Source organism: Pseudomonas sp. BNK-7 (assembly GCF_048072025.1).
In the GTDB taxonomy this organism is placed as follows: Bacteria; Pseudomonadota; Gammaproteobacteria; order Pseudomonadales; family Pseudomonadaceae; genus Aquipseudomonas; species Aquipseudomonas danubii.
Genome location: NZ_CP182252.1, coordinates 1,420,687 through 1,476,695, shown reverse-complemented (window position 1 = coordinate 1,476,695; position 56,009 = coordinate 1,420,687). Strand labels below are relative to the sequence as shown.

Genomic DNA, 56,009 nt, shown 5'->3' with positions numbered 1-56,009 from the left:
GCTGCTTGCACTTGGCAACGATGTCGTCGAAGTCGCCCAGCGGGTACTCGTCAACCTGTAGGAAATGCGCGATGCCGGGCATGCAACTCAGGCGCTCGGTCAGCTCCTTCAGGGCCTTGGGCTCGCTGAGGGCGGTTTCCAGCTCGAGGTTGTCCCACACACCATTGACCACCACGGCCGGGTCCAGATCGCGGAGCACGGCACGGATGTTCTTGGCCAACTGACGGATGAAACGCATCCGTACCGGGCGGCTCTTGATGGTGATTTCCGGGAAAACTTTAACGATTAGTTTCATGAAAACTGCGCGCGCTGGGCCAGCCGAAAAAGGGGGGCGCGGATTATAGCGGAAATTGCTCAAGGTTTAACCAATTAATGTGCAGAAGGTTTTAGGTGCACCAAAACGGGTCATTTATCAAAGAAGACGCTACATTGCAGTGCGCCAAATGCCGGCATTACGCCAAATCCGCCGCAGAAAGCGTGATTTTGGGGCAGAAAACCCATCTCGGGGCACTGGCATGCAATTTGCTCCCTTGTGAGGCAGGTTGCCATGGCAGAGTATTCGCGCCGGCATCACCCACATTCTAAGGGCACTCCAACACCAAGCCCGAAGCCACCCGGAGGACACTATGTCGAAGTCGGTTCAACTCATCAAAGATCATGACGTCAAATGGATTGATCTGCGCTTCACTGACACCAAGGGCACTCAACATCACGTGACCATGCCGGCCCGTGATGCGCTGGATGAAGACTTCTTCGAATCCGGCAAGATGTTCGACGGTTCCTCCATCGCTGGCTGGAAAGGCATCGAAGCCTCCGACATGATCCTGATGCCGGACGACGAAACCGCCGTGCTGGACCCGTTCACCGAAGAACCGACCCTGATCCTGGTCTGCGACATCATCGAACCTTCGAGCATGCAAGGTTACGACCGCGACCCACGCGCCATTGCCAAGCGCGCCGAAGAGCACCTGAAAGCCACCGGCATCGGCGACACCGTATTCGCCGGTCCAGAGCCAGAGTTCTTCATCTTCGACCAAGTGAAATTCAAGTCCGACATCTCCGGTTCCATGTTCAAGATCTACTCCGAACAAGGTTCCTGGATGTCCGACCAGGACATCGAAGGCGGCAACAAGGGCCACCGTCCAGGCGTCAAAGGCGGCTACTTCCCGGTTCCACCGTTCGACCACGACCACGAAATCCGTACCTCCATGTGCAACGCACTGGAAGAAATGGGCCTGACCGTCGAAGTTCACCACCACGAAGTGGCGACTGCCGGCCAGAACGAAATCGGCGTCAAGTTCAACACCCTGGTGAAGAAAGCCGACGAAACCCAGACCCTGAAATACGTCGTGCACAACGTGGCCGACGCCTACGGTCGTACTGCCACCTTCATGCCTAAGCCACTGTACGGCGACAACGGCTCGGGCATGCACGTGCACATGTCGATCTGGAAAGACGGCAAGAACACCTTCGCTGGCGAAGGCTATGCCGGCCTGTCCGACACCGCTCTGTACTTCATCGGCGGCATCATCAAGCACGGTAAGGCCCTGAACGGCTTCACCAACCCGGCCACCAACTCCTACAAGCGTCTGGTTCCAGGCTTCGAAGCCCCGGTCATGCTGGCCTACTCGGCACGCAACCGTTCCGCTTCGATCCGTATTCCTTACGTGTCGAGCCCTAAAGCCCGCCGTATCGAAGCCCGTTTCCCGGACCCGGCTGCCAACCCATACCTGGCCTTCGCTGCTCTGCTGATGGCCGGCCTGGACGGTATCCAGAACAAGATCCACCCTGGCGACGCCGCTGACAAAAACCTGTACGACCTGCCGCCTGAAGAGGCCAAAGAGATCCCACAAGTTTGCGGCAGCCTGAAGGAAGCCCTGGAAGAGCTGGACAAAGGTCGTGCGTTCCTGACCAAAGGCGGCGTTTTCAGCGACGACTTCATCGACGCTTACATCGCCCTGAAAAGCGAAGAAGAGATCAAGGTCCGTACCTTCGTACACCCACTGGAATACGAGCTGTACTACAGCTGCTGATCCGGTAGCGCCGGCGCAAGCCGCGTGATCGAGAGGCCTCCTTCGGGAGGCCTTTTTTATGCCCGCGCATTTGCCCTGCCCGGGGTGGTTGCGTGCATCATGGGCGCCGCCCTTCTCTTATCTGCCGAGCCCGCCCATGACTTCGCGCCTCAACTTGTGCCTCGCCCTGACCTGCAGCCTGCTCACCACAGCCGCCTGCGCCACCGAAGCCCCCGCCGCTCTCGCCCCGTTGCTCGGCAGCATCGGCGAACGCCTGGCCATTGCCGATCAGGTGGCCCTGAGCAAATGGGACAGCCACAAGGCTGTCGAGGACCGTCCTCGGGAACAGCAGGTGATTGCCGGCGCCACGGCCCAGGCCGCCACCTATCACCTGAGCGAGGAAAGGGTTGGGCAGTTCTTCGCCGCCCAGATCGAAGCCAACAAACTGGTGCAGTACGCCAGGCTGTCCAGCTGGCACCTGCAAGGCCGGGCGCCAGACACCCCACGCCAGGACCTGGCCGGACAGATCCGACCACAACTCGATCAGTTACAAAAACGTCTGCTGCAGCAACTGGCCGACTTCAGCCCCCATGCCGGCGATCGCCAATGCCCGCAATGGCTGGCCCAGGCCAATCAGGCCGCCAGCCGCGACCCGCTGCAGCAACTGGCAATGGTCCGCGCCACCGCTGAGTTATGTGTGTTCAAAGGTTAACCGCGCCCGCGTCCAGCCTCGCGCCGCCCTATGCTGAGCCTTTCAACCACGAACCTGTAAAGGGCTGGAATCACCGTGATGCGCGTCGCAGCTTTTTGCCTGCTGTGGATAACGGCGCTGCCCGCCAGCGCAGAACCTTACGCCCAACTGCAGTTGCAGGGCGTGCCAGAGCACGGCGCGCTGCGGGCCAACAACGGCAGCTTCAAGGTGCAGGTGGCGCTGGTGCCGGACTTGCAGCCGCAGCATCACCTGCGCCTGCTGCTGGACGATCAGGCGTATGGCGCCCCGAGCCGGGGCCCCGAGTTGCCGCTGGTGAATATTGACCGCGGCCAACATCGTCTGGCCGTGCAGGTCCTCGACGGCGCGAAGGTGCTGCAACAGAGTCCGAGCATCACCTTCACCCTACTGCGAGCCCATCGCCGCTGAGTGCAAACCTCAACCGCGCACCACCCCGCTGGCCAGCAGCTTGGCGATAGTCGGCTCATCCAGCCCCAGCCCCTGCAGTACCGCACGGGTATCCTGGCCCAGGGCCGGCGGAACCGTCCGATAGCTAGCCGGGGTTCGCGACAGCTTCACCGGCGAACCTATGCCGCGGTAACCATCGAGTTCCACCAGCAGACCGCGATGCCGGGCATGGGGATGAGTCACCACCTGATCCACCGTAGCAATCGAACCACAAGGCACTCCCAAGCCAATCAGCCGCGGTGCCAGCGAGGCCCCATCGTGGGCAACCAGATGCCGCTCCAAAGCCTGTTTCAAGGCTTGGCGATTGACCGAGCGCTGGCCGTTATCGGCAAAGCGCGGGTCTTCCAGCAACTCGCTGGCCCCCAGTTCCAGGCATAGCCTGGCGAACTGTCGATCATTGCCAACCGCAAGGAAAATCGGTTCGCCGGCGGTGCGATAGCTGTCGTAAGGGGCGATGTTGGGATGGGCATTTCCCGTGCGCTTCGGGGGCTTGCCGGAAGCGAAATAGTTCGGCAGATGGGGGTGCAGCAGGGAGACGCCGCAGTCATACAGGGAAATATCCAGGGACTGCCCAAGGCCGCTGCGCTGACGCTCGTTGAGGGCCAGGAGAATCCCCGCCAACGCATTCAGGCCAGTGACCATATCGACGATCGGCAAGCCGATGCGCAGTGGCCCGCCCTCGCCTTCGCCGTTGACACTCATCAAGCCGGCCATGGCCTGGATCACCGCGTCATAGCCGGGTAAGCCGCCCAAGGGACCATCGGCGCCAAAGCCAGAGATCGCGCAATGAATCAACCTCGGGAAACGCGGGCTCAGCACCTCCTGAAAACCGATGCCCCAGCGTTGCAGGGTGCCGGGCTTGAAGTTCTCCACCAACACATCGGCGCCTTCCAGCAATTGCATCAGCAGGGCCAGGCCCTCGGTGCGCGACAGGTCGACGGCAATCCCCCGCTTGTTACGGTTGATGCCGCGAAAGTATGAGGCGTCATCGCCTTCGAACGGTGGCCCCCAACCCCGGGTTTCATCGCCACTCAAAGGCTCCAGCTTGATGACTTCGGCGCCGTGGTCGGCCAGGGCCTGGGTACAGTAGGGACCGCCCAGCACGCGGCTCAGATCAATGATTTTCAGGCCCGCCAGGGCCCCTTGAGCAAGGTTCATCCAGATACTCCGCACATCGGAAAGGGCCGGCCAATCAGGCCGGCAGCAGTTGCATGGCCTCGGCTTGTGACAGCGGGCTCTCATTGGCCAGGCGCGCCAGCAGCTCGGCATCGATAGCCGACTCCAGGCTCAAGGGGTCCCGTGGCAGCACCTTGTGCGCCAGCACCAGATGAGCCAGGCCCAGGCGTCGATAATCCGGAGCCTGACGCACAGCTTCCCAGGCCATGAAAATCGCGCTGGTCAGGTGATACAGCACGCTGCCGAACTGACGCACCTGCTCATCCCGGCGTTGCTGCGCCACCGTATGGAAGCCTGTGACCGTGCGCAGCAGCGCCGAATCGAACAGCCTGCGGCTGGCGTCCGGCAGATCGGCCTCGGCCAGCAGTGCCGCCAGATAACCTTGCAAGGCTTCCAGCGCCTGCTCACGGGTCACCGCCCGGGCAATGTCCAGGGCGACGATATTGCTGGTGCCCTCCCAGATCGAACCCAGATGGGCGTCGCGCACCAGCCGGGCATCGCTCCACTCCTCGATGTAGCCAACCCCACCTCGCACCTCCATGGCATCGCCGGTGACCCGCCGAGCGTCGCGGCAGGCGCGGAACTTGATCAGTGGCGTAAGAATCCGCACACATTTACGCGCCGCCTCGTCACCGCGATCAGCCCGAGGCAGCAAACTGGCGATCTGCATGAACATCGAGCGCGCCTGCTCGGTGGGCAGCATCATCTTCAGCAACTGCCGCTGCATCAGCGGCATCTCGATCAGATGCTTGCCGAAGGCCCGGCGCTGGCGGGCGATGAACAGCGCTTCGTTGACCCCGCGGCGCATCAGCCCCGCTGCCCGCACGCCGTTGGACAGCCGCGACATGTTGACCATGTCGGCCATCTGCTGGAAGCCGCGGCCGACCTTACCGATCAGGTAGGCGCTGGCGCCTTCCAGGGTGATCTCGCCACTGGCCATGGAGCGACTGCCCAGCTTGTCCTTCAGGCGCTGGATCCGGTACTGGTTGCGCGAACCGTCGGCCAGGACTTTCGGCAGCAGGAACAGGGTGACCCCGGCCATGCCCGCGGGCGCCTGTTCCGGGCGCGCCAGGACCATGGCCAGGTCGGCATCCGGGTTGGAACAGAACCATTTCTCGCCGTACAACCGCCATTGGCCGTCTTCCAGCCGGGCGCGGGTTTCGGTGCGCGAAACATCGGAGCCAGCGGCCTGCTCGGTCATGAACATCGCCCCCTGGAACAGCTCGTCGAAATCCTGGGACTGCAGTCGCGGCAGATAACGCTGCACCAGCTCAGGCGTGCCGTACTTGCGCAGGGTGCGGGCCAGGGAGTCGGTCATGCTAACCGGGCAGCACAGGCCGAACTCGGCCTGGACGAACAGATAGGTCAGGGCGTACTTGACCAGTGGCAGCGGGCCGTCAGGGCGATGGCTCATGGAGGCCAGGCCCAGCTCGGCGTAAGCCACCCGCTCCAGGGCGATGTAGTCCGGATGCTTGGCAATGCTCTGCAGGTTCTCGCCGCGGCGGGTGCGGGGCTGCAATACCGGCGGGTGCTTGTCAGCGGACAGGGCCAAGACATCGAGCTCGCCACCGGCCCGGGCCCCCAGGCGCTGCAAGGTCGGCAGCCACTTCTGATAGACCTCCGGCGGCAGGTAGACCTTGAGCAATGCGCCCAGGCCGGCGTCGCAGTCAAACAGGTTGAGGCCACGGCTATCAGGGATGTTCAGGCGGTCTTCAATAGGGCGGGGCTCGGCGGTCATGGCGCGTCTCCTGATTTTTGTAGGCCGAGACTAGAGCCGCCATCGATAAGTATCTAATACAAAATCCATTCACTACGATAAGAAAACCAGATCGTAGAAGGCAGGCTACTCATGGACCTCAAACAACTGCGTTACTTCGTCGCCGTGGCCGAGGAGCTGCACTTCGGGCGCGCTGCGGAGCGTCTGTGCATTTCGCAACCGGCGCTGAGTTTCGACATCAAGAAGCTTGAAGGGCAACTGGATATCCAGTTGCTCAACCGCAACAACAAGTCCGTGAGCCTGACCAACGCCGGCCAGGTGCTGCTGGGCGAGGCGCGCTACCTGCTGCTGCGGGCCGACCAGGCACGACGCCTGACCCAGCGCTCGGCCGAAGGTTTTGCCGGGCGCCTGAGCGTGGGTTTCGTCAACTCGATCCTGCACCGCGGCCTGCCCCAGGCGGTCAAGGCCTTCGAGCGTGATCATCCGGACACCGAGATCGTGCTGATGGAAATGAACAGCGCCGCCCAGGCCCAGGCCCTGCAGCGGGGCCAGATCGATATCGGTTTCGTCCACGGTGGCACCTTCGCCGCCGGTATCCACAGCGAGATACTGCTGGCCGAACCCTTTCTCTGCTGCCTGCCCCAGGGCCACCGACTGGCCGGGCAGGCGCAGGTCGACCTGAGGCAATTGGCCCATGATGATTTCATCCTGTTTCCACGGGAGGTCTCGCCCCACTACCACGACCTGATCATCGCCCGCTGCGTGGCCGCCGGATTCAGTCCGCGCATTCGTCACGAGACTCGGCTCTGGCAAACCGTGGTGGCGATGGTGGCCCATGAGATGGGGGTGGCGCTGGTGCCCCAGACCCTGGCACTGCTCGGCCAGCCGGGGGTGAGTTACTGCGAAATCGAAGGCCGGGGGGCGCCTTCGGAGATTATGGCGATCCATCGGGCGGACAAACCTTCGGCCGCCGCCGACAGTTTCCTCGCCCTGTTCAGATCCCTGCTGCAAGCAGCCGCCACAGGGGCCTGAGCAGGGCGCGGCGATACGAAATCACGTATCAAACCATAAGATTTAATCATTATATTTTTCGATTCCTGCCTGTATAGGCTCCCAGCGGTCGGGTCTTGCATGAAGCCCACGCGCCCTGCACGGGTGCCCATAACAATAACAAGCAGGAGTTGCACATGACCGCCGCCCTGGAAGCTGCCGCCCACAAGAAAGCCCGCAAGGCGGGCATCGCCTCGTTCATCGGCACCACCATCGAGTGGTATGACTTCTACGCCTACGGAATCGCCGCCGCCCTGGTGTTCGGCAAAGTCTTCTTCCCCGCCGACCTGCCCCCGGGCACCGCTACCCTGTTGTCCTTCCTGACCCTGTGGGCCGGTTTTGTCGCACGCCCCATCGGCGGCATCATCTTCGGCCACATGGGCGACAAGATCGGCCGCAAGACCACCCTGGTGATCACCCTGATCATGATGGGCGTGGCCACCACCTGCATCGGCCTGCTACCCAGCTACCTGCAGATCGGCATCTGGGCGCCGATTGCCCTGGTGACCTTGCGCATCATCCAGGGCATCGCGGTGGGCGGCGAATGGGGCGGGGCGATCCTGATCGCCAGCGAGAGTGCGCCCAAGGGCAAGGGCATTCTCTATGCCGCCTTTGCCCAGCAGGGCTCACCGGCTGGCAACCTGCTGGCAACCCTGGTGTTCTTCGGCCTCAGCGCCCTGCCCGCGCCGGACTTCCTGCTCTGGGGCTGGCGCATTCCATTCCTGCTCTCGGCGCTGCTGGTGATCGTCGGCATGGTCATTCGCCTCAAGCTTGAAGAATCCGATGACATGCAGCGCCTGATCGCGCAGAAGAAGACCGTCAAGCTGCCGATTCTCGAAGTGCTGCGCAGCCACTGGCGCCTGGTGCTGCTGGGCGCCGGGGTGCTGCCGATCATCCACGTCACCTACTTCAAGAGCACCTTTGCCCTGTCCTGGGCCACCAGGGAGCTGGGCTACACCCAGAGCAGTTTTCTCAGCGTGATCGTCATTGCCCTGGTGGTGCAGTTCATCACCCAGCCCCTGGGGGCGGTGCTGGTGTCACGCATCGACATGCGCAAGGCCATGGTGCTGATGGTGGTGCCGGAGTTGCTGCTGATGCCGGCGATGTTCTTCGCCGTGGAAACCGGCAGCTACTGGATCGCCGTGCTCGGCATGTGCCTGGCCACGGTGCCGCATTCGATGTTCTATGGCGCGGTGGGCGGTATCCTGGCCCGGGCCTTTCCAACCCGGGTGCGCTACAGCGGGCTGTCGATTTCCTATCAGCTGTGTTCACTGCTGGTGGGCGGCGCCACCCCGGTGCTGGCGCAAAGCATCCTCAATGGCACCGGCAGCATCATCGGCGTGGCCATCGCCTCGGCCTGCTACGCCCTGGTTTCGCTGCTGTGCATGCTGACGCTGCTCAAGCGCATCGGTCACAACGCTGCCGAGTTGTCCACAGCGGAGCAGGCGGATGCCGATGAACTGGCGCGCCAGACAGAGAACCAAAAACCGCCGCAAGGGCCTGTGGATAACCTTGCGCAAACCCGCCCGGGAACTTCAGGCAAGCCTCTACAGCCCGCTCACTGAATCGCCCCGGGGCTTGCCATGCGGCGCTCGTGCTCCAGCAGCCAGCGCTTGCGCCACAGTCCGCCGCCGTAGCCGGTCAGCGCGCCATCGCTACCAATGACCCGGTGACAGGCGATGACGATGGCGATCTGATTGGCGCCGTTGGCCCGGGCCACGGCACGCACCGCTGACGGCGAGCCGATCCGGCTCGCCACTTCGGCATAACTGCAGGTACTGCCCAGAGGGATGGCGCGCAAGGCCTGCCACACCGTTCGGGTAAAGGGCGAGGCGTTCATCGCCAGGGGGGTGTGGAAACCGTCGGCTTCTCCGGCAAAGTAACGCTGCAACTCGGCCTCGATTTGATCGATAGGGGCGAAACGTCCGAACCCTATGCTGGAGCCGCTGCTCTTTTGCAGGTTTTGCAGCTCATTGGCCAGGGCCGGACGATCGAAAAACTCCAGCAGATGCAGGACCTGGGCGTCAGCCACCGCCAGCATCACGCCGATGGGGGTCTGCAGCCAGTCCACCTTGAGCAGCTCGCGCCCCCGCAGGTTCGACGGCGGCTGGCCGGCCAGGCGGGCAAAGGCACGGCGAAAGCCACTATCGGAGTCAAAGCCGGCGCTGATCTGCGCCTCGATCACCGACTCACCACAGGACAGCTGCTGCATGCCTTGGCCCATGCGTCGCAGGCGGGCCATTTCCAGGAAGGTCACCCCAAAGTAGCGCTTGAACGCGCGACGCACGGTGGACGGGTCCAGGCCCTGGCCGCTCAGGTCGTCTTCGTACCAGCGGCGTTCGGGATCGCTTTGCAACTGATCCAGCAGGGTTTGCACCCAGGGCTCCTGCACTCCGGCCCGCTCCAGGGGGCGACAACGCAGACAGGCGCGGAATCCCGCTTCGACGCAGCCCTTGATGGAGCTGAAAAACACCGTGTTCTCACGCTTGGGCTTGCGCGCGGCACAGGTCAGGCGACAGAACACACCGGTACTTTTCACCCCGACAAAGGCAAAGCCTTCATAGGCCGGGTCGCGATCCAGAAGGGCCTGGTAAAGGGTGTCGTCATCGGGGAGCTGGAACAGCAGAGGGACGTTTTCCATGGCCGCATCCTAAACCTTGAAGCATGGGGTTCGAGCACTTTAAACCCGCTCCCTGACAGCGACCGCTGAAAAACGGGCGTTGATTCCCACACCGTCGAGCACCACGCAAGCACCATGCAGATTCATGCACTATATTGGTGCAACAGGTTGCACCCGGAGACCATTCACAGCCCATTTTGGTTCGAAAATACCCGCCTGGGCTGGCAAAGCGCCACGCAATCGAGCTTCAAACGGCTGTTTCAGGGCTTGGACGCTTCTTTTCGGAGCCTTGGTTTGGTTTTTGCATTTTCTCCACATCAGCGCCTTACCCGCGCGCGCAATTCGGGACCGGCCCCGGATTGTCTTGCTTCAAAAGAGGTCACCACTTACCCATGACCATCAGCGACCCACTGCACCGTCTGCTTCTGGACAACCTGACCACCGCCACCATCCTGCTCAACGCCGACCTGCGCCTTGAGTACATGAACCCGGCGGCGGAGATGCTCCTGGCCATCAGCGGCCAGCGCAGCCATGGGCAATTCATCAGCGAGCTGTTCACCGAATCCGCCGAGGCCCTGAGCTCCCTGCGCCAGGCGGTGGAACAGGCGCACCCCTTCACCAAGCGCGAGGCCATGCTCACCGCCCTGACTGGCCAGACCCTGACCGTCGACTACGCGGTGACGCCGATCCTCAGCAATGGCGATACCTTGCTGCTGCTGGAGGTCCACCCCCGCGACCGGCTGCTGCGCATCACCAAGGAAGAGGCCCAGCTGTCCAAGCAGGAAACCAGCAAGATGCTGGTGCGCGGCCTGGCCCACGAGATCAAGAACCCCTTGGGAGGGATTCGCGGCGCCGCACAATTGCTGGCCCGGGAGCTGCCCGAGGAAAGCCTCAAGGACTACACCAACGTCATCATCGAAGAGGCCGACCGCCTGCGGAACCTGGTGGACCGCATGCTGGGCTCGAACAAGCTGCCGTCCCTGGCGCTGACCAACATCCATGAAGTGCTGGAGCGGGTCAGCAGCCTGGTGGAAGCCGAAAGCCAGGGCTGCATCACCCTGGTACGCGATTACGACCCGAGCATTCCCGACGTCTTGATCGACCGCGAGCAGATGATCCAGGCGGTGCTCAACATCGTGCGCAACGCCATGCAAGCCATCAGCAGCCAGAACGAAATGCGCCTGGGGCGCATCACCCTGCGCAGCCGCACCATGCGCCAGTTCACCATCGGCCATGTGCGCCATCGCCTGGTGACCAAGATCGAGATCATCGACAACGGCCCGGGCATCCCTGCCGAGCTGCAGGACACCCTCTTCTTCCCTATGGTCAGCGGCCGCCCGGACGGCACCGGGCTGGGCCTGGCCATTACCCAGAACATCATCAGCCAGCACCAGGGCCTGATCGAATGTGACAGCCATCCCGGCCACACCACCTTCTCGATCTTTCTGCCTCTGGAACAAGGAGCCCATCGACATGAGCCGTAGTGAAACCGTGTGGATCGTCGATGACGACCGTTCTATCCGTTGGGTCCTGGAGAAAGCCTTGCAACAAGAAGGCATGACCACCCAGAGCTTCGACAGCGCCGACGGGGTGATGAGTCGCCTGGCACGCCAGCAGCCAGACGTGATCATCTCCGACATCCGTATGCCCGGTGCCAGCGGCCTCGACCTGCTGGCGCGGATTCGCGAGCTGCACCCGCGCCTGCCGGTGATCATCATGACCGCGCATTCGGACCTGGACAGCGCTGTCGCCTCCTACCAGGGCGGGGCCTTCGAGTACCTGCCCAAGCCGTTTGACGTGGATGAGGCGGTGTCCCTGGTCAAGCGCGCCAACCAGCATGCCCAGGAGCAGCAGGGCCTGGAAGTGGCCCCGACCCTGGCCCGCACCCCGGAGATCATCGGCGAAGCGCCGGCGATGCAGGAGGTGTTCCGCGCCATCGGGCGCCTGAGTCACTCCAACATCACGGTGTTGATCAACGGCGAGTCCGGCACCGGCAAGGAACTGGTGGCCCACGCCCTGCATCGTCACAGCCCGCGGGCGGCTTCGCCGTTCATCGCCCTGAACATGGCGGCTATCCCTAAGGACCTGATGGAGTCCGAGCTGTTCGGCCATGAAAAAGGCGCCTTCACCGGCGCTGCCAACCTGCGCCGTGGACGTTTCGAGCAAGCCGATGGCGGCACCCTGTTCCTCGACGAAATCGGCGATATGCCGGCCGACACCCAGACTCGTCTGCTGCGGGTTCTGGCCGATGGCGAGTTCTACCGGGTCGGTGGCCACACGCCGGTCAAGGTCGATGTACGGATCATCGCCGCCACCCACCAGAACCTGGAAACCCTGGTGCACGCCGGCAAGTTTCGTGAGGACCTGTTCCACCGCCTCAACGTGATCCGCATCCATATTCCGCGCCTGTCGGACCGTCGCGAAGACATCCCGACCCTGGCCAAGCACTTCCTCAGCCGCGCCGCCCAGGAACTGGCGGTGGAACCCAAGCTGCTGAAGAACGAAACCGAGGAATACCTGAAGAACCTGCCGTGGCCGGGCAACGTGCGCCAGCTGGAGAACACCTGCCGCTGGATCACTGTCATGGCGTCGGGGCGCGAGGTGCACATCAGCGACCTGCCGCCGGAGCTGTTGAGCCTGCCCCAGGATTCGGCGCCGGTGACCAACTGGGAACAGGCCCTGCGCCAGTGGGCCGATCAGGCCCTGGCCCGCGGCCAGTCGAGCCTTTTGGACAGCGCGGTGCCGAGTTTCGAGCGGATCATGATCGAAACCGCCCTCAAGCACACCGCCGGCCGCCGCCGCGACGCCGCCGTGCTGCTGGGCTGGGGCCGCAACACCCTGACCCGCAAGATCAAGGAGTTGGGGATGAAGGTGGACGGAGGCGACGAGGACGAAAGCGAGGAAGGCTGAGCCCTCCCCCCAACAACGAGGATGTGCGTGCACCAGGATGGGGTGCATGCACTGCCCGAAGGCGCGATGAACCGCAATCGAGCACAGCGCCATCATTCAAGGCCTGGCCTTCAAATCTGAAAATTATCCCTTCGAAAACGCAAAAGCCCCGGATTCCGGGGCTTTCGGCTTTTTGTCCAGGCAATTCATGCAGCACTAGCCAGAGTTGGCACGCCCCCTGCAATAACCCCATCACTACCCAGTTTAGGGGACCTTGGTACAGGCAGGCCGGGGATTCCCCTCTTTAATACCCGGCCCATCACGCTCACAGCGACGGGCCACGCTTTCGGGAACCTCGGTACAGGCAGGCCGGGAATTCCCTCTTTAGCACCGGGCTCATCACGCGCATCGCGACGAGCCCAAGGTTTCGGGAACCTCGGTACAGGCAGGCCGGGGCTTCCCTCTTTAACACCGGGCTCATCACGCTTTGAGCGACGCGCCCACAACCCTTTCGGGGACCCTGGTACAGGCAGGCCGGGAATCCCCTTCTTTACACCGGGACTCATCGCCCCCAAGGCGATCAGCCCCTCCCGCTTTTGGGGGCCTTGGTACAGGCAGGCCGGGGTTTCCCTCTTTTATTCCTCCCGCAGGTGGATCGCCAGGCGCCAGCGCCCCTCCACCTCGCTACCCGCCCAATCGCCCCGCAGCGGCCGGGCGGCCACCAGATTCAGCAGCAAGCCCCGGTCCGCCAGGCGCACCCGCCAGTTCACATTCTTCTGATTGACCTGTAGCTGACCGTTCTGCCCGCGCCCCTGGGCGTCGAACAGCAACGCCACGGCGCCGTCGATATGTTCGCCGTGAACCTTGGGCTCATGGTTGAACCACAGCACCAGGCCATCAGCGGCCACCTCGACCTGCTGCAACTCCACAGGATCGGGTTGGGTCAGGCGGCCAATCATCAGCCCCACCATCACCCCGACAATCGCCAGGGAGCCGAATACCTTCGGCATTAGCTTCGGTCGCGGGTCTTCTTCAGGCGTAGAATGCAGCCTGTCTTTCTCTTCGGAGCCGTGCATGTTTCACGTCATCCTCTTCCAACCAGAAATACCACCGAATACCGGCAACGTTATCAGGCTATGCGCCAACAGCGGCTGCCACCTGCATTTGATCGAGCCGCTGGGTTTCGAAATGGACGACAAGCGCCTGCGCCGTGCCGGCCTCGACTATCACGAATACGCCACCTTGCAACGCCACGCCGACCTGGCCAGTTGCCTGGAAAGCCTCGGCCATCCGCGCCTGTTCGCCTTCACCACCAAGGGCTCGCGGCCCTTCCATGACGCCAGCTTCAAGGAAGGCGACGCCTTCCTGTTCGGCCCGGAAAGCCGTGGCCTGCCGGCGGACGTACTGGACGCCCTGCCCGGCGAACAACGCCTGCGCTTGCCCATGCGCGAAGGCTGCCGCAGCCTGAACCTGTCCAACACCGTAGCCGTGGCCGTCTATGAAGGCTGGCGGCAACTGGGCTTCAAGTAACCATTCTCTGTAGCCGCTGCCGCAGGCTGCGACAAGGCCCGAAGGGCCTTCTTGCAGGCGCGATCACGGCGCCCACTTCGTGGTCGATTGCAGCCTGCGGCAGCGGTTACAGGGTTTGGACAGCTGACGCCCGAGCATGAAAAAAGCGCCGTTACAGGCGCTTTTTTCGTACCGCAACCCGTACTTACTGAACGGTGTTTTCGCCGGCGGACTGCAGGCGTTGCAGTTCCTGGGCGTACAGCGCGTCGAAGTTCACCGGAGCCAGCATCAGCGCCGGGAACGAACCACGGGTCACCAGGCTGTCCAGCGCTTCGCGAGCGTAAGGGAACAGGATGTTCGGGCAGAAGGCACCCAGGGTGTGGCTCATGGAAGCCTCGTCCAGGTTCTTGATCAGGAAGATGCCGGCTTGTTGCACTTCAGCGATGAAGGCCACTTCGTCGCCGTTCTTCACGGTCACGGACAGGGTCAGCACCACTTCGTGGAAGTCGGCTTCCAGAGCTTTCTGACGGGTGTTCAGGTCCAGGCCGACGCTTGGCTCCCACTGCTGGCGGAAGATGGCCGGGCTTTTCGGCGCTTCGAAGGACAGGTCACGCACATAGATGCGCTGCAGGGAGAATTGCGGTGCGCTTTCGTCTTCGGCAGCAGCCGTGTTCTGTTGGTCAGTCATCTCAGATCCTTCTTGATCTTGGGGTCTATAGGGTTAGGAATTTCAGGCCGCCAGCAGCGCGTCGAGCTTGCCGGCGCGCTCCAGGGCAAACAAATCATCACAACCACCTACATGGGTGGCACCGATCCAGATCTGCGGTACGGACGTGCGTCCGGCCTTCTGAGCCATATCGGCGCGCACCTGCGGCTTGCCATCGACCTTGATCTCTTCGAAGGCTACGCCTTTGCTCCCGAGCAGATGCTTGGCCCGCGAGCAATAAGGGCAGTAATCACTGGAGTAGACGATGACCTTGGGCATTACTTCACCAATGGCAGGTTGTCGGCTTTCCAGCTGGACACACCGCCAGACAGTTTGGCCGCGGTGAAACCGGACTTCAGCAGCTCACGGGCGTGGGTGCCGGCGTGCTGGCCTTGGGCGTCCACCAGGATGATGGTCTTGGCCTTGTGCTTCTCCAGCTCGCCGACGCGGGCGGCCAGCTTGTCCTGGGGAATGTTCAGCGCGCCGACGATGTGGCCAGCGGCGAAGTCCTTGGACGGACGGATATCGATCACTACGCCCTGCTCGCTGTTGACCAGCGCAGTCAGTTCACGGGTGCTGAGGCTGCGGCCACCGCGGCTCAATTCATGAGCGATCAACAGAGCCAGCAGGATGGCGAAGGCGCCGACGAGCAAGTAGTGTTCAGTGGCGAATTGAATCAGGTGAGCAACCATCTAAGGAGGTTCCAGGGCGTTAAAATGTCGGCCAGTATACACAGCCCTCAAGGTCGGCCAAACCCCGCCCGGCGGTGACGCCATTGGAACTTCGCTTTAAACTGCCACTCCGTTTTTCCACACCTCCTTTTTCAACACTTCCCTATCCAGCCACGAGTGGACGCCATGACTACCACGCCTAAACCTTTGGTCCTGATGATTCTGGATGGCTTCGGTCACAGCGAGAGCCACGAATCCAATGCCGTCTATGCGGCCAAGAAGCCAGTCCTGGACCGCTTGTGCGCCAGCATGCCCAACGGCCTGATCTCCGGTTCGGGCATGGACGTCGGCCTGCCGGACGGACAGATGGGCAACTCCGAAGTCGGCCACATGAACCTGGGCGCCGGTCGCGTGGTGTATCAGGACTTCACCCGGGTGACCAAGGCCATCCGTGACGGTGAGTTCTTCGAGAATCCGACCATTTGCGCGGCCGTGGACAAGGCAGTGGCCGCCGACAAGGCCGTACACATCCTCGGCCTGCTGTCGGACGGCGGCGTGCACAGCCATCAGGACCACCTGATCGCCATGGCCGAACTGGCCTTCAAGCGCGGCGCCGAGAAGATCTACCTGCACGCCTTCCTCGATGGTCGCGACACCCCGCCAAAAAGCGCCCAGTCGTCCATCGAACTGCTGGACGAGACCTTCAAGACCCTGGGCAAGGGCCGCATCGCCAGCCTGATCGGCCGTTACTTCGCCATGGACCGCGACAATCGCTGGGACCGCGTGGCCCAGGCCTACAACCTGATCGTCGACGGCCAGGGGCAGTTCAACGCCGCCACCGCCCAGGAAGGCCTGCAAGCGGCCTACGCCCGTGAAGAGAGCGACGAGTTCGTCAAGGCCACCACCATCGGCGAGCCGGTCAAGGTCGAAGACGGCGATGCCGTGGTGTTCATGAACTTCCGCGCCGACCGGGCTCGCGAGCTGACCCGGGTCTTCGTCGAGGACGACTTCAAGGACTTCGAGCGCGCGCGCCAGCCCAAGCTGGCCGGCTTCGTCATGCTCACCCAGTACGCCGCCAGCATCCCCGCGCCGGCGGCCTTCGCTCCGGGCAGCCTGGAAAACGTACTGGGCGACTATTTGGCGAAAAACGGCAAGACCCAGCTGCGCATCGCCGAAACCGAAAAATACGCCCATGTGACCTTCTTCTTCTCCGGCGGCCGTGAAGAGCCGTTCCCGGGTGAAGAACGCATCCTGATCCCGTCGCCGAAAGTCGCCACCTACGACCTGCAGCCAGAGATGAGCGCTCCGGAAGTCACCGACAAGATCGTCGATGCCATCGAGCACCAGCGCTACGACGTGATCATCGTCAACTACGCCAACGGCGACATGGTCGGCCACAGCGGTGTGTTCGCCGCTGCGGTGAAAGCAGTGGAATGCCTGGACCTGTGTGTCGGGCGCATCGTCGATGCCCTGGAAAAGGTCGGCGGCGAAGCCTTGATCACCGCCGACCACGGCAACGTCGAGCAAATGTCCGACGAGTCCACCGGCCAGGCCCACACCGCTCACACCACCGAGCCGGTGCCTTTCATCTATGTGGGCAAGCGTGCGCTGAAAGTCCGTGAAGGCGGGGTCCTGGCGGACGTGGCGCCCACCATGCTCAAACTGCTGGGCCTGGCGCAGCCTGAAGAGATGACCGGCAAGTCGATACTGCTGGACGCCTGAAACTGAAGCTGGCTGTTTCCTGCACAAACGCCCGATACGCCGTATCGGGCGTTTGCGTATCAGCAGCAGCCTTTGCCTCGCAGCCTCTCCAACTGATGAGCGCACCCAGGCAGCACCACCCGCAGCACTGCCGCACAAACAGTAATAATTATCAGTTACGATTGTGCGGTATCTGGAGAAAGCGAATGAACAAGACCACTGTATTTTTTTTAGCCTCCGTTCTTGCAGGTTGCGCCAGCCCCGCTCCTGTTGAACACAAACACACAGCTGAAATGGCTGCGTTCGAAGATCAGCGCCCCTCGGTAGAAATGGACAGCTACACCGCCGAGAAACTGCACGCCCTGCTCAAGGTTCGCCAACAGGCCGGGGCGCAAAGCACGGGCCAGCTGAGCGAGCAGATTTCACGGGCGTTCATGCACACGCCTTACGCAGCGAACATGTTGCAGGGCTCGGCGACCCTGGCAGAGAAGCTGGTCGTCGACTTCAGGGGCCTGGATTGCTTCACCTACCTGGATTACGTCGAGGCCCTGCGAAAATCCACCGATCAGGACAGCTTCATCAAGAACCTCATCCAGACCCGCTATACCGGCGACGGCGTGCACTATGCAGACCGCCGGCACTTCTTCACGGACTGGGCGCATGCCGGGCAACCGCTGACCGAAGACCTGACTGCGCAGTTGAGCGCGGATGCGGTGACCGTGACTAAACACCTCAACCAAAAGGCCAACGGGGACCTGTACCTGCCAGGCCTGCCCCTGGTCGACCGCGACATTACCTACATACCCAGCACGTCGATTGACGAGCAGGTGCTCAGCCGCCTGCAGACTGGCGACTACATTGGCATCTACACCCATCTTGCGGGCCTGGACGTCACCCATACCGGGCTCTTCATCAACACCGCCAACGGCCCCGTGCTGCGCAATGCATCGTCCAAGAAGAGGCAACGTGAGGTCATGGATTCACCCTTCATGGAATACGTGCAGAACATCCCGGGCATCGTGGTGTTGCGAACCCGACAAGACGGCCAGGCTTTCACACCGCAATCGGCGCCGGAAATCGACGCGCAATCAGCACGGCAACCCAGCCAGGCGCTCACCCACGGCTGATTGCCAACGGCGATCAGCCGCCAGCCACGCCAGCGAACGGGCCTTGCTTGATCGGGGTTTGCGGCAATAATCACCTGCACCCTGATAGCAAATGGCCCAATAACCGCCCGGAAACGGCTTTTTATGACGAACGCCGCAAAGCAGTTGGCTTTGAGGCGTTTTTTTTGCAGCGATGGGCGGGCATACTAGACCGTCCCTTTCCCTGGTGTCGCCCGCCTCTATGCTTCGCGCCCTGATTGCCCTTGCTCTGATCTGCCTGCTCCAACCGGCTTTTGCCGATGAGCGCGCGCAAACCCAACAACAGTTGGACGCCACGCGTCAGGACATTGCCGAGCTGAAAAAGCTGCTGGGCAAGCTGCAGGAAGAAAAGTCCGGGGTGCAGAAAGAACTGCGCGGCACCGAGACCGAGATGGGCAAGCTGGAGAAGCAGGTCGAAGCCCTGCAGAAAGAGCTGAAGAAAAGCGAATCCGAGCTGCAGCGACTCGATGAGGAGAAAAAAAAACTCCAGAGCGCGCGCACTGAACAGCAACGACTGATCGCCATCCAGGCCCGCGCGGCCTACCAGAACGGGCGCCAGGAATACCTCAAGCTGCTGCTCAACCAGCAGAATCCGGAAAAATTCGCCCGCACCCTGACCTATTACGACTACCTGAGCCAGGCGCGCCTGGAGCAACTGAAGAATTTCAACGAGACCCTGCGTCAGCTGGCCAATGTGGAAAAGGACATTTCCCTGCAACAGGCCCAGTTGCTGGTGCAGAAGAGCAGCCTCGACAGCCAGCGTGAAGAACTCGACAAAGTGCGCAAGGAGCGCCAGCTGGCCCTGGCCAAGCTGAACAACGACGTGAAGGCCCGGGACGACAAGCTCAAGGCCCGCGAACAGGACCAGGCCGACCTGGCCAAAGTCCTGAAAACCATTGAAGAAACCCTGGCTCGCCAGGCCCGCGAGGCAGAAGAGGCGCGTCAGAAAGCGCTGATCGCCCAGCAGGAAGCCGAAAAAAAGCGTTTACGTGAGGCCCAGGCCGACGCCAGCGATGCCCCGCGCAAGCCCGTCAGATCAAGCCCGGGCGCCTTGGTTTCCAGCGCCGGCCCTTCCTTCGGCGGTGCATTTGCTGCAGCCCGGGGAAAACTTCCATGGCCAGTTGATGGTCGACTGCTGGCACGCTTTGGTGAAACCCGTGGCGACGACTCCCGTTCCAAGTGGGACGGGGTGATGATCAGCGCCGCCGCTGGCAGCCAGGTACACGCCGTACATGGTGGCCGGGTAGTGTTCGCCGACTGGCTGCGCGGCGCCGGGCTGCTGGTGATCCTCGATCATGGCAACGGTTACCTGAGTCTCTACGGACATAACCAGACACTGCTCAAAGAAGCCGGTGATGTGGTCAAGGCCGGAGAGTCCATCTCCACAGTGGGCAATAGTGGCGGACAGGACACTCCTGCGCTGTACTTTGCAATTCGTCAGCAGGGCCGCCCCAGCGACCCGGCACAGTGGTGCCACGCGCAAGGATAAGCGCTGCATCTAAATTAGGAGTTCGTTCGACATGCTGCATTTGTCCCGCCTTACCTCGCTGGCCCTGACGATCGCCCTGGTGATCGGAGCGCCTCTGGCGTTTGCCGCCGAAACCGCTCAATCGGCGACCGCCGCGACCACCAAGGCACCTTTGCCGCTGGAAGAACTGCGCACCTTTGCCGAGGTCATGGACCGGATCAAGGCGGCCTACGTCGAACCCGTGGATGACAAGACCCTGCTGGAGAATGCCATCAAGGGCATGCTCAGCAACCTCGACCCGCACTCGGCCTACCTGGGGCCGGAAGACTTCGCCGAACTGCAGGAAAGCACCAGTGGCGAATTCGGCGGCCTGGGCATCGAAGTCGGCGCCGAAGACGGCTTCATCAAAGTGGTCTCGCCCATCGACGACACTCCAGCGTCCAAGGCAGGCATTCAGGCCGGCGACCTGATCGTCAAGATCAACGGCCAGCCGACCCGTGGCCAGACCATGACCGAAGCCGTGGACAAGATGCGCGGCAAGATCGGCCAGAAAATCACCCTGACCCTGGTGCGCGACGGCGGCACGCCGTTCGACGTGACCCTGGCCCGCGCCACCATCCAGGTGAAGAGCGTGAAGAGCCAGTTGCTGGAGTCGGGCTACGGCTACATCCGCATCACCCAGTTCCAGGTCAAGACCGGCGAGGAAGTCTCCAAGGCCCTGGCCAAGCTGCGCAAGGACAACGGCAAGAAGCTCAACGGCATCATCCTCGACCTGCGCAACAACCCGGGCGGCGTGCTGCAGGCGGCGGTGGAAGTGGTCGACCACTTCATCACCAAGGGCCTGATCGTCTACACCAAGGGCCGCATCGCCAACTCCGAGCTGCGCTTCTCCGCCACCGGCAAGGACGAAAGCGAAGCCGTGCCGATGGTGGTGCTGATCAACGGCGGCAGCGCCTCGGCATCGGAAATCGTCGCCGGCGCCTTGCAGGACCAGAAACGCGCGGTGCTGATGGGCACCACCAGCTTCGGTAAAGGCTCGGTGCAGACCGTGCTGCCGCTGAACAACGATCGCGCGCTGAAGATCACCACCGCCTTGTACTTCACCCCCAACGGCCGCTCGATCCAGGCCCAGGGCATCGTTCCGGACATCGAAGTGCGCCGCGCCAAGATCACCAGCGAAGCCCAGGACAGCGAGTACTTCAAGGAAGCCGACCTGCAGGGCCACCTGGGCAACGGCAACGGTGGTGCCGACAAGCCGAGCGGCTCGTCGAGCAAGGCCAAGCCAATGCCGCAGGATGACGACTACCAACTGGCCCAGGCCCTGAGCCTGCTCAAAGGGCTGAGCATCACTCGCGGCAAGTGATTGAACCCTTCGCCGGTAAACCGGCTCCTACACAGGCTGTGTGAAAACGTTGCGAGTGAAGGCAAGACAAGGCAAAAACAGGCGAGGAACGGCCGGGGTCGCGTTCGACTTTAGGGGCCTAAATGAGCATTCCGAGCCTGTTTTTAACGCAGTATTGCCAAACTCAGTAGTTTTCACACAGCCTGTACAGGAGCCGGTTTGCGTAGGAGCTGGCTTGCCAGCGAAGCGCCCGCCAGGGCGCCCATCCCCCTGAAGGCCTGATCAATATCCCCATGATTTCCCGCCGCTTACCCCTGTTACGCTCGCTCCGCGCCCCGCTGCTCAGCCTGCTGTGCATCATGCCCCTAACCACCCAAGCCGCCGAACCCACCGCCAGCGCGCCCAAGGCCTACCTGAGCCTGATCATCGACGACCTCGGCCAGAACCTGCCCCGTGACCGCCGCGTACTGGCCCTGCCCGGCCCGGTCACCACGGCGATCATGCCCGACACGCCCCACGCTGCCGAATTCGCCCGTGAGGCCCATCGCGCCGGCAAGATCGTCATCCTGCACATGCCCATGGACCCGGCCACCGGCCCCTTCGCCTGGCACCCCGAGCTGCCCATCGAAGAGCTGCAAAAACGCCTGGACGCCGCCTTCCAAGCCGTGCCCTACACCAGCGGCATCAACAACCACATGGGCAGCCGCATGACCGCCCAGCCCCAGGCCATGGCCTGGCTGATGGCCGACTTGCAGCGCCGCCACAAATTCTTCGTCGACAGCCGCACCAGCGCCCAGACGGTCGCCGCCGCACAAGCGCAGAAGATCGGTCTGGCCAGTGTTTCCCGGGATGTGTTCCTGGATGACGAGCGCACCGAGGCGGCAATTGCCCAGCAGTTGCAGACGGCGATCAAGCTGGCGCGCAAACAGGGTTCGGCGGTGATGATCGGCCACCCTTATCCCCAGACCCTGGCCGTGCTCGAACGCGAACTGCCCAAGCTCAAGGCCCAGGGCATCGAATGGATCGATATCAAGTCGATGATCAGTCTGCGCAGCAACGAAGCCATGGCCGGGCATGGCAAGAACGGCAAGTACAGATAGGGCGGCGGCAAGCCTCAAGCTGCAAGCCAAAGCGCCGCCGACCTGCTGTTACTTGTAGCTTGCCGCTTGCAACTTGCCGCTGATCTAGAGATAGCGCGCCATGATCTCCTCCACCATCCCCTCTTTGCGCATCTGCTCCAGGGCAGCCTGAAGCTTGGCCACCACCTCATCAGGCACGTCCTTGTTCAGGGCCAGGTACAGCTCGGCGCTATTGAAGCGCAGCACGGTCTTGAGACCGGTGATGCCTGCCTGCTTGGCCAGGTAACGTCCGGCCGGGTCGCCGGTGGCCCAGAGGTCGATCTGACCCGCCAACAGCTTCTTGGCATTGTCCTGGTCGCGCAGCACCACTTGGGGTGCCAGGCCCTGCTTGGTCAGCGTCTCGGCAATGGCATCGCCCTTGTAGGCGCCAATCTTGTATTTGCGCGCCTGCTCCAGGGATTCGAGGGTGATCTTGCTGCCGGCCTTGGCCAGCATGATCCAGTCATCCGGACCGATGGGGCCGACCCACTTGAACAGCCGTTCGCGGTCCGGCAGGCGCGCCATGACGAACACGCCATAGCCGGGTTGCTCCAGGGCCATCTTGTAGATGCGTTCCCAGGGGAAGCGCAGGGTCAGGCTGTAATTGACCCCGGCACGCTTGAACATTTCGCGGACGATATCCACGGCAATACCGTCGATATTCTCGCCTTGAGCGAAGTTCTTGCCGTTCCTGGCCATGTTGTAGGGGGGGAAGTTTTCCGTCAGCAGCACCAGGGAGGTGTCGGCGGTTTCAGCGGCGCGGGCCAAGCTGCCAAGGAGCAGAGAAGCGCTGGCGACAACCACGAGAAGACGTTTGAACATGACGGGATACCAGAATCCATGGCGTGCCCAAGAGTGCCGCGAGCACGCCATGCTGTCCAGTGGCTATCGCACAACAATCCCGCGCTGAGCCATATAGGCCTTGGCCTCGGGAACCGTGTATTCACCGAAGTGGAAGATGCTCGCCGCCAGCACCGCGCTGGCGTGACCTTCGATGATGCCGTCGGCCAGATGCTGGAGGTTGCCAACGCCGCCGGAAGCGATCACCGGAATCCCCAGGGCATCGCTGATGGCCCGGGTCACGCCCAGGTCGAAGCCGTTTTTCATGCCGTCCTGATCCATGCTGGTCAGGAGGATTTCGCCAGCACCCAGGCCTTCCATCTTCTTCGCCCACTCCACCGCATCCAGCCCGGTGGGCTTGCGTCCGCCATGGGTGAAGATTTCCCAGCGCGGGGTTTCGCCCGGACCGGAGACCTTCTTCGCATCGATGGCGACCACGATGCACTGGGAGCCGAAATGCTGCGCCGCTTCGCCGACGAACTCGGGGTTGAACACCGCCGCGGTGTTGATCGAGACCTTGTCCGCGCCGGCATTGAGCAGGTTGCGGATGTCCTGCACGGTGCGCACGCCACCGCCTACGGTCAGCGGGATGAACACCTGGCTGGCCATGCGCTCAACGGTATGCAGGGTGGTATCGCGCCCATCGACGCTGGCGGTGATGTCGAGGAAGGTGATCTCGTCAGCGCCCTGCTCGTCGTAGCGACGAGCGATTTCCACCGGGTCACCAGCGTCACGGATGTTCTCGAACTTGACGCCCTTGACCACCCGTCCGTTATCCACGTCCAGGCAAGGGATGATGCGTTTGGCCAGTGCCATGGCGAGTCCTCAGCCTTGGTACGAATCGCAGAAAGCCTGGGCTTCTGCGACATCGAGGGTGCCTTCATAGATCGCGCGACCAGTAATGGCGCCGATGATTCCCGGAGCCTTGGCATCCAGCAGGGCCTTGATGTCGCCCAGGTTGTGGATACCGCCGGAAGCGATCACCGGGATCCTGGTGGCCGCCGCCAGGGCCGCGGTGAACGGCACGTTGCAGCCCTGCATCATGCCGTCTTTGGCGATGTCGGTGTAAACGATGGCGGACACGCCGTCAGCTTCGAAGCGCTTGGCCAGGTCGATCACTTGCACGCTGCTGACTTCAGCCCAGCCGTCGGTGGCGACGAAACCGTCCTTGGCGTCCAGGCCGACGATGACCTTGCCCGGGAACGCGCGGCAGGCCTCGGCCACGAACTCCGGCTCCTTGACCGCCTTGGTGCCGATGATCACGTAGCTCACGCCAGCCTTCACATAGTGTTCGATGGTTTCCAGGGAGCGGATGCCGCCACCGATCTGGATCGGCAGGTTCGGGTAACGCTTGGCGATCGCGGTAACCACCTCGCCGTTCACCGGCTGACCTTCGAAGGCACCGTTCAGGTCCACCAGATGCAGACGACGGCAACCGCCTTCAACCCACTTGGCAGCCATGCTCACCGGGTCGTCGGAGAACACCGTGGAATCTTCCATGCGGCCCTGGCGCAGACGTACACAGGCACCGTCTTTAAGATCGATAGCGGGAATAATCAGCATCTGGCAAACCTTCAAATTCGATTGTTCAGCTTCACTCGAAAATCAATTTTTCTCGAGCGCCCACAGATCGCTTTCGATGCTCTCGAACCTCTCCTTGAGGTGCGTCTGCACATCGAAAATCGCCCTGTTGTAATAGTGCGGAGCAATTTCGCGAGTAAAGAGCTCAAGAATCTCCGCCGCCTCGAACGAGCCCAGGTCGAGCTCGAAGCGCTCCTCCATGAAGCGCTTGATCTTGTGCGTCGCCTCACTTTCCTGCTCGGCAGTGAGGCGCAGTATCGGCGGCTTGGATTTCTTGATCGCCATTTACCAGCGACCGTCCCAGGCAGCGAAGTTCTGCAGCAATTGCAGGCCGTGGGTATGGCTCTTTTCCGGGTGGAACTGCACGGCGAAACGCGAGCCTTCAGCCAGCGCTGCTGCGAAGTCCACGCCATAGTGACCGCTGCCTACCACCTGCCGGGCATTGCCGGCATGGATGTAGTAGCTGTGCACGAAGTAGAAGCGCGCCCGGTCCGCAATGTTGTGCCACAGCGGATGGTCCACCGCCTGCTGCACTTCGTTCCAGCCCATGTGCGGCACCTTCAGGTGCTCGCCGTCCTCGATCAGGCCCTTGCCGAAGAACTTCACCTGGCCGGGAAACAGGCCGATGCAGTCAACGCCCTCGTTCTCTTCGCTGTGGTCGAGCAAGGCTTGCATGCCCACGCAGATTCCGAGGAAAGGACGATCCTGGCTGACTTCGCGCACCAGGGTGTCGAAGCCCAGGCGACGGATCTCGGCCATGCAATCGCGAATGGCGCCCACGCCGGGAAACACCACCCGGTCGGCTTCGCGAATCACGTTGGCATCGCTGGTGATCAGCACCTTGCCGGCGCCCACGTGCTCCAGGGCCTTGGCCACCGAGTGCAGGTTGCCCATGCCGTAGTCGATAACGGCGACGGTCTGCATTACAGCACGCCCTTGGTGGACGGCATCTGGCCGGCCATGCGCTCGTCCAGCTCCACCGCCATGCGCAGCGCGCGACCGAAGGCCTTGAACACGGTCTCGATCTGGTGGTGTGTGTTGGTGCCGCGCAGGGTATCGATGTGCAGGGTCACGTTGGCATGGTTGACGAAGCCCTGGAAGAATTCCTGGAACAGGTCAACGTCGAAACCGCCGACAGTGGCGCGGGTGAAGGGTACGTGCATCTGCAGGCCGGGACGGCCGGAGAAGTCGATCACCACGCGGGACAGGGCTTCATCCAGCGGCACATAGGCGTGACCGTAGCGACGGATGCCCTTCTTGTCGCCGATGGCCTTGCTGAACGCCTGGCCGAGGGTGATACCGACATCCTCCACGGTGTGGTGGTCGTCGATATGCAGGTCGCCCTTGCTTTCGATGTCCAGGTCGATCAGCCCGTGCCGGGCGATCTGGTCCAGCATGTGCTCAAGGAAGGGCACGCCGATATCGAATCGGGCCTTTCCGGTGCCATCCAGGTTGATCGAGGCTTTGATCTGGGTTTCCAGAGTGTCGCGCTCGACAGATGCCTTACGTTCGGCCATCACCAGCTCCGCAAAATCATTGGGCGAAAAAGGCGAATAGTATAGGCCCGACGGCGGCCAAACAGAAACACGCTGGACAATATCCTGACGGGCGCCAGCCAATGGCTACGGGGCTGTACCTGTCATGACAACTGTAGAAACTGACGTGCGGGTGAAGGTGCCAGGCCTACAAGACCGAGGCACCTTGTCCACCGGCAAGCCGGCTCCTGAGCAGGAGCGGGCTTGCCGGCGAAGCCATCAATGGAACAGCACCGCCGTCTTCTGCAAGGTCACCCACACCCCCCAGGCCAGGGGAATGCCCACCACCAGCCAGGCAGCGATCACCACCGGCAGACTGGCGGACGAAGCTTTCCACTCCAGCACGACACTGCTGTCAGCGCCCTTGTCATGGCCCAGGGCCTGCTCGGCCGCCAGTTGCTCGTCGGTCATGAAGTACTTGTCGGCCACCGGGCGCACCAGCAGGTTGCACAGGAAACCCAGCACCAGCAGACCGGCCAGGATGTACAGCGTGATGTCATACGCCGCGGCGCGTTCAACGCCGATGCTCAACTGATACTCGCGCAGGTAGTTCACCAGCACTGGCCCCAGCACTCCGGCCGCTGCCCAGGCGGTCAGCAGGCGACCGTGGATCGCGCCTACCATCTGGGTGCCGAACAGGTCTGCCAGGTAGGCCGGCACTGTGGCGAAACCGCCGCCGTACATCGACAGGATGATGCAGAACGCTGCCACGAACAGAGCAATATTGCCCAGGTGGCCGAGGTTCGGAATCAGCGCGTACAGGGCAAAGCCCAGGGCGAAGAACACAAAGTAGGTGTTCTTGCGACCCAGGTAGTCGGAGAACGACGCCCAGAAGAACCGCCCGCCGATGTTGAACAAGCTCAACAGACCGGTAAAGCCGGCGGCAATCGCGGCGATCTGCGCCAGTTGCGCGGCGTCCAGCTGGCTGAAGCTCAGATCGTTGCCCAGCAGCTTGCCGGCGAACACTTCCTGCAACAGCGGCGAGGCCATGCCGAGGATGCCGATACCGGCCGATACGTTGAGGCACAGCACCAGCCACACCAGGCGGAACTGCGGGGTCTTCCAGGCCACGTTCACATGCACGTGGCGGTGAGTGATCATCGCATTGGCGGCTTTTTTCGCCGGAGCGGTCCAGCCCTCAGGCTTCCAGCCGGTAGGCGGAACCCGGTAGGCCAGGGCGCCACCGATCATGAACACGAAGTAGATGGCGGCCATCACCAAAAAGCTCTGCCACACGCCGACACTGGTGGGCGTGGCGAAATGGCTCATCAGGGCTGCGGCCAGAGGTGCGCCGACCATGGCACCGCCGCCAAAGCCCATGATCGCCATGCCGGTGGCCATGCCGCGCTTGTCCGGGAACCACTTGATCAGGGTCGACACCGGGGAGATGTAGCCCAGGCCCAAGCCGATACCGCCGATGACCCCGGAGCCGATCCACATCAGCCAGATCTGGTGGGTATAGACCCCCAGCGCCGAGATCAGCAGGCCGCCGCACCAGCACAGCGCCGATACCACACCGGCCTTGCGCGGCCCGGCATGTTCCAGCCAGCCACCCCAGATCGCTGCCGAGCAGCCCAGGAAGATGAAGAACAGGGTGTAGATCCAGCCGAGCATGGAAATCGGCCAGTCACACTGGGACGAAAAGACCTGCTCGATAAAGCCCATGCCCGGCGCGCACGCCACTGGCGCGCTGATGCCCAGCGCCTTGGACAGTGGCAGCCAGAACACCGAGAAGCCGTAGGCCATGCCGATGCACAGGTGAATGGCCAGAGCGGCCGGTGGGACCAGCCAGCGGTTGAAACCGGGCTTGGCAATGATGCGCTCTTTGGACAAGAACGCTGGCTGAGCGGCCGGGCTGGCCACCGCAGTGCTAGAGCTCATGGATGTTTCCCCCAATTATTAGAATTGTTCATCGGCCACTCCCCTGCGACGACCTTGGCACGCAGGCGCGGTCGTTTTATGAGTAAAGCTCCCTTTGGGCAGGCGCGACATTCAGTCGCAGAAGGACGGACGAACTGCGAGAGGTTACCATTTGCGACAAACTAAATACCCAAACTGGCATCACCTTTTTTCCCGCGACTGCTTCGCCCGCAGGCCAGGCCACTGGCAAAAAAATGGCCGTTACAACGAAAAAACCTCTAACAGCAATGGGTGACCAGTCGCCAGGTTCAGAGCGTTATACTCCCTGGCTAAATTTTGAATTCGACACACAAGGACTCGCCCATGAAAGCGTTCGGCAAAATCCTGGGTCTGGTAATTCTCGGGCTGTTGCTGATCATCGTGGCTCTGGGCTTCGCCCTGACCCACCTGTTTGATCCCAACGACTACAAAGAAGAGATTCGCCAGATTGCCCGCGACAAGGCCCACATCGAGCTGACGCTCAATGGCGACATCGGCTGGAGCCTGTTCCCCTGGCTCGGCCTGGAACTGCACGACGCCGGCGTAGCCACCCTGGCCAACCCGACCCAACCTTTCGCCGACCTGCAGATGCTTGGCCTGTCGGTCCGGGTATTGCCGCTGCTGCGCCGTGAAGTGCAGATGAGCGATGTGCGGGTCGAAGGCCTCAACCTGCGCCTGAACCGCGACAAGGATGGCCACGGTAACTGGCAGGACATCGGCAAGGCCGCCCCTACCGACAAGCAGGCCCAAACCCCGGCCACCAGCACCGGCGAAGCGGGCCAGCCCAGCGTCGGCACAGACAAGCCTTCGCAGCCCATCCGCCTGGACATCGACAGCCTGACCGTGAACAACGCCCGGGTTGAGTACAACGATGAACAGACCGACAAGCAGTTCACCGCCGAAAGCATCCAACTGAGCACCGGGCCAATTCACGAAGCCAGCAACACCCCGGTCAAGCTCACCGCATTCCTGGCCAGCAACCAGCCTGCCGTGCGGGTACGCACCGAGCTCAATGGCGAGCTGCGCTTCGATCGCGCCCTGCAGCGCTACCAGTTCGAAGACATGCGCCTGTCCGGCGAGGCCACCGGCGATCCGCTGCAAGGCAAGACCGTGACCTTCGCCGCCCAGGGCCAGCTGTTGCTGGACAAGGCCGCCAACGTCGGCCAGTGGACCGGTTTGAAAATCTCCCTCAACCAGTTGCGCGCTCTGGGCGAACTCAAGGTCAATGACCTGGACAAGACCCCGCAGATCAGCGGCGGGCTCTCCATTGCCCAGTTCGACCTGGCGAAATTCGTCGACAGCATCGGTCAGACCCTGCCGGCCATGGCCGAGGGCAGCCTGAGCAAGGTCGAGCTGGTCAGCCGCCTGCAAGGCACGCCCAGCAGCCTGGCCCTGGAAGACCTGAACCTGAAGCTCGACGACAGCACCTTCAGCGGACGCCTGGCGATCGAGGATTTCGCCAAGCAATCCCTGCGCGCCCAGCTCAAGGCCGACACCTTCAACGTCGACCGTTACCTGCCGCCCAAATCGGCCGAAGCCAACAGTGCCGCCACGGCGCGCAAGGCCGAAGTGCAAAGCAGCGAAGCCGACGCCATGGCCGGCGCCGGCACCACACCGCTGCCCAGCTCGCCGACCAAGGGCGCCTGGAGCACCGACAAACTGCTGCCGGTGGAGCGCCTGAACAAGCTCGACGTCGACGCCGACCTGAGCTTCGGCCAACTGATCCTGGACAAGCTGCCGATCCAGAATGCCGCGCTCAAGGCCAGCGGCCAGGGCGGCCTGCTCAAACTGTCCAGCCTGCGCGGCGAGCTGTACAACGGCAGCTTCGAGGCCAGCGGCAATCTCGATGTGCGCCAGAGCGCACCGCAGCTGAGCCTGCAGACCAAGATCAACCGCGTGCCGGTGGAACGCATCCTCGAAAGCCAGGGCCAGAATCCTCCGGTCAAAGGCCTGGTGACCCTGAACAGCAACCTCAGCGGCAGCGGCAACAGCCAGAAGGCGCTGATCGACAGCCTCAACGGTACTGCCAGCTTCGTCATCAACAACGGCGTGCTGCTCAACGCCAACATCGAACAGCAGCTGTGCCAGGGCATCGCCGTGCTCAACCGCAAGAACCTCAGCAGCACACCACGGGGCAAGGACACACCGTTCCAGGAGCTCAAGGGCAACCTGACGTTTCGCAACGGCGTGGCCAGCAACCCGGACCTGAAAGTGCGCATCCCCGGCATGACCGTCAACGGCAATGGTGATATCGACCTGCGGGTGCTGGGCATGGACTACCGGGTCGGCATCGTCGTCGAGGGTGACCTCAGCGATAACCCGGACCCGGCCTGCCAGGTCGGTGAACGCTTCGCCGGCGTTGAACTGCCCCTGCGCTGCCGCGGCCCACTGGAGCTGGGGGCCAAGGCCTGTCGTTTGGACAAGGACGGCCTGGGCCAGGTAGCCGCCAAGCTGGCCGGTGACCGTCTGCAACAGAAGATCGACGAAAAACTGGGTGACAAGGTCAGCCCGGAACTGAAGAACGCACTCAAAGGGCTGTTCAAGCGATGAGAGCCGAGACCTTTGCACCGGCGGTGCTGGACTGGTACGACCGCCATGGTCGTCATGACCTGCCCTGGCAGCAGGACATCAACCCGTATCGGGTGTGGGTGTCGGAGATCATGCTGCAACAGACCCAGGTCAGCACCGTACTCAACTACTTCGACCGCTTCATGGCCTCGCTGCCCACGGTGCAGGCCCTGGCCGAAGCCCCGGAAGACGAAGTGCTGCACCTGTGGACCGGCCTGGGCTACTACACCCGGGCGCGCAACCTGCAAAAGACCGCGAAGATCGTCATGGCCGAGTACGGCGGCGAGTTTCCCCGGGATGTGGAAAAACTCACCGAGCTGCCGGGCATCGGCCTGTCCACCGCTGGCGCCATCGCCAGCATCAGCATGGGCCTGCGGGCGCCGATCCTCGACGGCAACGTCAAGCGGGTGCTGGCACGCTTCACCGCCCAGGAGGGCTACCCGGGCGAACCCAAGGTGGCCAAGCAGCTGTGGGCCACTGCGGAACGCTTCACGCCCCACAGCCGGGTCAACCACTACACCCAGGCGATGATGGACCTGGGGGCGACCCTCTGCACCCGGAGCAAGCCCAGCTGCCTGCTGTGCCCCCTGGAGCGAGGCTGCGAAGCCCACATGCTCGGCCTGGAAACCCGGTACCCGATTCCCAAGCCGCGCAAGGAGGTGCCGCAGAAGCGCACCCTGATGCCATTACTGGCCAACCGCGAAGGCGCCATCCTGCTTTATCGGCGCCCCTCCAGCGGCCTCTGGGGCGGGTTGTGGAGCTTGCCGGAACTGGATGGCCTGGACGACATCCCGCACCTGGCATCGCAGCACTCCCTGGCGCTGGGCCAGCAACAGCAGATGCCCGGCCTGGTCCACACCTTCAGTCACTTCCAACTGGCCATCGAGCCCTGGCTGATCCGGGTCGAAGAGTCGGCGCTGCACGTCGCCGAGGCCGACTGGCTCTGGTATAACCTCGCCACCCCGCCGCGCCTGGGCCTTGCCGCCCCGGTGAAAACACTGCTCAAACGCGCGGCCGAAGTCTTGAATGCAGGAGAGTCGTCATGACCCGCACCGTAATGTGCCGCAAGTACCAGGAAGAATTGCCGGGCCTGGAACGCCCCCCGTACCCGGGCGCCAAAGGCCAGGATATTTTCGAACACGTCTCGGCCAAGGCCTGGGCCGACTGGCAGAAACACCAGACCCTGCTGATCAACGAAAAGCGCCTGAACATGATGAATGCCGAAGACCGCAAATATCTGCAGGGCGAGATGGACAAATTTTTCTCCGGCGAGGAATACGCCAAGGCCGAAGGCTACGTGCCGCCAGCTGAGTAAACCCGCACAAAATCGGGGGCGGAACGTAAGCGGCGGTAATAATTAAACTTTTTTTCAAAACTTGCTTGACGCCCCCCTGAAAAACCCGTTTAATGCGCCCCGTTGCCCAGATAGCTCAGTCGGTAGAGCAGGGGATTGAAAATCCCCGTGTCGGCGGTTCGATTCCGTCTCTGGGCACCACCTTCAGCTTTCAGGTGGTGTTTACATCACGTGAAAGCAACCAAGAAACCCGCCTAGTGCGGGTTTTTTGTTGCCTGAGATTTAGCCCCTCCCCGTAAAACCTGCATCGCCAAGAGTGTCGCACCCCGACAGAAATACCCCGATACCCCATGACCCAACTCAAGTCGTGACTTGCTGGCACTCTCCTCAGTTTGCCAATCCGTCAGGCTGCCCTCTGTGGAGGTTCATATGAGTCAGGCAATTACGGGGAACAATCCGGACACCCACCTTCTTCCGCTGATCGACAGCCTCGGCGAGCTGATCCGTCAATCGCGCCGACAGGCACTACGCGCTGTCGATACGTTACAGGTACAAACCTGCTGGCAGATTGGCCGGCATATCGTAGAGTTCGAGCAAGGGGGTGCTGAGCGGGCAGCCTATGGAAAGCGACTGCTGCCAGAGCTGGCAAAAGTACTGAGCGCGGAGTTTGGCAAAGGCTTCGACGCTACCAACCTGCGGCATATGCGGGGATTCTTCCTGAGCTTCGAAAAATGCGACGCACTGCGTCGCGAATTGAGCTGGACCCACTATCGCTTGCTGCTAAGGGTCGAAAGCCAGCACGCTCGCCAGTGGTACATGCATGAAGCCGCGACACAGGGCTGGTCAACCCGAGCCCTGGAACGCCAGATCGGCACGCTCTATTACGAACGCCTCCTGAGTAGCCAGGATCGCGCACCCGTCGAGCAAGAGGCGGCCATCAAGATTCAAGCCCTGGGCAAGACTCCCAGAGAGTTTGTCCGCGATCCGGTACTGCTGGAGTTTCTTGGGGTACCCAACGCCGCCAGCCTGCTGGAGAACGATCTGGAGCAGGCGCTGATCAATCAGTTGCAAGCCTTCCTGCTTGAACTGGGCAAGGGCTTCGCCTTTGTTGCTCGCCAACAGCGCATCAGCACCGAGAGCAAAGACTTCTACCTCGATCTGGTGTTCTACAACTACCTGCTCAAATGTTTCGTGGTCTTCGATCTCAAGCGTGGCGAACTCAGCCATCAGGATATTGGCCAGATGGATATGTACGTGCGCCTTTACGATGAACTCAAGCGCGGGGCGGACGACGGACCTACAGTGGGCATCATTCTGTGCACACAAAAGGACGAATCCGTGGTTCGTTATTCCGTGCTGCACGGGCATGAACAACTGTTTGCCAGCAAGTACAAGCTGATACTGCCCAGCGAAGAGCAACTGCGCGATGAACTGGACCGCGAGCGAGCCAGGATAGAAGAACGCCTACTGGCGCAAACTGACCAAACGCTTCCCAGAAGTTCATAAGCGCCTCAGATGCTCTCAGGCCAGTTTGAAGGCAGCCAGAATCCTATCGATCCTGGCCGCATTTACGCATTACCTGCATCCGCCGATCAGAAGGCCTTATCCGCCCGCTCCATCGCCTGCCCTTGGGCCACATCGAGCAAGGCCACGCCATCACCGAGCAGCAGCGAGGCGATGTCGGCGATCTGGAACAGGTCGCTGGAGTCAGCCGTTTGCGCGGTCATGCAGGACAGGCTGTTCATCAGTTTGTGAAGGGCACGTATGCGCTGATCGGCGCAGGCCAGGAGATCGACCAGGGGCGCATAGGGATTGATCAGTAGGACGGGGTTGTCCGCTGGCGTGTGTTGAAGAGGGATGTATCCGTTCATTGGTGACACTCCTTGTGTATGAGGAGCTACCACCCAACTTCCTACCGGCCAGGTGGCAGCTGCACGCGGGGGTAGGAACCGGTCACAAGATCCGGCCACGCCGAAGCGTGCCCGCGTACAGCCGCCATAACGCATAGGCAGCAAACAGCACCCAAAGCGCTGGGTGCTGGTACGCATCTTATGATCGGGTTCCTACGCCCGGCCGCTGATTTGGCAGCGACCGGCGCAGAGTAAAGAGCAGGTCCGATCAGCGCAAGCCCTCACCTGGTGACTGAAAGTAACCAGTCCACTCAGTGTTTGTGCCGATGATGAACATCGGGGAAGTGTGCATGGCTATGCCGGATCGGCGCGTGCTCATGGGGATGGCTGTGGGGCTCCGAGCCGTCCCACTCAAAGCCGTGTTCATGCTGGTGGTGCTCGTCATGCCTATGGCGATGGTTGTGCGCGAGAGGCTCGTGCTGATGCTCGTGAACGTGGTGTTCCATCAAGTGAATCCACACGCCGATGGCCATCAGTGCCGCAGCCAGCAGAAACCACAGGGAAACCGACTCGCCGAGGATCAGAATCGAGAGCGCTGCGCCAAGGAAAGGCGCCGTGGAGAAGTAGGCCCCGGTACGCGCACTGCCCAGCCCTCGCAGGGCCAGGACGAACAGCACCAGGCTGACGCCGTAACCCAAAAAACCCACCAGCAGTATCGGCCCCAGCGTGGCAGCAGCAGGCAGTTGCGCGCCAACAAGCAACGCCAGGCCGGCATTGACCACCCCCGCCACCACCCCTTTGCTACCGGCAATGAATAGCGCATCGGACGCCGAGACGTTACGGGTCAGGTTGTTATCGATGGCCCAGCACAGGCAGGCGCAGGCCACCGCCAGTGGCCCCAGCCAGTCATCAGCGCCGGCGTGCTGCTGCGGCCATGACAGAACGATCCCGCCCAACACGATGGCGAGCATGCCGAGCACGATCCGGCGATCGGCGTTCTCCTTGAACACCAGCCACGCCAGCATCGCGGTGAGTACCGACTCCAGGTTGAGCAGCAACGAGGCGGTGGCGCCTGCGGTCCGCGTCAGGCCGAACATCAGCGCGACCGGCGCCAGCACTCCGCCAAACAAAATCGCCCCCAGTAGCCACGGCCACTCGCGCGCCGTCAGCCCCGTCGGTCGCCAACCCCGATCGCGAACGCAACGGACAATGGCCAGGCCGATGCCACTGCCCAGGTACAGCAGCCCAGCCAGGAGCATCGGCGGAACATCCAGCCCCAGCAGCTTGGCCAACGGCGTACTGGCGCCGAACAAGGCGGCGGCCGCCAGCGCATAGAGAACACTCAAGTTCATGGTCGGATCACCCTTCAGGCTCATTGCAAGATGCTGAACAGGATGACCCTGGCGGTGTAGAAATGCCGTGAATCAACCTACAACCGATCGGCAAGCCTCAGCTTCCAGGGGACGCTGCGCGTCCCAGAGGGAGCAAGCTCCCTCGCCACAGGTACAGCGCCTGCCCTTGGCTGACTGGCATTACCGCCTAGAGCGGCTTTTTCACTGAGCATGGCTCTGCAGTTTCAGCCGTCTTGCTGCACCGTACCGACCTCAGCATGCAGCTTTATACCCAATGCGCCCATGACCTTCATGATGGTCGCCAAACTGGGGTTGCCATCAGCTGATAGGGCCTTGTAAAGCCCCTCGCGAGTCAGGCCAGTATCTCGGGCTAGCTGCGACATCCCACGCGCTCGCGCGATATCGCCCAAGGCCGCAGCCAGCAGCACGGGATCGTTCTCCTCCAGACAGGCTTCAAGGTAAAGAGCCATGTCCTGTTCAGTCTTCAAGTGATCGACTACATCCCACTTGCTCAGTTTTATCTTGGTCATCTCATCCTCCTAGAGCTCACGGGACAGCCTGATGGCAATCCTCATATCAGCGGCCTGAGTCGCCTTGTCACCACCGGCCAGCAGAACAATCACTTCATAGCCGCGCTGCACGAAATACAGTCGATAACCCGGCCCATAATCTATCCGCAACTCAGATACCCCCTCACCCACCGGCTTGCAGTCACCCAAAACCCCCAACTCCACTCGACGAAGTCGAGCTTTGATCCGAGCCTGTGCCCGAGCGTCCCTCAGCCTGGCAAACCACTGGCTATAACGCTCTGTCTGAACAAGCGTGTGCATGCACAAAATGTAAACCACAGTTTACATTTCATCAATAATGAGCACCCCCTCTCCGACAAAGCGTCCACATCACGACTCAATAACACCAGCCCCATAAAAAAGGCCTGGATCGAAATGGAGCCAGGCCTCACAGGCAAACATCAGCAAGTCACCACTTGCTCGCATAGCAGCCTCAGCCAGAAGCGGCATCCATCAACACCTTGAGCGCCGCATCGGCCTCGGCACGCTGGGCCTTGGTGGGTTTGCCGGCAAATTGGCTGCGCTGCTTGTTGAGGGTCAGGTAGGCGTTGTCGCCATCGCCCCAAATGTAGGAGTAAATCAGCAGGAAACTGTCGGAGCCGGGCTGGCAGTAAGGGGCGACGCTGCGCAGCGGCGCCAGCAGTTGGATCATCTCGCCATAGTTGTCGGTGAACTCCAGCAGGGCGAACTGCCAGCGACCGGTCTGCGGATCGTATTGGGAGGAGCCGCCAGTGCCCGCCCACATTTGCACCACTTCCTGCAGGCTGCGCGCACCGGAATCCTGCAACCACTCGGCATCGACCCGGGCCGAGCCGTACATGTCCTTGCTGTCGAACCACTTCTGCCAATCGCTGTAGGAAATCGCCGGGCGTGGCGCTGCCGCCATGGCCTTGGCGTACTGCTCGGGGCTCATGCTGCAACGCAGATACACCGAGGAAGGCTCGCTCGCCTGTGCCTGCCAGGTCGCAGCCAAAAGCGCTGCCAGCGCCAGCCCTGTCCATGAGCGAAGTTGCATGGTTGTCGTTCCTGATCGTTCGAGAAAAGGCCGCCAGTCTACCGGCGCCGATCGACGCAGAGGGCCTGCCCTCTGCCGCAGAATCCGATCAGCACCGAACGCCAGCATACAAGCTCAAGCAAGCGCCTGCGCCGCCTGCCAATGCTTCATCTCCTCAGCGATAAAGTGCTGCACCAGATCGCTGTACAGCTTCTCGATGGCATCCGCGCTCAGGCCTTCGGCCTCGGCCCATTCGCGGCGGGTGGCGAGCATCGCCTTGAAGCGCTCCTCGGCCCGCACGGTGGCCGCCGAGGTCTTGAACTTCGACGCCGCCAGCACGTACTTGAAACGCGCACCCAGCAGTGCGATTACCGCCCGATCCAGGGTGTCGATTTCCCGGCGGATATCTTCCATGCCCTGGCATTGTTCCGGGCTCATCTGTTGCTTTACTTCCATGCTCAAGGCTCCATCGACGTCCAGGGATACCCGGCTTCGGCCGGGCCCGGATTATTCCCATGGCGGCGCATCGGAGTAAAGTTGCGGGCTCGCGCCCATTCGACTGCCAAGGAACTGCTCGCGTGAACCAGAAGAGAACCCGAGTCCGCCTGCCCCACCCCAAGCCCGGCAAAACCGGCAGGGGGGCCTGGGTATTCCTGCTGATCGGTGGCGTGCTGCTGGCACTCACCGCACTGCTGGGCTGGACCCTGGTAAGCGCGCTACAGGACGGCCTGATCGCCACCCGCAACCGCGCCGGCCCCAAGCTCGTCTACAGCCAGGCACAACAACCGACCCAGTTCTATATCGAGCTGCTCTGGCAATGCACCAGCACCCTGTTGCTGGGCGCACTGGCCGTTGCCACGCTGTGGATCGGCCGGGTATTAATGGGCGCACAAAAAAAACATCGCTGATGCCGGATGCCGCTCCGGCATAGTGCAGCCGCCCAGGAACAACCGCCCATGTCCCTGCTGTCCTCCCCCGAACTGCCTGCCACCCGCCCCGCCGCTGCCGGTCCAGATTCAGGTGCAGGTGCAGATCCAGGCCCCAGCGCAACCTTCAGCGAACCGGCGGCGGATGGCGTTCTCCTCGGCGGCTTCACTTGGCGCCACCCATCAGCCGATCCAGCACGGCCGGTGGTGATCATCAACGCCGCGACCTCGGTGCGCTGCCGCTACTATTTTCGTTTCGCCGACTACCTGTTCGCCAACGGCTTCGACGTGATGACCTATGACTATCGCGGCATCGGCGAGTCGCGTCGGGGCTCGCTCAAGGGGTTCAAGGCGTCCTGGTCGGATTGGGGCGCACTGGATTTCGAAGCCATGCTGCAACGGGCCCAGCGCGAGTTTCCCGGACAGCCGATCGATGTGGTGGGTCATAGCTTCGGCGGCTGCGCCGTGGGCCTGGCCGCCTCCGCCGGGGTGATCCGTCGCGTGGCCACCATGGGCGCGCAATTCGCCTACTGGCGTGACTACGAGCCCCGGCTGCGCTGGCGCATGCTGGGCAAATGGCATGTGTTGATGCCCCTGCTGACGGGCCTCTACGGCTACTTCCCCGGCAAGCGCCTGGGCTGGATGGAGGACACACCTGCCGGGGTGGTCCGCGACTGGGCCACCCCGCACCCACGCTACGAAGGCCGCCCCAGCGGCCGCAGGCTGGCCGCAAAGCGTAGTGGGCAGCCCTTCGCCCAGGTCAGCGCAGCGATCCTCGCCATCAGTGTCAGCGACGACCCCTTTGGCACCGTGACGGCCATCGAGCGGCTACTGGGCTACTTCAGCAACAGCCCACGTACACATCTGCGCCTTCACCCCGAGGACATCGGCGAGGCCGAGATCGGCCATTTCGCCTTCTTCCACAGCCGCTTCGAAAGCCGGCTCTGGCCGCTGCTGCTGCACTGGCTGCAGCACGCCAGCCTGGCCCCGAGCAGCCCCGGGCAACAGCTGATGCTGGAGCGCTGATCAGGCAAAGGCGTTGATGAACCAGGTGATCAGCGGGATCGCCACAATGTCGATCAATACCGCACCGCACAGCGGCACGATGATGAAGGCCTTGTAGGAAAAGACCTTGTAGTGATCACAGATCGCGCCCATGTTGGCCACCGCATTGGGCGTCGCCCCCAGGCCGTGCCCCATGAAGCCGGCACACAGCACCGCCGCGTCATAGTTGCCGCCAAACAGGCGGAACAGCAGGAACACACACAGCAGCACCATCACCAGCACCTGCACCACCAGGATCACCAGCAGCGGCAGGCCGAGCTGTTCCAGCTCCCAGAACTTCAGGCTCATCATGGCCATGGTCAGGAACACCCCCAGGCATACGTCGCCCAGGGTGCTCACTGCGCTGTCGGGGATGTCGATGATTCGCGCCCGGTCATTGAGGTTGCGCAGGATGATCGCCACGAACATCGCCCCCACGTAGCTCGGCAGCACAATGCCCAGGTGTTCGTTCAATGCGCTGCCGATCCAGAAGCCCAGCACCATGATCAGCAGGACGCAGGTCAGCAGGCGCAGCAAGGTCGGCGCATCCAGAGGCGCCACCGAGCCCTGGGCGGCGCTTTCCAGGTGCTGCAAAGTGCTGACCTGATCGGCCTGGATCTGCAAGCGGTTGCGCTCGATCAGCCAGCGCGCCAGCGGGCTGCCCAGCAGGCCACCGGCAACCATGCCGAAGGTGGCCGAAGCCAGGGCCGCCGTGGTGGCGCCCACCGCCCCGAGGTTTTCCGCGATGGGACCAAAGGCCGCCGCGGCGCCAAAGCCGCCCTCCAGGGACACCGCACCGGCCATGATGCCCAGCAGCGGATCGATGCCCAGCGCCTTGGCCGCACCGACACCCACCAGGTTCTGCAGCAGCGCCAGGGACCAGCAAGCCCCCAGGTAGACGAACAGGATCTTGCCGCCACGACGCAGCAGGCCGAGGCTGCCCCCCAGGCCCACGGTGGTGAAGAACGCCACCATCAGGGGCGTCTGGATCGCGGTGTCGAGCTTGATCGCCAGCAGTTGCTGGTCGCGCAGCAGCCAGACGATCAGGGCAAAGCCGAAACCGCCGATCACCGGCGCCGGGACACAGAGCTGGGTCAGCCAGCGGCTGCGTTTCTTCAGCTGGGCTCCCACCCCCAGCAGGATCAGGGCCAGCGCCAGGGTGGTCAGCGCGTCCAATTCAAAAGTCGGCATGGCAAACATCTCTTCTTGTCATTGTGGTGTTGCGCGGCGAGGGGCGTGCCCCTCAGTGAATCAGGCTGGCCAATAGGCGCGCGGCCACGCGGGCGGTGCGCTGGTCCTGGTCGAGCCCGGGATTGAGTTCGGCAATGTCGGCTACGCGCAATTTGCCGCTGGCCCGAGCGTGGCGTACCAGGTGCTCGACCACTTGCACGTCCACTCCGTGGGCCGAGGGTGCACTGACGCCGGGAGCCTGGCTGGCTGGCAGCACATCCAGGCAGATGGTCATGTACAGCACGTCGATACCGTCGAGAAAAGCGTCGAGGCAGGCCTCGATGGCCGGCAGGTTCCAGCCCTGCATCTGCCGGTCCAGCAGGTAGCGCACATTGAGCTCCCGGGCCTGCTCGAACAGCGCCTGGGTATTGCTCAACTCGCTGACCCCCAGGCAGCAATACTCGAAGGGCATGCCGGCCTGTCGGCAATACTCGGCGATCTGCCGGAACGGCGTGCCGGAACTGCTTTGCGGTGCCTGACGCAGGTCGAAGTGAGCGTCGAAATTGAGAATGCCAATCCGCGGACAGGGCTGTTGGCGGCGCAGGTAATCGGCCAGGCCACTGAAGCTGGCAAAGGCGATTTCATGACCACCACCCAGGCCCAGGGCCAAGTGCCCCTGTTCGAGCAACTGGCCGAGGCGATTGGCGTAGAGCTGCTGGGCGCTTTCCAGAGCGTGGCCGTTACAGGCCACGTCCCCGGCGTCATACAGCGGGCCTCGGCCGTGCCAGGCCAGGTTGGCCAGGGCCGCGCGCAAGGCCGCCGGCCCCTGGCTGGCACCGGTACGCCCCTGGTTGCGCTTGACCCCTTCGTCACAGGCCAGCCCGAGCAAGGCAACACCCGCCGGCTGCTGTTCACTCCAGGGCTGTACCCACTGGTGCCAGCGCCGGGCGGCCAGGCCTTCGGCCAGGTCGATACGACCCTGCCAGAGGTGCATGGGGGCGGTAGTGATCATGGTCTTGCTCCAGTCAATTCAATCCAGTCGGGCACTCAGGCGCTGAGCGGCTTCGCGGGTCCAGCGGATCAGCCGCTCACTGCGCTGTTCGGCGCGGAACGCCGGGGCCATGAGGCTGATGGCGCCTTGCAGGCGGTCACGGCTATCGAGCAAGGGCGCGCTGACACCCCAGATGCCGTGGTCGATCTCGCTCAGGCTCACGGCATGCCCGGCTGCGCGAATCGCCGCGTAGCTTTCCAGATACGCGGCGACATCCGCTTCCTCGACGCCCCGCTGGCGCAGGATCGACAAGCACAGCTCAGGCTCCATGTAGGCCAGCAACACCTTGGCCGAGGCGCCCAGCAGCAGCGGCTGCGCCAGGCCCTTCTGGTAGCAGCAGCGCAGGGGCTGCGGGCTGTCCACCAGTTCAATACAGATCGCCTGCCCGTTGCTGGGTACCATCAGCGCGACGCTTTCCTGACTGAGCTCGGCCAGGCGGTTGAGCTCCGGTTTGGCCAGGGTCACCAGCAGGCCTTCGCGGTCGAACTTCTTCGCCAGTTGCAGGCAAGTGGGCCCGGGCAGGTAGCGGCCCTGGCCATTGTCCTGGGCCAGCCCCCAGCGCAACAGGGTCTTGAGATGGCGATAGGTACTGCTCAAGGGCTGCTGCAAGTTCAGCGAAAGCTCCTTGGCGGACATGGCCTCCGGGGATTGCCCCAGGGCCACGAGTATTTGCAGCAGACGGTCAGTGGGCGTGTGGTAGTGCATAGCGGCCTCTTGCAGCCATGGTGCATGGACTTTCCCGGCAAATGAAATCAGATTCCCAAGCAGTGGGAAAAGACTGCAAAAAACCTTCGGCAAAAGCACACCGCTGCAATAGCCCGCGGCTCATACAGGATCGACGGTGCCCGCCAAGAGACCATGGCGGGTGCCAGCGCGGTGATTTGCTGGCATCCTCTCCCGCCTGACTGGCCGCTCGCCTGGTATCTGCGAGCGCCACCCCTTTGTGCAACAAGGTAAGACGCCCATGGCATCGATCGACAAACAACACAAACGTGCCGCCCGGGCAAAGGCCAAGGCCAAGCAAAACCGCGCCAAGCGCACAGCCCCCACCTCGGAGCTGGAACTGGACCCCAACGACAGCCGCATCGACTTCGAATCGGTAGACCTGACCGAGCTGTTCGTGAAAATGCGTGACGCTGAGAAAACCAGCCAGCAAGCGCTGTGCACGGTGTTCCTCGCGGACCCGCTGCTGGAGCTGGTCTACGAGCAGGAGGGCGAACAGGGCGCCACGGATTTCATCCTGGCGGCACTGATCGAATACCGTAACTGGTCCACCGAGGCCGACGAGGCCACGGCCCTGGCCTGGATCGAGTCCGAGGCCTTCCAGGCCGACTACCTGGCCGCATCCCAGGCACTGTTCAGCGCCGAGGGCTGAGTTTCTTCCGGGCATGAAAAAGGGCGCATTCAGCAATGAATGCGCCCTTTTCCGTTTCAGCTAAACAGCCTGGCGTGATGCTCAGGCCGCTTCCAGCCGAGGGATTTCCATGCCGATGCGCGAGCTGGCGAAGTTCAGGTCGCCGCTGGCGATGGACTGGGCCTTGAAGCCCGAGCCGATCAGGTCGCGAACATACAGCTTGTTGTACATGAACATGAACACCAGGTTGCTCAGGCCGAAAGTGAACATGGCCAGCAGGAACATGATGGCGGCCCATTTCCAGTCGGCGCGGAACAGTGCCGGGATGAAGCCGAAGAAGAACACGGTCCAGGAGAAACCAACTGGCGCTTCCTTGATGGCTCCGGTGTTCGGGTTTTTGAAGATGATTTTAGTGAACGCCATGCGCGTCTCCTTGCCGCCCTTGTTTGAGAGACCAATGGCCGGGCGATCACCATTGAACCCTGAATGCTCGTTCTTCGAACCGGGACTGTCGGGCATGCCACAGGCAGGCGCTGACAATCAGGAACCAGGGCTAGTGCGCACGGATCAAGGGAAAGAGGCGGTAGGAGGATTCAGTACCCCGACAAGCATTCAGTCCCTTGCAATACAGCGCTATTCCCTAGCTCCTCTCACGCTGGCACGCAAGAGCTCTTATCGAAGAGCGCGCAGGCTACTATTTCGCCTGCATGCTGTCCATGAAACGCCATGTAACAAGTGAAAAATCCAATAAAAAAGGCCGCGGTCAATGCTGACAGCAGCCGTTTTGTCACTCAGAACGCCAACTTTTCAGCAGCCTCTGCCGAATCCTTCGTCATCGCCTGGTGGAACTGCTCGGCACTGATTTCGCTGAGCGTGGTGTAACCGTCGTAATGGTAAAAACGCTGTTTGTCCCGTGCATAGCGGTCCGCGAGAAACTCCAGGCTGGCCAGGTCGATGCGCTTGGCACTCACCGGGCGCCGGCCACAGAACAGCTTGCGCGTGCCCAGCTGCAAGAAGTCCGGATGGGGAACCCTCACTTCTTCCGGGCTGAACTCCACCTCCAGCGCCTTGCCGGCAGAAAACATCTGCGTCGCGCTGAAGGCGTAGCTGCCCATGAAGCGCGTGTGGGCCGGGTCGAGGTTCCTTTTTCTTTCGCTGTAGTAGTACACCGCGCCCTTATCCCTGGCCCAGCCATGCCCACAAGACTCGAAGCTGGCCAGATCCGCCTTACCCAGCGGCTCAGGCGCCTGATAAAAGACCCTGTGGCAAAAAACCGTCTGGCCATCGGTTAGATAGGGCCCACCCAGGGCACGGTACTGATCGACGGAGGCTGAAGAAAATCGCTCCGGCACCTGGGTCTCGGCACGATGAAAGGGGATCAGGTACAAGCCGTTGGCATCACCGCACAGGTGCGTGTCCAGCAGCTTGAAACTGCCGGCATCCAGACCATTGATAGCGCGACCATGAAAGTGCACCTGGTGCCCCAGCTCAAACCCCAAGCCGATGGAGCGCAGGGCGGGCGTTGTCGACGCTGGCTCACAGGGCTTTTGCAAACGGTGCCACCAGTAGCCCTGCAGCTGCGGGTGAGCCTCGAAGAACGCAGCCCACTCCTGCAGCATCCCGTCATCAATCACCCCAGCCGAACCGAGAGGGCCGTGCTTGTCGCCCACCAGCACCGGTGAATGGTTGTACTCACCGCGCTCCAGCCGGGCCACCACAAAACTCTGCACATCCACATCCAGCGGCTTGTTGAACAGATAGGCGCGCTGCTCGTCGGCGTAGTAATGAAACCCCAGGTGGCGAAAACTCGGAGCATGGGCCCCGCGCAAGCGGGTGCCATTGCAGTAGACAAACTGGTCGTCCACAGCCACGTACGGGTCCGGCGTTTCACTGCGACTCAAGACTCGTCCCGCAGCATCGAACACCGACTCAACGCGGTTCAGCAAGCGAAAGTCGCCGACATAACGCAGGGTCTTCCCGGTCAGGAAGTAGGCCCGTTGGGCGTCCTTGGCGTAGCGCTCATTGAGCACACAGAACGTCGCCAGATCGGCCTTGTCGATGCGGTAGAAATACTCGTAGGCAATACCGGAGCCCTGCTGCGCCTGGACGATCACCGAATGCCCATCGGTGCCCCAGCGCCGGGCCAGCATGTGAAAACCGTCCGGATTGGCAATCGGCAACGGCGAACCGTCCTTCTGGTGCAGCGGCACGCCGCCCCGGCAGACCTGATCATTGATCACCTGATAAGCCGGATGGTTGGTGCCACGCACCCGGTCCTCGGCGCTGGCGATCACCCGTGCGCCCAGGAAGACCTTGGCGCCGTCACTGAACAGCACCGCAGATGAAGGCCAGTCCTCCGGCACCGGGTCCAGCAGCGCCAGACGCTCTGGGTGTGCGTCCTCGATCAGCGCCAGCCCATAGTCGTGACAGAAGTAGGCCCGCTGGTGATCGCTCCAATGGTCATGGCCAAGGCTTCGCAACCCGCGACACACGCGCATCGGCAACGCCTGCAACGGGTGGTAGCCGTAACGTTCGAAGTAACGGGGCAAGGCAAAGTAATCGGCCCGGGCATCACGCAGCAGGTGCCGATGAACACGATGGCGCCAGAGCGGTTCGCCCTCTACCAGAGGGGAAACCGGGTATTGCTCGGCCGCGGCCTGAGAAGCCTGCTCAGCCGGCGTCCGCCCCTCACGCTGCAGCATGAGGTACACGTCCCGGGCCCGCTCCTCCACCAACAGCGCCCCCTCCATAAAGGCAAACCCCTGATGCCATTCAAGGTCGAGCTTTTCCCACTCGGCAAAATCCATGTCCAAGCCCTTCATCGCCGCATCCCAATGCTGACCGAGCGGTGGATTATCAGCAGGCGACCTGCGAGCGTAAAGCGCCCCGACGCCAGACCGCGACTGAGCATCAGCCCGCCACAAACAGACATGCCACCTCGCATTCGGACATGAAAAAGGCCGCGGTCATCTCTGAGCGCAGCCTTTTTCCACAAGCAGTGAATCAAACCGTCAGTTCAGCGCCAGAGCCCCGCTGCGCTCGGCCTTGCGCCGACGGGCCACCAACAGGCCCGCAGCGATGACGATGACACTGAGCAGGCCAGTGGCGAGGATCTCCACCCGATGCTCTTCCTGGAACAGCATGATGCCCAGGATCGCGACGATGAACACGATCACCGCGTAGGTCAGGCCTGGGAACAGCCACATGCGGAAGGCGATCTTCTCGCCGACGGCCATGCGTTTCTGGCGCATGCGCAGTTGCGATACGGCAATCACCAGGTAGACCAGCAAGGCGATGGCGCCGGAACTGGCCAGGAGGAACTCGAACACCGCAGCCGGCGCTACATAGTTGGCGAACACCGCAAGGAAGGCCGCAGCGGTGGACAGGATCACCGCCCAATATGGCGTGCCGCTGGCATTAGTGCGCTTGGCCACAGCCGGAGCATCGCCCCGCTTGCCCAGGGAGAAGAGCATGCGCGAGGCGGTGTAGAGCGCCGAGTTCAGGCAACTGGTCACGGCCACCAGCACCACCAGATCGACGATCAGCTTGGCGTTGGGAATGCCCATGCGATCGAGCACGGTCTGGTAGGAACCGACCTGGGCCAGGCTTGGGTCGTTCCACGGCACCAGGGCCACGACGATGAAGATCGACACCAGGTAGAACAGACCGATCCGCCAGATCACCGAATTGGTGGCCTTGGAAATCTGTTTGCCCGGGTTGTGGGATTCCGCCGCAGCGATGGTGACGATCTCGGTCCCCATGAAGGAGAACATGGTGGTCAGCATGGCCGCCAACACCGCGCCCATGCCGTTGGGCATGAAGCCTTGGGTGTCCACCAGGTGCGAGACGCCGCTGACCTGGCTGCTGGGCAGCAAGCTACAGATGGCGGCAAGGCCGAGGATCACGAAGCCGATGATGGCCACCACCTTGATCAAGGCGAACCAGAACTCGAACTCGCCGTAGTTCTTCACGCTGAACAGGTTGGTAGCGGTCAACAGCAGGGTGATCACCAGGGTGAAGACCCAGATCGCCACGTTGGGGAACCAGGCATGCAGGATGGTTGCAGCGGCGTTGGCTTCCAGCGGGATCACCAGCACCCAGAACCACCAGTACAGCCAACCGATGGTGAAACCGGCCCAGTGGCCAATGGCCCGATCGGCGTAGGTCGAGAACGACCCGGTGTCCGGCGAGGCGACGGCCATTTCCGCCAGCATGCGCATCACCAGCACCACCAGGGTGCCGGCGGCGGCGTAAGCCAGTAGCACGGCCGGACCGGCCTCGGCGATGGCGTGGCCGGAGCCGACGAAGAGACCCGCGCCGATAACGCCGGCGATCGACAGCATGGTCACATGCCGTGGTTTGAGCCCCTGTTCGAGGTCATTGGAGAGTTGCGTACCGCTCATGAAAAGCACCTTTGCAACGAAAAAAGAGTCACTCCACCCGGTCTGCATTCGTTCTCGTAAAAAGAATTCAACAGGGCGTTCTTTATTTCGCACGCAAGAATTGCGCCAAAATGTTACAGAGTCCCGGACAACAGGGCTTGGCGAGCCGACCGATGGAAATCCCAAGTCATTGAGAATAATGGTATTTCGCCACTTCGTTACCGGGCGACTCACTTTGTAGGACGAAACAGCGCACCAGAAACACACCCCCAAAGTGCGTGATGCACAATTAGGAAGCAGATCCATGACCTTTGGCCCGTTAACCCTTCCAACACCCGGCCAAAGCTGGCACCATCGCGCCTTTTTTTACGCGACACCTACCGGATTTCAGGCGAATTCAGGGTTCAAACGGGCGTTCGGTTGTTGATGGGGCGACAGTCTTCTGTGCTGATGCGACAACCTGCCACATACCCTCTGTTTACCTCCGGTAGCGCTGTTGGCTGCGCTTGGAACCCTATGCTAGCTTGGCGCCTCGCCAGGAAGGCCGCCAACAGCAGGAGCACAATGAACTCTATGAGGACCGCACATGGCTGAGGCCACGCCCGCGCTTGAAATCCGCAACTTGCACAAACGCTACGGCACTCAGGAGGTACTCAAAGGTATCTCGCTGACCGCACGCGACGGTGACGTGATATCGATCCTGGGTTCCTCCGGCTCCGGCAAGTCCACTTTCCTGCGTTGCATCAACCTGCTGGAAAACCCGCACCAGGGCCAGATCCTGGTGGCCGGCGAAGAGCTCAAGCTCAAGGCCGCGAAAAACGGCGAGCTGGTGGCCGCCGACGGCAAGCAGATCAACCGCCTGCGCAGCGAAATCGGGTTCGTCTTCCAGAATTTCAATCTCTGGCCGCACATGAGCGTGCTCGACAACATCATCGAGGCACCGCGCCGGGTGCTGGGCCAGAGCAAGGCCGAGGCCATCGAAGTGGCCGAAGCGCTGCTGGCCAAGGTCGGTATCGCCGACAAGCGCCACGCCTACCCGGCCCAGCTGTCCGGCGGCCAGCAGCAACGCGCCGCCATCGCCCGCACTCTGGCGATGCAACCCAAAGTCATCCTGTTCGACGAGCCGACCTCGGCCCTGGACCCGGAAATGGTCCAGGAAGTCCTCAACGTGATCCGCGCCCTGGCCGACGAAGGCCGTACCATGCTGCTGGTCACCCATGAAATGAGCTTTGCCCGCCAGGTCTCCAGTGAAGTGGTATTCCTTCACCAGGGCCTGATCGAAGAGCAGGGATCGCCACAGCAGGTCTTCGAGAACCCGCTTTCGGCACGCTGCAAACAATTCATGTCCAGCAACCGCTAACGGAGCTACACGCATGCAGAGCTATAAGAAGATCCTCCTGGCCGCTGCCGTCACTCTGGCTTTCAGCGCCAGCGCTGCCGCCGAGACCCTGAAAATGGGCATCGAGGCCGCCTACCCACCGTTCAACAACAAGGATGCCAGCGGCCAGGTGGTCGGCTTCGACAAGGACATCGGCGACGCCCTGTGCGCCAAGATGAAAGTCGAATGCACCGTGGTCACTTCCGACTGGGACGGCATCATTCCGGCCCTGAACGCGAAGAAGTTCGACTTCCTGATCTCCTCGCTGTCGATCACCGACGAGCGCAAGCAGGCGGTGGACTTCACCGACCCGTACTACTCCAACAAGCTGCAGTTCATCGCCCCTAAAGACAAAACCGACTTCAAGACCGACAAGGCCTCGCTCAAGGGCAAGATCATCGGCGCGCAACGGGCGACCCTGGCCGGCACCTGGCTGGAAGACAACCTGGGTGACGACATCACCATCAAGCTCTACGACACCCAGGAAAACGCCTACCTGGACCTGACCTCTGGCCGCCTGGACGCGATCCTGGCCGACAAGTACGTCAACTACGAGTGGCTGAAAAGCGAAGCCGGCAAGCCTTACGAGTTCAAGGGCGACCCGGTTGAAGAAAGCGACAAGATCGGGATTGCCGTGCGCAAGAAAGATCCACTGCGCGAGAGACTCAACGCCGCCCTGAAGGAAATCGTGGCCGACGGCACTTACAAGAAGATCAACGACAAGTACTTCCCGTTCAGCATCTATTGATACTGACTTGCCTGACCGGCGCCTGCCCCCTGGGCGCCGGTCCTTAGCAAAGCCATCCAGACCCCATGAATATCGATCTCTACGGATTCGGCCCGGCGCTCGCCGCCGGCGCGCTGATGACCGTCAAGCTGGCCCTCTCGGCATTGTGCCTGGGGCTGGTGCTCGGTCTGCTCGGCGCCTTGGCCAAGACTTCTCCGTACAAGCCGCTGCAATGGCTTGGCGGCGCTTATTCGACCCTGGTGCGCGGCGTTCCCGAGCTGCTCTGGGTCCTGCTCATCTACTTCGGTACGGTCAACCTGATGCGTGCCCTGGGCGAGTTCTTCGGCAACCCCGATCTTGAACTCAATGCCTTCGCCGCCGGGGTGATCGCCCTTGGCCTGTGCTTCGGCGCCTACGCCACCGAAGTGTTCCGCGGCGCGATCCTGGCCATTCCCAAGGGCCACCGTGAAGCCGGCATGGCCCTGGGCCTGTCGAAATGGCGGATCTTCACCCGGCTGATCATGCCGCAGATGTGGCGCATCGCCCTGCCGGGCCTGGGCAACCTGTTCATGATCCTGATGAAGGACACCGCCCTGGTGTCGGTGATCGGCCTGGAAGAAATCATGCGTCACTCGCAGATTGCCGTGACCGTTTCCAAGCAGCCGTTCACCTTCTATATGGTCGCCGCCTTCATGTACCTGGGCCTGACCGTGCTGGCCATGACCGGCATGCACTTCCTGGAAAAACGCGCCGCTCGCGGCTTCGCAAGGAGCGCCCAATGAACTGGGAAGTGATCATCAAATGGCTGCCAAAGCTGGCTCAGGGTGCAACCCTGACCCTGGAGCTGGTGGCCATCGCGGTCATCGCCGGCCTGCTGCTGGCGATCCCCCTGGGCATCGCCCGCTCATCACGGCTGTGGTACGTGCGCGCCCTGCCCTACGCCTACATTTTCTTCTTCCGCGGCACACCGCTGCTGGTACAGCTGTTCCTGGTGTACTACGGGCTGGCGCAGTTCGATGCGGTGCGTGAAAGCGCACTGTGGCCCTATCTGCGCGATCCGTTCTGGTGCGCCACCGTGACCATGACCCTGCACACTGCGGCCTACATCGCCGAGATCCTGCGCGGTGCGATCCAGGCCATCCCGCCGGGTGAAATCGAGGCCGCGCGGGCCCTGGGCATGTCCCGACCCAAGACGCTGTTCTACATCATCCTGCCGCGCGCTGCGCGCATCGGCCTGCCGGCCTACAGCAACGAAGTGATCCTGATGCTCAAGGCCAGTGCCCTGGCCAGCACCGTAACCCTGCTGGAACTGACCGGCATGGCACGCACCATCATTGCCCGCACCTACCTGCCGGTGGAGATTTTCTTCGCCGCCGGGCTGTTCTACCTGGTGATGGCCTACGTCCTGGTACGCGGCTTCAAGCTGCTGGAACGCTGGCTGCGAGTCGACGCCTGCCAGGGACGCTGACCTTCCCCCGCTCCCGCCCGGGAGCGGGCCTGCCCGGACCCACCGCCCATGCCCTCGATCCTCCAAGGCCCCGCGCTGCTCGATCGCTTCCAGGCCCTGGACGGCTTCCTGCTTGAACACCAGGCGCTCTGGCGCCCGCGCCCGTTCCACCATCTGCAACTGCCGTGGGAATCCACTCATCCCGAACTGGCCCAGTGGCTAAGCCAACGCTCCCTGGAAGACGCCGAAGCCGCCCACAACCATCCGCAGCAGCTCCAGGCGCCGGCGCCCTTTGCCCAACTGGCGGAGCAGGCCCAAGCACTCGGCGCGCTGGGCGAACTTCCCATAAAGGCACTGCCCGCGCCTCACCCGCGCCTCAATGTCGACGTGCCCGGGCGCAAATGGCAGCAGATCGAAGCCTTCGCCGCCTGCCTGCAATTCGACCGCGCTCCGACTCACTGGCTTGACTGGTGCTCCGGCAAGGGCCACCTCGGCAGGCGTCTGCTGCAACCCGGGCAGCAACTGACCTGCCTGGAATACGACCCGGCGCTGATCGACAGTGGCGAGCAACTGAGCCGGCACCACGGTTTGCCCGCGCGTCATGTGCAACAGGACGTGCTGGCCGATGACACGCCCCAGCAGCTCTGCGCCGAGCACAGTCCGGTGGCCCTGCATGCGTGTGGCGATCTGCATGTGCGCTTGATCCAGCTGGCCAGCCAGCAGGGTTGTCCACAGCTGGCCATTGCCCCGTGCTGCTACAACCGCACCCGCGCCAGCCACTACCGGGGCTTATCCACAGCGGCCCAGGCCTCGCGCCTGGAACTGTCCCTGGAGGACCTGGCCCTGCCCATGAGCGAAACCGTCACCGCCGGCGCTCGGGTCCGGCGCCAGCGCGACCGCTCCATGGCCCGGCGCCTGGCCTTCGACCTGCTGCAACGGCAAGTGCGCGGGGTCGACCAATACCTGCCAACGCCTTCGCTGCCCAGCCACTGGCTGGACAAACCCTTCGCCGACTACTGTCGCGACCTGGCCGCCCTCAAGGACTTATCCACAGTCGATTGCCAGGATTGGGCCGCGCTCGAAGCCGCCGGCTGGCAGCGCCTGGCCCAGGTGCGCAACCTGGAGCTGCTGCGGGGCCTGTTCCGCCGCCCGCTGGAATTGTGGCTGGTGCTGGACCGTGCGCTGTTCCTGCAAGAACAGGGCTACGCCGTGCGCCTCGGAACCTTCTGCCAGGCTCCCTTGACCCCGCGCAATCTGCTCCTGCTGGCAGAGCGCCCTTAACCGCCTGCTACGACAACTCCGACCCATGCTCGTTGTGCATAACCACCGCGGCCAGTGACCTCACCAACGGACGTCGGATACCCCATGGGTCACCCGCAAGCCATTGAAAGTCGCCGAGCCAGCCGGGGAAGTGACTCAACTTCACAAAAGAAAAAAACCAAGCTCATGACGCCTACTAGTCTCTAAGGCGTGCAGGGCATATGCCGCACTCAAGCCACAGCTCTGGCGCAACTCAAGCGGTCATGTTTCGACAGGAAGTCGCCAAGCTCACCATCACTGACAGGGAGTCAACCATGAACATCATCGACCCTCAGGCACCCACCTACGAAACCCTGCAAAAGGGTTTCAACTTGCGTTGGCCACCCAGTATCGAACAGGGCGCGAACCGAATTTATGTGTGTACGACACCTGATGAAGTTCTGACGGCAGCCAATACAGCACTGCATGATGGCTATCGCATTACGGTGCGCAGTGGCGGCCACTGCTACGAGGGCTTTGTTTCCAACAAGTTGAGCGGCGAGACACAAAACCTGGCGATTATCGACCTCGGTGAAATGAAAGGCCTGAAGTACGACGAGAGCCAAACCATCACTTCGCCCTGGGATAGCCAGAACAAGACGTATCGTTTCATGGCATTGACCGGCAATCAGAACTGGGACGGCTACCTGTCGCTGTACAAGCAGGCCGGGCGCACCCTTCCTGGCGGCTCATGTTATTCGGTCGGTTTGGGCGGGCACATCAGCGGCGGCGGTTACGGTTTGTTATCGCGCCTTCAGGGCTTGACCGTGGACTGGGTCACCGGCGTCGACCTTCTTGTGCCTGTGGAAAACTCGCGGCAACTGGAGTTCCGGCATGTTCGCGCGGACAGCCCGTCGAACAACGACAAGGCATTGTTCACCGCCTGTTGCGGGGCCGGCGGCGGCAACTTCGGCATCATCATCGGCTACTACTTCGACCAACTCCCACAAGCCCCGCAACAAGCCTACTGGATTCCCCTGGCCTACCCGTGGAAAGAACTGATTCCCAACTTCTCGAACTTCCTGCGGGCCTATTGGCAATGGTTCTCGGATAACGACGCCAACGCGACCAGCCCGGTGGAAGGCGTTGGCAACGGTGGCTTGTTCACCCTGCTGAAACTCAACCATGTGGATACCTCCGACCATGTGGTGCTGGCGATCCAGTACACCGGCCCCAATGGCCGGGTCGGCGGCGCCAACGATATCCCGCTCAACGACTTCATCAGCAAGATGAACGCCGCGGCGGGCATCACGCCGACCCTGCATGACGGCTTTATCGCGCCTAACATTGCCCCGCTCAGGCACCCGCTCGCCGGCAGGAAATTCAGAGGCGCGGTGCCTGAGCACACGGCGATGGACTGGCTGTACGTCACGCAAATGATCAACGGCTCGGGCAACAATCAGCGGGGCAAATACAAGTCTGACTATCAGGTCGAACAGTTCTCCGAACAGGCCTGCAACGCCCTGCTGACGCACTTGACCGAAGCCACGCCAGACAAACGCTTCAGCCAGTCGCTGGTACAGATCGACTCCTACGGCGGGGCGATCAATAAAAAGGGCATGGGCACCACCGCGGTTCCGCAAAGAAGCTCACTGCTCAAAGCCCAATACCAGACGTACTGGACCCACGCTGCCGACGACGCGGTGCAAATCGCCTGGATCCGCAACATCTTCACCGCCGTGCACGGCGGCAAGCCCAAGCGCCCCACCTACGATGGCTGCTACATCAACTACCCCGATGTCGACATGAAATACACCGCCACCGGCACGGTAGACCCCGACTGGCTGAACTTGTACTACGGCTGGAACAGCGAACTCATCAACAGACTGTCCAACTTGAAAGCCGCCATCGACCCCAACAACCTGTTTCGTCATGAACTGTCCATTCCGGCCACGAAGGCCGAGTAGGTCGCAGCCTGGCCCCCCGGCGGCATGACCACAGCCTGCTCGGCTGAGCCTGCGTCGCAGGTTCGATGAGCAAGCTGTGGAGCCGTGCGACAGGCTGTCGCGACCTGTGGATAAGTCTGTTGATGGAATTCTGGCAAAGCCTTTGATTGCATGGCGCTGAAGGACTTTTGCAGACTGGTCATTTTTTGTTCACAAAATAAAAGCCCGAAAAAACAGCCAGTTGCATAAAGATGAGAACGGCTCCACAAATCCGACAGTTCCCGGCCCTGGCGACCCATCCGTTGTGCATAAACACCTGAGCGAACGGGCATAACGCCCTGCGCCCAGGTGCCAGGGAGCGACCTCAGGCAAGGGCCTGATAGCGCCCCTTACTCATCGGCCCGCGCCGGGATCCACCACTCTTCGCCCCGGGCGGTGCTGATGTACTCCGGCCAGCGGAAATCATGGGGCACCTTGAAGTCCTCGGGCAGCAGCGGCGCCTGCCAGCGGCTGCCGCCGATGCCGCCGCCGGTACGCTCGACGAACTCGGCCTTGGCCGCGCTGAGCAGGGCTTCGTCGGTCAGCAGGTCGACCAGGGTCGCGGCGATGGTCTTGGCGGCGACCTCGATCATCGGGTCGATGGTCTGGCGAATGCCGCCCAGGGCGTTGGACACCCAGTCCGGATAGACCGTGCCCGGCGGCGCGCTGAGCATCGGCCGGGCCACCAGCAGGCGCACGGTCGGGCAGTGCCAGGTGTATTCCGGGTAGTCGTCGGAGGTCAGGTAGTTCTGCCAGGCCGGCATTTGCAGGCGCATCTGGCGCTCGCATTCCTGGGGCTCGATCAAGGCTTCGGTGGCCGGCAGGAAGGGCTTGTCCATGGCTTCAAGGCCGAGGTTGCGCTGGATCTCGCGGGCGATTTCCCGGGCTTCCTCATCCCACTGCGGGGCGCCTACCGCCGCCAGGTTGTCGTAAGTGGCCTGGGCCATGACGTGGTTGGGCAGGCCGCCCCGGGACTTGCAGACCCAGGTCTTTTTCCAGCGACAACCGGTGGCCATGGCCGCGGCGGCGGCATTGTTGTCCATGACCTGGGAGATGGTTTCGGCCTGCTCGATGGAGTCGCAACGCAGCAGGTACTGGATCTGCGACAGGTGCGGCGGCAGGTTGTCGGCGGTGGCCTGGCCGGCGGTGAGAATCGCCTCGTTGTAGCTCCACAGGCCGGTGAACGGCAGGGTCGAGCGACGCAGACTTTCGTTGAGGGTGTAGAAATGCACCAGGGCGTCGTTGGCCCCCGGCGCTCGGGCCGCCAGGTGGTTCTGCGGAATCGGGCTGTAACGATCGGCGGCGATCCAGTTCTGCGGGTCCTCGCAGGTGAAGCTGTAGATGTAGGCGTAGGCGATGCCGCAGTGGGTGTCCCAGGTGGTGGTGTTGTTCAGCGGCAGCATGTAGGTGGGGTGAAAGCTGATGGCCGCGTCGAGGTCGTCGTAGTAGCCCTTGGCGGCGTGGACCGGCTTGGAGGCGCGGAGTTTTTCCGCCGGCTCGCCGAAGAACCTGATGCTGCCCTGCAGGCCGAATTCCACCATGGTCGCCTTGGCCGCCAGGGCCCCGCCAAGGGCGCTGATGCCCAGGGCCGAATGCGGGTCGGTGTGCCCCGGGGCAAAGCGCGACAGGCCATCGCGCGGCTGCTTGCGGGTGGTCGCCGCCTGGCAGTTGCCGGGCACCGCATCGTACTCGCCGTAGGTGGCCAGCAGCGGGCCCTGGCCCTGGGTGAAGGTGGCGCAGAAGGCCGTGGGCATGCCGCCGCTGCCGCGCTCGACGGTGAAGCCCTCGGCCTCCAGCAGTTCGACATACCAGGCACAGGACTTGTACTCGCGGAACGCCGGCTCGGCGTAATGCCAGATGATCTGGTGCCAGTCCGACAGTTGCTGGCGGTGGCGCTCAACCCAATCGAGAGCGAATGCTTTGTAGCGGGACATGCGCGGCACTCCTGGTTATCCAGGTTCCGGCCGGCCGCTGCCCGGACGCCTCGGCACCCGTGCAAGACCTGCAGGACCTCTTGTTGTTATAGGGATGGTCCGGTCGGTTGCGGCCCGGATCGAGGTCCAGTATTGGTGAAGCAGCTGCGACATCAATCGAATTTTTTCGCCAGCAATGTCAAAGAAAATTGACCAGTTCGGCGCCATCGCGGCCCATACTGCGACGCGGCCGGCCCCTCCTCGGGGCCCTGCCTGGGCAGCACCCAGGTACCGGCCGGTCCCCTTCGAAGACAGGTTTCCTTGACCCGGAGTTTGCATGCGCTATCCCTCGATCACTGCCCTGCGCGCCCTCGACGCCGTGGCCCGGCTAGGCAGCGTGACCGCCGCCGCCCAGCAACTGAGCCTGACCCGCAGCGCCATCAGCCACCAGATCATCAGCCTGGAACAGAGCCTGGGTTTTGCCCTCACCGAACGGGTCGGGCGCGGCATCGGCCTGACCTACCAGGGCGAGTGCTACGCCCGGGAAGTGCGGCGCATCCTCGCGGACATCCAGGACGCCGGGCGGCGTTTCGACGGCCAGGCGGTGTCG

54 protein-coding genes, 1 tRNA gene and 1 pseudogene (2 of these 56 only partly in view) are annotated in these 56,009 nt (G+C 62.5%); 28 read left to right on the top strand and 28 right to left on the bottom strand.

Annotated elements, in window-relative coordinates; translation table 11 throughout:
* Positions 1-295 carry the 5' portion of a tRNA uracil 4-sulfurtransferase ThiI gene (gene thiI / locus ACMGF8_RS06930; protein WP_102862749.1) on the bottom strand. The gene continues 1,160 nt to the left of window position 1, outside the view, so 295 of the gene's 1,455 nt are visible here — the first part of the coding sequence; the start codon lies at positions 293-295; its stop codon lies beyond the left edge, outside the window.
* A gap of 331 nt (positions 296-626) precedes the next feature.
* Between thiI and glnA the strand changes: the two genes are divergently transcribed.
* The 3 genes and pseudogenes from glnA to ACMGF8_RS06915 all read left to right on the top strand — a co-directional run.
* Positions 627-2,033, top strand: coding sequence for a glutamate--ammonia ligase (gene glnA / locus ACMGF8_RS06925; protein ID WP_016965623.1), 1,407 nt, complete (start codon positions 627-629; stop codon positions 2,031-2,033).
* Positions 2,034-2,169: 136 nt separating this feature from the next.
* A complete protein-coding gene (locus ACMGF8_RS06920) occupies positions 2,170-2,724 on the top strand; it encodes a chorismate mutase (RefSeq protein WP_207166944.1) in 555 nt (184 codons plus the stop codon).
* A gap of 120 nt (positions 2,725-2,844) precedes the next feature.
* A pseudogene (locus tag ACMGF8_RS06915) lies at positions 2,845-3,150 on the top strand (DUF4124 domain-containing protein); the annotation flags it as partial.
* Between the two features lie 9 nt (positions 3,151-3,159).
* Here the strand turns inward: ACMGF8_RS06915 and ACMGF8_RS06910 are convergent.
* Both ACMGF8_RS06910 and ACMGF8_RS06905 read right to left on the bottom strand, forming a co-directional pair.
* Positions 3,160-4,347 (bottom strand): CaiB/BaiF CoA transferase family protein, encoded by a 1,188-nt coding sequence (locus ACMGF8_RS06910; protein ID WP_207166943.1) that lies wholly within the window; start codon positions 4,345-4,347, stop codon positions 3,160-3,162.
* 34 nt (positions 4,348-4,381) lie between these two features.
* A complete protein-coding gene (locus tag ACMGF8_RS06905; protein WP_416759103.1) occupies positions 4,382-6,103 on the bottom strand; it encodes an acyl-CoA dehydrogenase family protein in 1,722 nt (573 codons plus the stop codon).
* A gap of 111 nt (positions 6,104-6,214) precedes the next feature.
* On the opposite strand from ACMGF8_RS06905, the gene ACMGF8_RS06900 reads away from it, so the two are divergent.
* Complete coding sequence (locus ACMGF8_RS06900; protein ID WP_115581423.1) at positions 6,215-7,114, top strand: LysR family transcriptional regulator; 900 nt, start codon at positions 6,215-6,217, stop codon at positions 7,112-7,114.
* A gap of 155 nt (positions 7,115-7,269) precedes the next feature.
* A complete protein-coding gene (locus ACMGF8_RS06895; RefSeq protein WP_416759101.1) occupies positions 7,270-8,697 on the top strand; it encodes an MFS transporter in 1,428 nt (475 codons plus the stop codon).
* Here the strand turns inward: ACMGF8_RS06895 and ACMGF8_RS06890 are convergent.
* Positions 8,691-9,773, bottom strand: a complete 1,083-nt coding sequence (locus ACMGF8_RS06890) for a bifunctional transcriptional activator/DNA repair enzyme AdaA (protein ID WP_416759099.1) — start codon at positions 9,771-9,773, stop codon at positions 8,691-8,693. The genes ACMGF8_RS06895 and ACMGF8_RS06890 overlap by 7 nt on opposite strands.
* 371 nt (positions 9,774-10,144) lie before the next feature.
* Here ACMGF8_RS06890 and glnL point away from each other — a divergent pair, with 371 nt between their 5' ends.
* Both glnL and ntrC read left to right on the top strand, forming a co-directional pair.
* The gene (glnL, locus tag ACMGF8_RS06885) at positions 10,145-11,236 is read left to right on the top strand and encodes a nitrogen regulation protein NR(II) (protein ID WP_102862743.1); all 1,092 of its coding nucleotides are present in this window, start codon (positions 10,145-10,147) and stop codon (positions 11,234-11,236) included.
* Entirely contained in the window at positions 11,226-12,662 is a 1,437-nt protein-coding gene (gene ntrC / locus ACMGF8_RS06880; RefSeq protein WP_016963311.1) for a nitrogen regulation protein NR(I), read from the top strand. The genes glnL and ntrC overlap by 11 nt, the downstream gene beginning before the upstream one ends.
* A 614-nt stretch (positions 12,663-13,276) precedes the next feature.
* Here ntrC and ACMGF8_RS06875 read toward each other — a convergent pair.
* Entirely contained in the window at positions 13,277-13,717 is a 441-nt protein-coding gene (locus tag ACMGF8_RS06875) for a hypothetical protein (RefSeq protein ID WP_102862742.1), read from the bottom strand.
* Here ACMGF8_RS06875 and trmL point away from each other — a divergent pair.
* Positions 13,716-14,171 (top strand): tRNA (uridine(34)/cytosine(34)/5-carboxymethylaminomethyluridine(34)-2'-O)-methyltransferase TrmL, encoded by a 456-nt coding sequence (gene trmL / locus ACMGF8_RS06870; RefSeq protein WP_016963309.1) that lies wholly within the window; start codon positions 13,716-13,718, stop codon positions 14,169-14,171. The genes ACMGF8_RS06875 and trmL overlap by 2 nt on opposite strands.
* Before the next feature lie 184 nt (positions 14,172-14,355).
* On the opposite strand, the gene secB is transcribed toward trmL, so the two are convergent.
* The 3 genes from secB to ACMGF8_RS06855 are packed head-to-tail and all read right to left on the bottom strand — an operon-like array spanning position 14,356 to position 15,548.
* On the bottom strand, positions 14,356-14,838 hold the full coding sequence (gene secB / locus ACMGF8_RS06865) for a protein-export chaperone SecB (protein WP_016963308.1): 483 nt from the start codon (positions 14,836-14,838) through the stop codon (positions 14,356-14,358).
* A 42-nt stretch (positions 14,839-14,880) separates the two neighbouring features.
* Positions 14,881-15,135: a glutaredoxin 3 gene (grxC, locus tag ACMGF8_RS06860; RefSeq protein ID WP_102882126.1), complete on the bottom strand. Its 255-nt coding sequence runs from the start codon at positions 15,133-15,135 to the stop codon at positions 14,881-14,883.
* Positions 15,135-15,548 (bottom strand): rhodanese-like domain-containing protein, encoded by a 414-nt coding sequence (locus ACMGF8_RS06855; RefSeq protein WP_102862740.1) that lies wholly within the window; start codon positions 15,546-15,548, stop codon positions 15,135-15,137. The genes grxC and ACMGF8_RS06855 overlap by 1 nt, the downstream gene beginning before the upstream one ends.
* A gap of 165 nt (positions 15,549-15,713) precedes the next feature.
* On the opposite strand from ACMGF8_RS06855, the gene gpmI reads away from it, so the two are divergent.
* From gpmI to ACMGF8_RS06830, 5 genes are all read left to right on the top strand, one after another.
* Positions 15,714-17,249, top strand: coding sequence for a 2,3-bisphosphoglycerate-independent phosphoglycerate mutase (gene gpmI, locus ACMGF8_RS06850; protein WP_102862739.1), 1,536 nt, complete (start codon positions 15,714-15,716; stop codon positions 17,247-17,249).
* A 185-nt stretch (positions 17,250-17,434) separates the two neighbouring features.
* A complete protein-coding gene (locus tag ACMGF8_RS06845; protein ID WP_207166940.1) occupies positions 17,435-18,355 on the top strand; it encodes a DUF1460 domain-containing protein in 921 nt (306 codons plus the stop codon).
* A 220-nt stretch (positions 18,356-18,575) separates the two neighbouring features.
* A complete protein-coding gene (locus ACMGF8_RS06840) occupies positions 18,576-19,862 on the top strand; it encodes a murein hydrolase activator EnvC family protein (protein WP_102862737.1) in 1,287 nt (428 codons plus the stop codon).
* Between the two features lie 31 nt (positions 19,863-19,893).
* On the top strand, positions 19,894-21,204 hold the full coding sequence (locus ACMGF8_RS06835) for a S41 family peptidase (RefSeq protein WP_102862736.1): 1,311 nt from the start codon (positions 19,894-19,896) through the stop codon (positions 21,202-21,204).
* Between the two features lie 272 nt (positions 21,205-21,476).
* Positions 21,477-22,283, top strand: a complete 807-nt coding sequence (locus tag ACMGF8_RS06830) for a divergent polysaccharide deacetylase family protein (protein WP_102862735.1) — start codon at positions 21,477-21,479, stop codon at positions 22,281-22,283.
* Between the two features lie 84 nt (positions 22,284-22,367).
* Here the strand turns inward: ACMGF8_RS06830 and ACMGF8_RS06825 are convergent, their stop codons facing one another.
* From ACMGF8_RS06825 to ACMGF8_RS06795, 7 genes are all read right to left on the bottom strand, one after another.
* Positions 22,368-23,123 carry a substrate-binding periplasmic protein gene (locus ACMGF8_RS06825; protein WP_207815529.1) on the bottom strand — a complete coding sequence of 252 codons (756 nt, stop codon included), beginning with the start codon at positions 23,121-23,123 and terminating at the stop codon, positions 22,368-22,370.
* A 63-nt stretch (positions 23,124-23,186) separates the two neighbouring features.
* A complete protein-coding gene (hisF, locus tag ACMGF8_RS06820) occupies positions 23,187-23,957 on the bottom strand; it encodes an imidazole glycerol phosphate synthase subunit HisF (RefSeq protein ID WP_015633827.1) in 771 nt (256 codons plus the stop codon).
* 9 nt (positions 23,958-23,966) lie between these two features.
* A complete protein-coding gene (gene hisA, locus ACMGF8_RS06815; protein WP_011058739.1) occupies positions 23,967-24,704 on the bottom strand; it encodes a 1-(5-phosphoribosyl)-5-[(5-phosphoribosylamino)methylideneamino]imidazole-4-carboxamide isomerase in 738 nt (245 codons plus the stop codon).
* Positions 24,705-24,746: 42 nt separating this feature from the next.
* A complete protein-coding gene (locus ACMGF8_RS06810; RefSeq protein WP_102862732.1) occupies positions 24,747-25,007 on the bottom strand; it encodes a DUF2164 domain-containing protein in 261 nt (86 codons plus the stop codon).
* Positions 25,008-25,646: an imidazole glycerol phosphate synthase subunit HisH gene (gene hisH, locus ACMGF8_RS06805; RefSeq protein WP_110595364.1), complete on the bottom strand. Its 639-nt coding sequence runs from the start codon at positions 25,644-25,646 to the stop codon at positions 25,008-25,010. It abuts the gene before it with no gap.
* Positions 25,646-26,239, bottom strand: a complete 594-nt coding sequence (gene hisB, locus ACMGF8_RS06800) for an imidazoleglycerol-phosphate dehydratase HisB (RefSeq protein WP_011058736.1) — start codon at positions 26,237-26,239, stop codon at positions 25,646-25,648. Before hisB ends, hisH begins: the two co-directional genes overlap by 1 nt.
* A gap of 237 nt (positions 26,240-26,476) precedes the next feature.
* Positions 26,477-28,138, bottom strand: a complete 1,662-nt coding sequence (locus ACMGF8_RS06795; RefSeq protein WP_102862730.1) for an OFA family MFS transporter — start codon at positions 28,136-28,138, stop codon at positions 26,477-26,479.
* Positions 28,139-28,480: 342 nt separating this feature from the next.
* Here ACMGF8_RS06795 and ACMGF8_RS06790 point away from each other — a divergent pair, with 342 nt between their 5' ends.
* From ACMGF8_RS06790 to ACMGF8_RS06770, 5 genes are all read left to right on the top strand, one after another.
* Positions 28,481-30,706, top strand: coding sequence for an AsmA family protein (locus tag ACMGF8_RS06790; RefSeq protein ID WP_207166938.1), 2,226 nt, complete (start codon positions 28,481-28,483; stop codon positions 30,704-30,706).
* Positions 30,703-31,770, top strand: a complete 1,068-nt coding sequence (mutY, locus tag ACMGF8_RS06785; protein WP_416759091.1) for an A/G-specific adenine glycosylase — start codon at positions 30,703-30,705, stop codon at positions 31,768-31,770. The genes ACMGF8_RS06790 and mutY overlap by 4 nt, the downstream gene beginning before the upstream one ends.
* Complete coding sequence (locus tag ACMGF8_RS06780; protein ID WP_047301095.1) at positions 31,767-32,039, top strand: oxidative damage protection protein; 273 nt, start codon at positions 31,767-31,769, stop codon at positions 32,037-32,039. The genes mutY and ACMGF8_RS06780 overlap by 4 nt, the downstream gene beginning before the upstream one ends.
* A 104-nt stretch (positions 32,040-32,143) precedes the next feature.
* Positions 32,144-32,219: transfer RNA gene (locus ACMGF8_RS06775), tRNA-Phe, on the top strand.
* Positions 32,220-32,447: 228 nt separating this feature from the next.
* Entirely contained in the window at positions 32,448-33,524 is a 1,077-nt protein-coding gene (locus ACMGF8_RS06770) for a PDDEXK nuclease domain-containing protein (RefSeq protein WP_250329898.1), read from the top strand.
* An 86-nt stretch (positions 33,525-33,610) separates the two neighbouring features.
* On the opposite strand, the gene ACMGF8_RS06765 is transcribed toward ACMGF8_RS06770, so the two are convergent.
* The 6 genes from ACMGF8_RS06765 to ACMGF8_RS06740 all read right to left on the bottom strand — a co-directional run bounded on the left by ACMGF8_RS06765 (position 33,611) and on the right by ACMGF8_RS06740 (position 37,239).
* Positions 33,611-33,889 carry a hypothetical protein gene (locus tag ACMGF8_RS06765; RefSeq protein WP_102863056.1) on the bottom strand — a complete coding sequence of 93 codons (279 nt, stop codon included), beginning with the start codon at positions 33,887-33,889 and terminating at the stop codon, positions 33,611-33,613.
* 290 nt (positions 33,890-34,179) lie between these two features.
* Positions 34,180-35,220 carry a DMT family transporter gene (locus tag ACMGF8_RS06760; RefSeq protein WP_207166936.1) on the bottom strand — a complete coding sequence of 347 codons (1,041 nt, stop codon included), beginning with the start codon at positions 35,218-35,220 and terminating at the stop codon, positions 34,180-34,182.
* 224 nt (positions 35,221-35,444) lie between these two features.
* A complete protein-coding gene (locus ACMGF8_RS06755) occupies positions 35,445-35,750 on the bottom strand; it encodes an addiction module antidote protein (protein ID WP_207166935.1) in 306 nt (101 codons plus the stop codon).
* Between the two features lie 9 nt (positions 35,751-35,759).
* Positions 35,760-36,050 (bottom strand): type II toxin-antitoxin system RelE/ParE family toxin, encoded by a 291-nt coding sequence (locus ACMGF8_RS06750; protein WP_416759088.1) that lies wholly within the window; start codon positions 36,048-36,050, stop codon positions 35,760-35,762.
* Between the two features lie 172 nt (positions 36,051-36,222).
* Positions 36,223-36,804 (bottom strand): hypothetical protein, encoded by a 582-nt coding sequence (locus tag ACMGF8_RS06745; RefSeq protein WP_416759087.1) that lies wholly within the window; start codon positions 36,802-36,804, stop codon positions 36,223-36,225.
* Between the two features lie 114 nt (positions 36,805-36,918).
* The gene (locus tag ACMGF8_RS06740; RefSeq protein WP_102862725.1) at positions 36,919-37,239 is read right to left on the bottom strand and encodes an isochorismate lyase; all 321 of its coding nucleotides are present in this window, start codon (positions 37,237-37,239) and stop codon (positions 36,919-36,921) included.
* Between the two features lie 122 nt (positions 37,240-37,361).
* Between ACMGF8_RS06740 and ACMGF8_RS06735 the strand changes: the two genes are divergently transcribed.
* Positions 37,362-37,691, top strand: a complete 330-nt coding sequence (locus ACMGF8_RS06735) for a hypothetical protein (RefSeq protein WP_102862724.1) — start codon at positions 37,362-37,364, stop codon at positions 37,689-37,691.
* A 48-nt stretch (positions 37,692-37,739) separates the two neighbouring features.
* Positions 37,740-38,735: an alpha/beta fold hydrolase gene (locus tag ACMGF8_RS06730; RefSeq protein ID WP_416759086.1), complete on the top strand. Its 996-nt coding sequence runs from the start codon at positions 37,740-37,742 to the stop codon at positions 38,733-38,735.
* Here ACMGF8_RS06730 and gltS read toward each other — a convergent pair whose 3' ends face one another.
* From gltS to ACMGF8_RS06715, 3 genes are read right to left on the bottom strand one after another with little or no spacing between them, the layout of a single operon-like run.
* A complete protein-coding gene (gltS, locus tag ACMGF8_RS06725) occupies positions 38,736-39,944 on the bottom strand; it encodes a sodium/glutamate symporter (protein WP_102863055.1) in 1,209 nt (402 codons plus the stop codon).
* 52 nt (positions 39,945-39,996) lie between these two features.
* Positions 39,997-40,935 (bottom strand): formimidoylglutamase, encoded by a 939-nt coding sequence (gene hutG / locus ACMGF8_RS06720; RefSeq protein ID WP_207815543.1) that lies wholly within the window; start codon positions 40,933-40,935, stop codon positions 39,997-39,999.
* An 18-nt stretch (positions 40,936-40,953) separates the two neighbouring features.
* Positions 40,954-41,679, bottom strand: a complete 726-nt coding sequence (locus ACMGF8_RS06715) for an IclR family transcriptional regulator (RefSeq protein ID WP_102862721.1) — start codon at positions 41,677-41,679, stop codon at positions 40,954-40,956.
* 259 nt (positions 41,680-41,938) lie between these two features.
* Here ACMGF8_RS06715 and ACMGF8_RS06710 point away from each other — a divergent pair, with 259 nt between their 5' ends.
* A complete protein-coding gene (locus ACMGF8_RS06710; protein ID WP_102862720.1) occupies positions 41,939-42,349 on the top strand; it encodes a hypothetical protein in 411 nt (136 codons plus the stop codon).
* Between the two features lie 81 nt (positions 42,350-42,430).
* On the opposite strand, the gene ACMGF8_RS06705 is transcribed toward ACMGF8_RS06710, so the two are convergent.
* The 3 genes from ACMGF8_RS06705 to gabP all read right to left on the bottom strand — a co-directional run bounded on the left by ACMGF8_RS06705 (position 42,431) and on the right by gabP (position 46,731).
* Positions 42,431-42,751: a hypothetical protein gene (locus ACMGF8_RS06705; RefSeq protein ID WP_102862719.1), complete on the bottom strand. Its 321-nt coding sequence runs from the start codon at positions 42,749-42,751 to the stop codon at positions 42,431-42,433.
* A gap of 368 nt (positions 42,752-43,119) precedes the next feature.
* Positions 43,120-45,150, bottom strand: coding sequence for a DKNYY domain-containing protein (locus ACMGF8_RS06700; RefSeq protein WP_305949267.1), 2,031 nt, complete (start codon positions 45,148-45,150; stop codon positions 43,120-43,122).
* A gap of 189 nt (positions 45,151-45,339) precedes the next feature.
* Positions 45,340-46,731: a GABA permease gene (gabP, locus tag ACMGF8_RS06695; RefSeq protein ID WP_416759083.1), complete on the bottom strand. Its 1,392-nt coding sequence runs from the start codon at positions 46,729-46,731 to the stop codon at positions 45,340-45,342.
* Between the two features lie 565 nt (positions 46,732-47,296).
* On the opposite strand from gabP, the gene ACMGF8_RS06690 reads away from it, so the two are divergent.
* From ACMGF8_RS06690 to ACMGF8_RS06665, 6 genes are all read left to right on the top strand, one after another.
* Positions 47,297-48,070, top strand: coding sequence for an ABC transporter ATP-binding protein (locus tag ACMGF8_RS06690; protein WP_102862716.1), 774 nt, complete (start codon positions 47,297-47,299; stop codon positions 48,068-48,070).
* Positions 48,071-48,083: 13 nt separating this feature from the next.
* On the top strand, positions 48,084-48,836 hold the full coding sequence (locus tag ACMGF8_RS06685; RefSeq protein ID WP_102862715.1) for an ABC transporter substrate-binding protein: 753 nt from the start codon (positions 48,084-48,086) through the stop codon (positions 48,834-48,836).
* A gap of 65 nt (positions 48,837-48,901) precedes the next feature.
* Positions 48,902-49,597, top strand: coding sequence for an ABC transporter permease (locus ACMGF8_RS06680; protein WP_016963587.1), 696 nt, complete (start codon positions 48,902-48,904; stop codon positions 49,595-49,597).
* Positions 49,594-50,283 carry an ABC transporter permease gene (locus ACMGF8_RS06675; RefSeq protein WP_016963588.1) on the top strand — a complete coding sequence of 230 codons (690 nt, stop codon included), beginning with the start codon at positions 49,594-49,596 and terminating at the stop codon, positions 50,281-50,283. Before ACMGF8_RS06680 ends, ACMGF8_RS06675 begins: the two co-directional genes overlap by 4 nt.
* 48 nt (positions 50,284-50,331) lie before the next feature.
* A complete protein-coding gene (locus ACMGF8_RS06670; RefSeq protein ID WP_102862714.1) occupies positions 50,332-51,543 on the top strand; it encodes a methyltransferase in 1,212 nt (403 codons plus the stop codon).
* Positions 51,544-51,836: 293 nt separating this feature from the next.
* A complete protein-coding gene (locus ACMGF8_RS06665; protein ID WP_102862713.1) occupies positions 51,837-53,468 on the top strand; it encodes a BBE domain-containing protein in 1,632 nt (543 codons plus the stop codon).
* A gap of 368 nt (positions 53,469-53,836) precedes the next feature.
* Here ACMGF8_RS06665 and ACMGF8_RS06660 read toward each other — a convergent pair whose 3' ends face one another.
* Positions 53,837-55,420 carry a peptidase M20 gene (locus ACMGF8_RS06660; protein ID WP_102862712.1) on the bottom strand — a complete coding sequence of 528 codons (1,584 nt, stop codon included), beginning with the start codon at positions 55,418-55,420 and terminating at the stop codon, positions 53,837-53,839.
* 316 nt (positions 55,421-55,736) lie between these two features.
* Between ACMGF8_RS06660 and ACMGF8_RS06655 the strand changes: the two genes are divergently transcribed.
* A protein-coding gene (locus tag ACMGF8_RS06655; protein WP_102862711.1) for a LysR substrate-binding domain-containing protein crosses the window boundary here: on the top strand, positions 55,737-56,009 show its 5' portion. It continues 645 nt past the right edge of the window; 273 of the gene's 918 nt are visible here — the first part of the coding sequence; it begins with the start codon at positions 55,737-55,739; the stop codon falls past the right edge of the window.

Bases quoted from the DNA above. Each gene is read 5' to 3' on its own strand.
- ACMGF8_RS06905 (WP_416759103.1), bottom strand. From the start codon at position 6,103: ATGACCGCCGAGCCCCGCCCTATTGAAGACCGCCTGAACATCCCTGAT.
- secB (WP_016963308.1), bottom strand. From the start codon at position 14,838: ATGACTGACCAACAGAACACGGCTGCTGCCGAAGACGAAAGCGCACCG.
- ACMGF8_RS06855 (WP_102862740.1), bottom strand. From the start codon at position 15,548: ATGGTTGCTCACCTGATTCAATTCGCCACTGAACACTACTTGCTCGTC.
- ACMGF8_RS06760 (WP_207166936.1), bottom strand. From the start codon at position 35,220: ATGAACTTGAGTGTTCTCTATGCGCTGGCGGCCGCCGCCTTGTTCGGC.
- ACMGF8_RS06790 (WP_207166938.1), top strand. From the start codon at position 28,481: ATGAAAGCGTTCGGCAAAATCCTGGGTCTGGTAATTCTCGGGCTGTTG.
- ACMGF8_RS06745 (WP_416759087.1), bottom strand. From the start codon at position 36,804: ATGCAACTTCGCTCATGGACAGGGCTGGCGCTGGCAGCGCTTTTGGCT.
- ACMGF8_RS06685 (WP_102862715.1), top strand. From the start codon at position 48,084: ATGCAGAGCTATAAGAAGATCCTCCTGGCCGCTGCCGTCACTCTGGCT.
- gltS (WP_102863055.1), bottom strand. From the start codon at position 39,944: ATGCCGACTTTTGAATTGGACGCGCTGACCACCCTGGCGCTGGCCCTG.
- ACMGF8_RS06705 (WP_102862719.1), bottom strand. From the start codon at position 42,751: ATGGCGTTCACTAAAATCATCTTCAAAAACCCGAACACCGGAGCCATC.
- ACMGF8_RS06730 (WP_416759086.1), top strand. From the start codon at position 37,740: ATGTCCCTGCTGTCCTCCCCCGAACTGCCTGCCACCCGCCCCGCCGCT.
- hisB (WP_011058736.1), bottom strand. From the start codon at position 26,239: ATGGCCGAACGTAAGGCATCTGTCGAGCGCGACACTCTGGAAACCCAG.
- ACMGF8_RS06675 (WP_016963588.1), top strand. From the start codon at position 49,594: ATGAACTGGGAAGTGATCATCAAATGGCTGCCAAAGCTGGCTCAGGGT.
- mutY (WP_416759091.1), top strand. From the start codon at position 30,703: ATGAGAGCCGAGACCTTTGCACCGGCGGTGCTGGACTGGTACGACCGC.
- ACMGF8_RS06710 (WP_102862720.1), top strand. From the start codon at position 41,939: ATGGCATCGATCGACAAACAACACAAACGTGCCGCCCGGGCAAAGGCC.
- ACMGF8_RS06825 (WP_207815529.1), bottom strand. From the start codon at position 23,123: ATGTTCAAACGTCTTCTCGTGGTTGTCGCCAGCGCTTCTCTGCTCCTT.
- ACMGF8_RS06700 (WP_305949267.1), bottom strand. From the start codon at position 45,150: ATGAAGGGCTTGGACATGGATTTTGCCGAGTGGGAAAAGCTCGACCTT.
- ACMGF8_RS06680 (WP_016963587.1), top strand. From the start codon at position 48,902: ATGAATATCGATCTCTACGGATTCGGCCCGGCGCTCGCCGCCGGCGCG.
- ACMGF8_RS06715 (WP_102862721.1), bottom strand. From the start codon at position 41,679: ATGCACTACCACACGCCCACTGACCGTCTGCTGCAAATACTCGTGGCC.
- ACMGF8_RS06920 (WP_207166944.1), top strand. From the start codon at position 2,170: ATGACTTCGCGCCTCAACTTGTGCCTCGCCCTGACCTGCAGCCTGCTC.
- grxC (WP_102882126.1), bottom strand. From the start codon at position 15,135: ATGCCCAAGGTCATCGTCTACTCCAGTGATTACTGCCCTTATTGCTCG.
- hisH (WP_110595364.1), bottom strand. From the start codon at position 25,646: ATGCAGACCGTCGCCGTTATCGACTACGGCATGGGCAACCTGCACTCG.
- ACMGF8_RS06840 (WP_102862737.1), top strand. From the start codon at position 18,576: ATGCTTCGCGCCCTGATTGCCCTTGCTCTGATCTGCCTGCTCCAACCG.
- trmL (WP_016963309.1), top strand. From the start codon at position 13,716: ATGTTTCACGTCATCCTCTTCCAACCAGAAATACCACCGAATACCGGC.
- ACMGF8_RS06780 (WP_047301095.1), top strand. From the start codon at position 31,767: ATGACCCGCACCGTAATGTGCCGCAAGTACCAGGAAGAATTGCCGGGC.
- ACMGF8_RS06665 (WP_102862713.1), top strand. From the start codon at position 51,837: ATGAACATCATCGACCCTCAGGCACCCACCTACGAAACCCTGCAAAAG.
- ACMGF8_RS06795 (WP_102862730.1), bottom strand. From the start codon at position 28,138: ATGAGCTCTAGCACTGCGGTGGCCAGCCCGGCCGCTCAGCCAGCGTTC.
- ntrC (WP_016963311.1), top strand. From the start codon at position 11,226: ATGAGCCGTAGTGAAACCGTGTGGATCGTCGATGACGACCGTTCTATC.
- gpmI (WP_102862739.1), top strand. From the start codon at position 15,714: ATGACTACCACGCCTAAACCTTTGGTCCTGATGATTCTGGATGGCTTC.
- ACMGF8_RS06670 (WP_102862714.1), top strand. From the start codon at position 50,332: ATGCCCTCGATCCTCCAAGGCCCCGCGCTGCTCGATCGCTTCCAGGCC.
- ACMGF8_RS06910 (WP_207166943.1), bottom strand. From the start codon at position 4,347: ATGAACCTTGCTCAAGGGGCCCTGGCGGGCCTGAAAATCATTGATCTG.
- ACMGF8_RS06875 (WP_102862742.1), bottom strand. From the start codon at position 13,717: ATGCACGGCTCCGAAGAGAAAGACAGGCTGCATTCTACGCCTGAAGAA.
- ACMGF8_RS06740 (WP_102862725.1), bottom strand. From the start codon at position 37,239: ATGGAAGTAAAGCAACAGATGAGCCCGGAACAATGCCAGGGCATGGAA.
- ACMGF8_RS06690 (WP_102862716.1), top strand. From the start codon at position 47,297: ATGGCTGAGGCCACGCCCGCGCTTGAAATCCGCAACTTGCACAAACGC.
- ACMGF8_RS06890 (WP_416759099.1), bottom strand. From the start codon at position 9,773: ATGGAAAACGTCCCTCTGCTGTTCCAGCTCCCCGATGACGACACCCTT.
- ACMGF8_RS06750 (WP_416759088.1), bottom strand. From the start codon at position 36,050: ATGCACACGCTTGTTCAGACAGAGCGTTATAGCCAGTGGTTTGCCAGG.
- ACMGF8_RS06755 (WP_207166935.1), bottom strand. From the start codon at position 35,750: ATGACCAAGATAAAACTGAGCAAGTGGGATGTAGTCGATCACTTGAAG.
- hisF (WP_015633827.1), bottom strand. From the start codon at position 23,957: ATGGCACTGGCCAAACGCATCATCCCTTGCCTGGACGTGGATAACGGA.
- ACMGF8_RS06830 (WP_102862735.1), top strand. From the start codon at position 21,477: ATGATTTCCCGCCGCTTACCCCTGTTACGCTCGCTCCGCGCCCCGCTG.
- ACMGF8_RS06765 (WP_102863056.1), bottom strand. From the start codon at position 33,889: ATGAACGGATACATCCCTCTTCAACACACGCCAGCGGACAACCCCGTC.
- gabP (WP_416759083.1), bottom strand. From the start codon at position 46,731: ATGAGCGGTACGCAACTCTCCAATGACCTCGAACAGGGGCTCAAACCA.
- ACMGF8_RS06770 (WP_250329898.1), top strand. From the start codon at position 32,448: ATGAGTCAGGCAATTACGGGGAACAATCCGGACACCCACCTTCTTCCG.
- ACMGF8_RS06900 (WP_115581423.1), top strand. From the start codon at position 6,215: ATGGACCTCAAACAACTGCGTTACTTCGTCGCCGTGGCCGAGGAGCTG.
- ACMGF8_RS06895 (WP_416759101.1), top strand. From the start codon at position 7,270: ATGACCGCCGCCCTGGAAGCTGCCGCCCACAAGAAAGCCCGCAAGGCG.
- ACMGF8_RS06835 (WP_102862736.1), top strand. From the start codon at position 19,894: ATGCTGCATTTGTCCCGCCTTACCTCGCTGGCCCTGACGATCGCCCTG.
- glnL (WP_102862743.1), top strand. From the start codon at position 10,145: ATGACCATCAGCGACCCACTGCACCGTCTGCTTCTGGACAACCTGACC.
- hutG (WP_207815543.1), bottom strand. From the start codon at position 40,935: ATGATCACTACCGCCCCCATGCACCTCTGGCAGGGTCGTATCGACCTG.
- ACMGF8_RS06845 (WP_207166940.1), top strand. From the start codon at position 17,435: ATGAACAAGACCACTGTATTTTTTTTAGCCTCCGTTCTTGCAGGTTGC.
- ACMGF8_RS06660 (WP_102862712.1), bottom strand. From the start codon at position 55,420: ATGTCCCGCTACAAAGCATTCGCTCTCGATTGGGTTGAGCGCCACCGC.
- ACMGF8_RS06810 (WP_102862732.1), bottom strand. From the start codon at position 25,007: ATGGCGATCAAGAAATCCAAGCCGCCGATACTGCGCCTCACTGCCGAG.
- hisA (WP_011058739.1), bottom strand. From the start codon at position 24,704: ATGCTGATTATTCCCGCTATCGATCTTAAAGACGGTGCCTGTGTACGT.
- glnA (WP_016965623.1), top strand. From the start codon at position 627: ATGTCGAAGTCGGTTCAACTCATCAAAGATCATGACGTCAAATGGATT.